General features: G+C 54.4%; 52 protein-coding genes (2 of these 52 only partly in view). 36 read left to right on the top strand and 16 right to left on the bottom strand.

Translation table 11 applies throughout. From position 1 onward, the window contains the following. Positions 1-962 carry the 3' portion of a tripartite tricarboxylate transporter substrate binding protein gene (locus B9Z46_RS11800; protein WP_158268434.1) on the top strand. It extends 46 nt beyond the left edge of the window, so only the last 962 of its 1,008 coding nucleotides appear in the window; its start codon lies beyond the left edge, outside the window; it ends in the stop codon at positions 960-962. A 97-nt stretch (positions 963-1,059) separates the two neighbouring features. On the opposite strand, the gene B9Z46_RS11805 is transcribed toward B9Z46_RS11800, so the two are convergent. Beyond that, positions 1,060-1,377, bottom strand: coding sequence for a non-heme iron oxygenase ferredoxin subunit (locus tag B9Z46_RS11805; RefSeq protein ID WP_108256701.1), 318 nt, complete (start codon positions 1,375-1,377; stop codon positions 1,060-1,062). 160 nt (positions 1,378-1,537) lie between these two features. On the opposite strand from B9Z46_RS11805, the gene B9Z46_RS11810 reads away from it, so the two are divergent. After that, entirely contained in the window at positions 1,538-2,821 is a 1,284-nt protein-coding gene (locus tag B9Z46_RS11810) for an aromatic ring-hydroxylating dioxygenase subunit alpha (RefSeq protein WP_108256703.1), read from the top strand. Positions 2,822-2,833: 12 nt separating this feature from the next. Further along, the gene (locus B9Z46_RS11815) at positions 2,834-3,943 is read left to right on the top strand and encodes a zinc-binding dehydrogenase (RefSeq protein ID WP_108256705.1); all 1,110 of its coding nucleotides are present in this window, start codon (positions 2,834-2,836) and stop codon (positions 3,941-3,943) included. Positions 3,944-3,956: 13 nt separating this feature from the next. Here B9Z46_RS11815 and B9Z46_RS11820 read toward each other — a convergent pair whose 3' ends face one another. Continuing rightward, positions 3,957-5,072: a GTP-binding protein gene (locus B9Z46_RS11820; RefSeq protein ID WP_158268435.1), complete on the bottom strand. Its 1,116-nt coding sequence runs from the start codon at positions 5,070-5,072 to the stop codon at positions 3,957-3,959. A gap of 65 nt (positions 5,073-5,137) precedes the next feature. Between B9Z46_RS11820 and nikR the strand changes: the two genes are divergently transcribed. Further along, on the top strand, positions 5,138-5,608 hold the full coding sequence (gene nikR / locus B9Z46_RS11825; RefSeq protein ID WP_108256709.1) for a nickel-responsive transcriptional regulator NikR: 471 nt from the start codon (positions 5,138-5,140) through the stop codon (positions 5,606-5,608). Here nikR and B9Z46_RS11830 read toward each other — a convergent pair. The 4 genes from B9Z46_RS11830 to B9Z46_RS11845 form a co-directional block, all read right to left on the bottom strand. Then, the gene (locus B9Z46_RS11830) at positions 5,532-6,398 is read right to left on the bottom strand and encodes a hypothetical protein (RefSeq protein ID WP_108256711.1); all 867 of its coding nucleotides are present in this window, start codon (positions 6,396-6,398) and stop codon (positions 5,532-5,534) included. The genes nikR and B9Z46_RS11830 overlap by 77 nt on opposite strands. Before the next feature lie 80 nt (positions 6,399-6,478). Next, positions 6,479-8,326, bottom strand: coding sequence for an ethanolamine ammonia-lyase reactivating factor EutA (locus B9Z46_RS11835; RefSeq protein ID WP_108256713.1), 1,848 nt, complete (start codon positions 8,324-8,326; stop codon positions 6,479-6,481). Positions 8,327-8,335: 9 nt separating this feature from the next. Then, positions 8,336-9,379: a 2Fe-2S iron-sulfur cluster-binding protein gene (locus B9Z46_RS11840; RefSeq protein ID WP_108256715.1), complete on the bottom strand. Its 1,044-nt coding sequence runs from the start codon at positions 9,377-9,379 to the stop codon at positions 8,336-8,338. Positions 9,380-9,383: 4 nt separating this feature from the next. After that, entirely contained in the window at positions 9,384-10,172 is a 789-nt protein-coding gene (locus B9Z46_RS11845; RefSeq protein ID WP_233245997.1) for an IclR family transcriptional regulator, read from the bottom strand. Positions 10,173-10,560: 388 nt separating this feature from the next. On the opposite strand from B9Z46_RS11845, the gene B9Z46_RS11850 reads away from it, so the two are divergent. From B9Z46_RS11850 to B9Z46_RS11890, 9 genes are all read left to right on the top strand, one after another. Further along, entirely contained in the window at positions 10,561-12,294 is a 1,734-nt protein-coding gene (locus tag B9Z46_RS11850) for an iron ABC transporter permease (protein WP_233245998.1), read from the top strand. A 97-nt stretch (positions 12,295-12,391) separates the two neighbouring features. After that, positions 12,392-13,468: an ABC transporter ATP-binding protein gene (locus tag B9Z46_RS11855; protein WP_233245999.1), complete on the top strand. Its 1,077-nt coding sequence runs from the start codon at positions 12,392-12,394 to the stop codon at positions 13,466-13,468. Between the two features lie 23 nt (positions 13,469-13,491). Then, entirely contained in the window at positions 13,492-14,094 is a 603-nt protein-coding gene (locus tag B9Z46_RS11860; protein ID WP_108256719.1) for a cupin domain-containing protein, read from the top strand. A gap of 1 nt (position 14,095) precedes the next feature. After that, positions 14,096-14,692, top strand: coding sequence for a cupin domain-containing protein (locus tag B9Z46_RS11865; RefSeq protein ID WP_108256721.1), 597 nt, complete (start codon positions 14,096-14,098; stop codon positions 14,690-14,692). Between the two features lie 59 nt (positions 14,693-14,751). After that, on the top strand, positions 14,752-15,867 hold the full coding sequence (locus B9Z46_RS11870; protein WP_108256723.1) for a cupin domain-containing protein: 1,116 nt from the start codon (positions 14,752-14,754) through the stop codon (positions 15,865-15,867). Between the two features lie 13 nt (positions 15,868-15,880). Further along, positions 15,881-16,948, top strand: a complete 1,068-nt coding sequence (locus B9Z46_RS11875; RefSeq protein WP_108256725.1) for an ABC transporter substrate-binding protein — start codon at positions 15,881-15,883, stop codon at positions 16,946-16,948. 50 nt (positions 16,949-16,998) lie between these two features. After that, positions 16,999-18,084, top strand: coding sequence for an ABC transporter substrate-binding protein (locus B9Z46_RS11880; protein WP_108256727.1), 1,086 nt, complete (start codon positions 16,999-17,001; stop codon positions 18,082-18,084). Further along, positions 18,081-19,373: an MFS transporter gene (locus B9Z46_RS11885; protein ID WP_108256729.1), complete on the top strand. Its 1,293-nt coding sequence runs from the start codon at positions 18,081-18,083 to the stop codon at positions 19,371-19,373. Before B9Z46_RS11880 ends, B9Z46_RS11885 begins: the two co-directional genes overlap by 4 nt. Beyond that, positions 19,366-21,309 (top strand): thiamine pyrophosphate-binding protein, encoded by a 1,944-nt coding sequence (locus B9Z46_RS11890; protein WP_108256731.1) that lies wholly within the window; start codon positions 19,366-19,368, stop codon positions 21,307-21,309. Before B9Z46_RS11885 ends, B9Z46_RS11890 begins: the two co-directional genes overlap by 8 nt. Before the next feature lie 40 nt (positions 21,310-21,349). On the opposite strand, the gene B9Z46_RS11895 is transcribed toward B9Z46_RS11890, so the two are convergent. Further along, complete coding sequence (locus B9Z46_RS11895) at positions 21,350-21,700, bottom strand: cytochrome c (protein WP_108256733.1); 351 nt, start codon at positions 21,698-21,700, stop codon at positions 21,350-21,352. Between the two features lie 80 nt (positions 21,701-21,780). Continuing rightward, positions 21,781-23,031 (bottom strand): porin, encoded by a 1,251-nt coding sequence (locus B9Z46_RS11900; protein WP_055359330.1) that lies wholly within the window; start codon positions 23,029-23,031, stop codon positions 21,781-21,783. Between the two features lie 351 nt (positions 23,032-23,382). On the opposite strand from B9Z46_RS11900, the gene B9Z46_RS11905 reads away from it, so the two are divergent. The 9 genes from B9Z46_RS11905 to pyk all read left to right on the top strand — a co-directional run bounded on the left by B9Z46_RS11905 (position 23,383) and on the right by pyk (position 34,444). After that, the gene (locus B9Z46_RS11905) at positions 23,383-24,609 is read left to right on the top strand and encodes a cupin domain-containing protein (protein ID WP_055359328.1); all 1,227 of its coding nucleotides are present in this window, start codon (positions 23,383-23,385) and stop codon (positions 24,607-24,609) included. After that, positions 24,609-26,150, top strand: a complete 1,542-nt coding sequence (locus tag B9Z46_RS11910; RefSeq protein ID WP_108256735.1) for an ethanolamine ammonia-lyase reactivating factor EutA — start codon at positions 24,609-24,611, stop codon at positions 26,148-26,150. The genes B9Z46_RS11905 and B9Z46_RS11910 overlap by 1 nt, the downstream gene beginning before the upstream one ends. Then, positions 26,147-27,154: a prolyl aminopeptidase gene (gene pip, locus B9Z46_RS11915; protein WP_108256737.1), complete on the top strand. Its 1,008-nt coding sequence runs from the start codon at positions 26,147-26,149 to the stop codon at positions 27,152-27,154. The genes B9Z46_RS11910 and pip overlap by 4 nt, the downstream gene beginning before the upstream one ends. A 19-nt stretch (positions 27,155-27,173) precedes the next feature. After that, positions 27,174-27,638: a (2Fe-2S)-binding protein gene (locus tag B9Z46_RS11920; protein WP_055359325.1), complete on the top strand. Its 465-nt coding sequence runs from the start codon at positions 27,174-27,176 to the stop codon at positions 27,636-27,638. Positions 27,639-27,648: 10 nt separating this feature from the next. Then, positions 27,649-30,039, top strand: coding sequence for a molybdopterin cofactor-binding domain-containing protein (locus B9Z46_RS11925; RefSeq protein ID WP_108256739.1), 2,391 nt, complete (start codon positions 27,649-27,651; stop codon positions 30,037-30,039). An 11-nt stretch (positions 30,040-30,050) separates the two neighbouring features. Then, complete coding sequence (locus B9Z46_RS11930) at positions 30,051-31,145, top strand: ABC transporter substrate-binding protein (protein ID WP_199220599.1); 1,095 nt, start codon at positions 30,051-30,053, stop codon at positions 31,143-31,145. A gap of 25 nt (positions 31,146-31,170) precedes the next feature. After that, on the top strand, positions 31,171-31,905 hold the full coding sequence (locus B9Z46_RS11935; RefSeq protein WP_108256741.1) for a class II aldolase/adducin family protein: 735 nt from the start codon (positions 31,171-31,173) through the stop codon (positions 31,903-31,905). Positions 31,906-31,917: 12 nt separating this feature from the next. Then, positions 31,918-32,937 (top strand): tripartite tricarboxylate transporter substrate binding protein, encoded by a 1,020-nt coding sequence (locus B9Z46_RS11940; RefSeq protein WP_108256743.1) that lies wholly within the window; start codon positions 31,918-31,920, stop codon positions 32,935-32,937. 70 nt (positions 32,938-33,007) lie between these two features. Next, positions 33,008-34,444: a pyruvate kinase gene (pyk, locus tag B9Z46_RS11945; RefSeq protein WP_108256745.1), complete on the top strand. Its 1,437-nt coding sequence runs from the start codon at positions 33,008-33,010 to the stop codon at positions 34,442-34,444. On the opposite strand, the gene B9Z46_RS11950 is transcribed toward pyk, so the two are convergent. Beyond that, the gene (locus B9Z46_RS11950; protein WP_158268436.1) at positions 34,419-35,123 is read right to left on the bottom strand and encodes a phosphatase PAP2 family protein; all 705 of its coding nucleotides are present in this window, start codon (positions 35,121-35,123) and stop codon (positions 34,419-34,421) included. The two genes, pyk and B9Z46_RS11950, sit on opposite strands and share 26 nt — an antisense overlap. A 167-nt stretch (positions 35,124-35,290) precedes the next feature. Here B9Z46_RS11950 and fba point away from each other — a divergent pair, with 167 nt between their 5' ends. Genes fba through B9Z46_RS11965 form a run of 3 tightly spaced genes read left to right on the top strand, consistent with a single transcriptional unit; the run spans position 35,291 to position 37,876 of the window. Next, on the top strand, positions 35,291-36,355 hold the full coding sequence (fba, locus tag B9Z46_RS11955) for a class II fructose-bisphosphate aldolase (RefSeq protein WP_055359319.1): 1,065 nt from the start codon (positions 35,291-35,293) through the stop codon (positions 36,353-36,355). A 24-nt stretch (positions 36,356-36,379) separates the two neighbouring features. Then, complete coding sequence (locus B9Z46_RS11960; protein WP_108256749.1) at positions 36,380-37,306, top strand: phosphoribosylaminoimidazolesuccinocarboxamide synthase; 927 nt, start codon at positions 36,380-36,382, stop codon at positions 37,304-37,306. Between the two features lie 33 nt (positions 37,307-37,339). After that, positions 37,340-37,876, top strand: a complete 537-nt coding sequence (locus B9Z46_RS11965) for a DUF962 domain-containing protein (RefSeq protein ID WP_108256751.1) — start codon at positions 37,340-37,342, stop codon at positions 37,874-37,876. 12 nt (positions 37,877-37,888) lie between these two features. On the opposite strand, the gene trxA is transcribed toward B9Z46_RS11965, so the two are convergent. Further along, complete coding sequence (gene trxA / locus B9Z46_RS11970) at positions 37,889-38,845, bottom strand: thioredoxin (RefSeq protein WP_108256753.1); 957 nt, start codon at positions 38,843-38,845, stop codon at positions 37,889-37,891. A gap of 119 nt (positions 38,846-38,964) precedes the next feature. On the opposite strand from trxA, the gene purE reads away from it, so the two are divergent. From purE to B9Z46_RS11985, 3 genes are read left to right on the top strand one after another with little or no spacing between them, the layout of a single operon-like run. Beyond that, on the top strand, positions 38,965-39,483 hold the full coding sequence (gene purE / locus B9Z46_RS11975; RefSeq protein WP_108256755.1) for a 5-(carboxyamino)imidazole ribonucleotide mutase: 519 nt from the start codon (positions 38,965-38,967) through the stop codon (positions 39,481-39,483). Positions 39,484-39,488: 5 nt separating this feature from the next. Next, positions 39,489-40,697, top strand: a complete 1,209-nt coding sequence (locus tag B9Z46_RS11980; protein ID WP_108256896.1) for a 5-(carboxyamino)imidazole ribonucleotide synthase — start codon at positions 39,489-39,491, stop codon at positions 40,695-40,697. A gap of 32 nt (positions 40,698-40,729) precedes the next feature. Continuing rightward, complete coding sequence (locus B9Z46_RS11985; RefSeq protein ID WP_108256757.1) at positions 40,730-41,722, top strand: L-threonylcarbamoyladenylate synthase; 993 nt, start codon at positions 40,730-40,732, stop codon at positions 41,720-41,722. 57 nt (positions 41,723-41,779) lie between these two features. On the opposite strand, the gene B9Z46_RS11990 is transcribed toward B9Z46_RS11985, so the two are convergent. The 3 genes from B9Z46_RS11990 to dacB form a co-directional block, all read right to left on the bottom strand. After that, positions 41,780-42,463 carry an OmpW family protein gene (locus tag B9Z46_RS11990; RefSeq protein WP_055359314.1) on the bottom strand — a complete coding sequence of 228 codons (684 nt, stop codon included), beginning with the start codon at positions 42,461-42,463 and terminating at the stop codon, positions 41,780-41,782. A 22-nt stretch (positions 42,464-42,485) separates the two neighbouring features. Continuing rightward, positions 42,486-43,685: an SGNH/GDSL hydrolase family protein gene (locus B9Z46_RS11995; protein ID WP_055359313.1), complete on the bottom strand. Its 1,200-nt coding sequence runs from the start codon at positions 43,683-43,685 to the stop codon at positions 42,486-42,488. Positions 43,686-43,796: 111 nt separating this feature from the next. Continuing rightward, positions 43,797-45,299 carry a D-alanyl-D-alanine carboxypeptidase/D-alanyl-D-alanine-endopeptidase gene (dacB, locus tag B9Z46_RS12000; protein ID WP_233246000.1) on the bottom strand — a complete coding sequence of 501 codons (1,503 nt, stop codon included), beginning with the start codon at positions 45,297-45,299 and terminating at the stop codon, positions 43,797-43,799. A 78-nt stretch (positions 45,300-45,377) separates the two neighbouring features. Between dacB and B9Z46_RS12005 the strand changes: the two genes are divergently transcribed. Genes B9Z46_RS12005 through B9Z46_RS12020 form a run of 4 tightly spaced genes read left to right on the top strand, consistent with a single transcriptional unit; the run spans position 45,378 to position 48,456 of the window. Then, positions 45,378-46,331 (top strand): DMT family transporter, encoded by a 954-nt coding sequence (locus B9Z46_RS12005; protein ID WP_108256761.1) that lies wholly within the window; start codon positions 45,378-45,380, stop codon positions 46,329-46,331. A 6-nt stretch (positions 46,332-46,337) separates the two neighbouring features. Continuing rightward, positions 46,338-47,114, top strand: coding sequence for a tRNA (adenosine(37)-N6)-threonylcarbamoyltransferase complex dimerization subunit type 1 TsaB (gene tsaB, locus B9Z46_RS12010; RefSeq protein ID WP_199220600.1), 777 nt, complete (start codon positions 46,338-46,340; stop codon positions 47,112-47,114). Next, positions 47,111-47,611, top strand: coding sequence for a ribosomal protein S18-alanine N-acetyltransferase (gene rimI / locus B9Z46_RS12015; RefSeq protein WP_108256763.1), 501 nt, complete (start codon positions 47,111-47,113; stop codon positions 47,609-47,611). Before tsaB ends, rimI begins: the two co-directional genes overlap by 4 nt. Continuing rightward, complete coding sequence (locus B9Z46_RS12020; protein WP_108256765.1) at positions 47,608-48,456, top strand: uracil-DNA glycosylase; 849 nt, start codon at positions 47,608-47,610, stop codon at positions 48,454-48,456. The genes rimI and B9Z46_RS12020 overlap by 4 nt, the downstream gene beginning before the upstream one ends. Here B9Z46_RS12020 and B9Z46_RS12025 read toward each other — a convergent pair whose 3' ends face one another. Next, a complete protein-coding gene (locus B9Z46_RS12025) occupies positions 48,457-49,350 on the bottom strand; it encodes a DMT family transporter (protein WP_055359309.1) in 894 nt (297 codons plus the stop codon). Between the two features lie 88 nt (positions 49,351-49,438). Here B9Z46_RS12025 and pyrF point away from each other — a divergent pair, with 88 nt between their 5' ends. Further along, complete coding sequence (gene pyrF, locus B9Z46_RS12030; RefSeq protein WP_055359308.1) at positions 49,439-50,281, top strand: orotidine-5'-phosphate decarboxylase; 843 nt, start codon at positions 49,439-49,441, stop codon at positions 50,279-50,281. A gap of 60 nt (positions 50,282-50,341) precedes the next feature. On the opposite strand, the gene uvrA is transcribed toward pyrF, so the two are convergent. Both uvrA and B9Z46_RS12040 read right to left on the bottom strand, forming a co-directional pair. After that, positions 50,342-53,326 (bottom strand): excinuclease ABC subunit UvrA, encoded by a 2,985-nt coding sequence (gene uvrA, locus B9Z46_RS12035; RefSeq protein ID WP_108256767.1) that lies wholly within the window; start codon positions 53,324-53,326, stop codon positions 50,342-50,344. Positions 53,327-53,552: 226 nt separating this feature from the next. Next, positions 53,553-53,852, bottom strand: coding sequence for a high-potential iron-sulfur protein (locus B9Z46_RS12040; RefSeq protein WP_369907447.1), 300 nt, complete (start codon positions 53,850-53,852; stop codon positions 53,553-53,555). Between the two features lie 235 nt (positions 53,853-54,087). On the opposite strand from B9Z46_RS12040, the gene B9Z46_RS12045 reads away from it, so the two are divergent. The 3 genes from B9Z46_RS12045 to B9Z46_RS12055 all read left to right on the top strand — a co-directional run. Next, positions 54,088-55,263, top strand: a complete 1,176-nt coding sequence (locus B9Z46_RS12045; protein ID WP_108256902.1) for an MFS transporter — start codon at positions 54,088-54,090, stop codon at positions 55,261-55,263. A 48-nt stretch (positions 55,264-55,311) separates the two neighbouring features. Then, positions 55,312-55,803, top strand: a complete 492-nt coding sequence (gene ssb / locus B9Z46_RS12050; RefSeq protein WP_055359306.1) for a single-stranded DNA-binding protein — start codon at positions 55,312-55,314, stop codon at positions 55,801-55,803. Between the two features lie 114 nt (positions 55,804-55,917). Further along, a protein-coding gene (locus B9Z46_RS12055; RefSeq protein WP_108256769.1) for an efflux RND transporter periplasmic adaptor subunit crosses the window boundary here: on the top strand, positions 55,918-56,871 show its 5' portion. Its footprint extends 117 nt past the window's final position; only the first 954 of its 1,071 coding nucleotides appear in the window; the start codon lies at positions 55,918-55,920; its stop codon lies off the right edge, out of view.

Raw genomic sequence — 56,871 nt, forward strand, 5'->3', positions numbered from 1 at the left:
GTGTTGCGGCCGTGGGGGCCAGTCTCTTGTGCATATGTTCTTTTGCTGCGGGCAACGCCGCTGCGCAAGATACCGCTTGGCCACAAAGGGCCGTCAAAATTGTGGTGCCCTACGCGGCAGGTGGCAGCTCTGACAGTTTGGGGCGTCTTATTTCTGTGGGCCTGACCGAGACTTTCAAGCAACCCTTTGTGATTGAAAACAAGGGGGGTGCGGGCGGCATGATTGGGTCCCAGCAAGTTGCCAAGTCTGCGCCTGATGGCTACAACCTGGTCATTTCCGGTGTTGCGTCGCATGTGATTGCGCCCACAGAAAATCCAAAAACATACGATCCCATCAAAGACTTCACGCACATTGCCATGCTGGGTGGCCCACCCATTGTGTTGGCGGTGAATGCGCAGTTGCCCATCCCAGATCTGAAAAGCTTCATGGCATATGCCAAAGCCAATCAAGTGAGTTGGGGTTCACCTGGCAAGGGAACGCATGGGTACTTGATTGGCGAAGCCTTTGAGGTGATGTCCAAAACGCCCATGCAGCATGTCGCCTACAAGGGTGGTAGCCCTGCTGTGGCCGATACGATTGCGGGGCACATTCCAGCTTTGTTCACTACGCTGTCCACCGCCAGCGCGCAAATTCAAGCCGGTAAACTGCGCGCTTTGGCCATCACGTCATCCAAGCGCATGCCTGAGTTTCCCAATGTGCCGACCTTTGCAGAGTTAGGCTATCCCCAATTGGTGGCGCTCACATGGTTTTCATTGTCTGGCCCCGCAGGCATGCCCAGTGGTGTGGTTGACAAGTTGAACAAGGAAGTACGCAAGATCATGCAAAGCCAGGCCGCCAAGGACATGTTGGCCAAACAATCGATGGAAACCTTTGATTGGGATTCTGCAAAATTCACCCAGTATGTGGGCGAAGAGTTAAAGCAGTGGGCGCCCATGATCAAAACCGTCAAGCCTGACAATTGACTTTTTGAGACAGCTTCAAGCACCCACAAAAAAGGCCCTTTGAAGGGCCTTTTTTGTCACGCTGGTGTGAGAAAAACTATAAAGTCTGCGCACTGTGTCAGGTCTCAATGGCGATCTCATCGCCTTGCAAACGGGCTTTGTAGGTTTTCAAAGGAATCATGCAGGGGGCAGCCACCACCGCGCCTGTTTTGATGTTAAAGGCGCCATTGTGAAAATCACATTCCACCACATCACCCTCGATGGGGCCTTCTGAAAGAGAGCCTGGGCCGTGTGTGCAGGTGTCGTCTGTGACGAAGTATTCACCCTCAATGTTGAACACAGCCAAGGTCAGGCCGTCTTTTTCGACCTTGATGGCTTTACCTTCTGCAACCTCGGCGGCTTTGCACAAAGAGAGAAAACGGCACGCACCCGACATAAAGAATCTCCAGTTGACAATGACAAGTCGCTGATGATAACCTCGTTTCCAATGAAAGAACATTGTTCCTTTATAGGGAACGGTTTCATTAGCGGAAATTTCACACAGAAATATCGATCATTTTAGGACGCCGTGCGAAGGCACTCGAGGAGAAACGTGCATGTTGAAAAAAGAACTCAATGATTTGGTGACGCAAACGGGTCCTGGCACGGCCATGGGCAATTTGTTCCGTCGTTATTGGTTGCCTGCTTTGTTGTCCGAACAATTGCCAGGTCCCGATTGCGATCCCGTGCGCTTAGAACTGTTGTCAGAAAAAATGCTCGCATTCCGCGACACCGACGGCAAGTTGGGCTTGATCGATGAGTTTTGCGCCCACCGCGGCGTGTCTCTGTGGTTTGGTCGCAATGAAGAGAACGGCATTCGTTGCCCTTACCACGGTTGGAAATACGACGTGAACGGCAATTGCACGGAAGTGCCTTCTGAGCCTACATCTGGCTACTGTGAACGCATCAAGTTGAAGTCTTACCCCATGGTAGAGCGCGGTGGCGTGATCTGGGTGTACATGGGCCCTGCAGACAAGCAACCGCCGCTGCCAGAGTGGGAATTTGCCACCTTGCCACGCGAGCACTCTTACATGTCCAAGCGTTTGCAAGCTAGCAACTGGTTGCAAGCCTTGGAAGGCGGCATTGATTCCAGCCACGTGTCTTTCTTGCACAGCGCGTCACTCAGCCGTGACCCCTTGTTCAAAGGCGCCAAAGGCAACCAATACAACTTGAATGACTTGAGCCCTGTCTTTGAAGTGGTTGAGGCCGATGGTGGTTTGTTGGTCGGTGCACGTCGCAATGCTGAAGACGACCAGTACTACTGGCGCATCACACCCTGGATCATGCCTTGCTTCACCATGGTGCCACCCCGCGGTGATCACCCTGTGCACGGTCACTTCTGGGTGCCTATCAATGACCACGCGTGCTGGACATGGAGCTTTGACTACCATCCCACACGCGCATTGACCAAGGAAGAAGTGGACGCCATGAAGGGCGGTGCCAGCATTCACGTGAAGGTCGACAAAGACTATGTGCCTTTGCAGCGCATGGACAACGACTACTTGATGGACCGCAAGGCTCAAAAAGAAGGTTTGTTGTACAGCGGCATTGAAGGCATTGGCATGCAAGACGCGTCATTGCAAGAAAGCATGGGCAGCATTCAAGACCGTACCAAAGAGAACTTGGTGTCCACCGACAACGGCATCATCATGGCGCGTCAGCGTTTGATCAAAGCGGCACGTGCTTTGGCTGAGAACCCAGATTTTGAATTGCCCGGATTGAACCCTGAGCATCAAAAAGTTCGCTCAGTGGCCGTTTTGTTGAAGCGCGATGTGCATTACAAAGAAGGTGCCAAAGAGCACTTCAAGTCTGCACCTGGCAAGCCACACTCTAGCGTCTAAAAAAGGTTACTCATGGGACAAACATTCAAGGCCGCCGTGGCCATGCCCAACGGTACCATCGAGATTCAAAACTTTCAAACACCCGAGCCCAAACCGGATGCGGGATTGTTGAAGGTGGCAGTCACCGGTGTCTGCGGCAGCGATTGGATGTTCTTCCAAGACTTCCCCAAAATTCAAGGCCCTGCCATTTTGGGCCACGAGACAGTGGGCTATGTTCAGGAAGTGGGCGCCATTGCGGGGCCCAAGTGGGGCGTGAAAGAAGGCGACTTGGTGGCCTTGGAAGAGTACCTGCCGTGTGGTCACTGTGACTTTTGCCGCAGCGGTGATTTCCGTTTGTGCAATGCCACCGATTGGCGCTTGGGCGGTCCGCGATATGGCGCGACGGGATTGAACCGTGGCTCGGGTTTGTGGGGCGGTTTTGCCCAGTACCAAGAGCTGCACATGAACACGGTATTTCACAAAGTGCCCGCAGGCCTCGAGCCCAAGTACGCGGCTTTGGCTTTGCCCATGTCCAATGGCATTGAGTGGACTTACCTGCACGGCGGTGCGGGCCCTGGCCAGACGGTGTTGATTCAAGGCCCTGGCCAACAAGGCTTGTCCTGTGTGGTGGCGGCGCGCGAAGCGGGCGTCGACAAAATCATTGTGACGGGTTTGAACACGCCTTCCGACAAAAAACGTTTGGCCATGGCCAAGCACCTGGGTGCCAGCCACACGGTGGCCATTGGCGATGAAGACTTGCTTGAATCTGTGGCCGAAATCACCGGCGGTCAAATGGCCGACTTGGTGATTGACTGTGCCTCGGGTGGTCCAGCCTCAGTGATCAGTGCCATTCAATTGGCGCGCAAAAAAGGCCGTGTGATTTTGGGTGGCATCAAGCGCCAGAAAGTGCCGCAGTTTGACAGCGACATGATCATTGCCAAGTTCCTGACCGTCAAAGGCATGCGTGGCCACAGTTATGAATCTGTCGAGCTCGCACTTCAGTTGATCGCGGGCAATCGCCACAATGTGCGATCAATGAGCACCCACATGTTTGGTTTGGATCAAACCGAATACGCCATTCGCTCATTGGTCGGTGAAGGCGCAGAAGACGCCATTCACATGACCATCGATCCTTGGAAATAAACCTTGAAAATCTTCAAACCTTGGCGTCAATGCCAAGGCTTGAAATACCTTGTTGCACAAGGTATTGCGCTGAAGCCTCAGACAAGGGGCTGCTAACGATCACGGTCAGACCACTGCGCGTGTTGTCTGTACAAGCCAATTCATCTGGACGCACTTCTGCGTGTGTCTCAAAAGGCGCCAGCTGAATCACATACCGACCTTCGGTTGTTTGAACGCGGCCTTTTAAGCGCAGAAGTTCTGCCCCCAAGTTCTGCTGCAATTCACCCACTTGCGCTTGCAGCGCTTCGATCGCAGTGCTGGAAGCAATGGGCCACCACAAAGCCTGTGCAGAATGAACATGTGCATGTGCATGTTCGTGCTCGCAGATTGCACAGTGCTCGGCCGGCGTGTGCAAATGCAAAGCGTGCGAAGGCGTTGTGACAACTTGCAATGCAAGAGCGTGGGCCGATGAAGGGACCACTTCTTTTTCGGAAATGAACCGTCGAGCCAAACTGTTGATTAAATCTTCTGCAGACAAATTGGCCCGCGCAGAAGTCAACAGGGAGGGTGGTTTTTCAAGTTCTAAATGCGCCAACTGATGTAGCACGCGCAAATGCAGTGCTTCCAAACGCGCTGAACTGACCAAATCTGTTTTGGTCATGATCAAGACGTCTGCACCCGCCAATTGCGCCCGTGCTTCGGCGTGTTGTTTGAGAACCGCATCGGCCGTGCTGGCGCTAAGGCATGTGATGACGCCAGCCAATCGATAGCGCTCTTTCAGCAAGTCGCTGCTTCGCAAGGCCTCGGCCACGGGGCCAGGCTCTGCAAGGCCAGTGGTTTCAATGACCAAGTTGGGAAAGCGAGGCATGCGTCTTTCTAGGCGCGCCCAAAACAAGTCTTCAAGCGCTTCGGCCAAGCCCGGTAAACCCGTGCAGCAAACGCAAGCATTGGCCACCAGTGCGCTGCTTTCGGTGGCACCACTCAAGAGTTGGTTGTCCAAGCCCACCTCGCCCAACTCATTGATGACGAGTGCGGCTTCTTTAAATTCATCTTGCGCCAGCCACGATTTGAGTAGACTGGTTTTGCCACTGCCCAAATAGCCTGTGAGCAAATAGACTGGAATGCGTTTGTCGAGGATGGGGGCGTTCATGAGACAGGTGTTTTTGTTCTGCGTATCATCCTGCCATTCGCTGACTATTTCTGCAAGGCACATTCATGGAACGCATCACGATCTCACTGGAAACGGAATTGGCTGCCATTTTGGACCAATTGGCCGATAAAAATGGCTATGCCTCGCGCTCGGAGGCCATTCGTGATTTGATTCGAGGATGGCACTCACAAGAAACTTTGCGTCAAAACGAAAGCGAGCATTGCATTGCGCATTTAGGTTATGTGTACAACCACCACGACCGCACCATGGCAGAGCGCATTGCCAACTTGCAGCATGACCATCATGACCTCACAGTGTCGAGCATGCACTTGCACTTAGACCACGACAACTGTTTGGAAGTGGCATTTTTAAGAGGCAAAACCAAAGAGGTGAGACAGTTTGCGCACCGCATCGTGGCCCAAACAGGCGTGCGACACGGTTCGGTTCAAATTGTGCCGGTCACTTTGGAAAAAGGAGCGAAGGGGCACGACCACGGCGATGGTGTTCACCATGTGCATCTACAACCTGCCAGTTGAGATTCTTTGATTTGTAAATTCGGGCGCTGACCACGTAAACCAACAAGGCAATGCCTGTAACACCCACGCCAATGTAGCCACCCCAGGCATCCCAAATTTCTTCAAGTTGCGTGAAGTGTTGGCTGCTGTGGCCAACGGCCACAACCAAGAGCGACAGTGTGGCTACCACACCACTCATGATGCGACCCGCCTGGTGGGCCAAATGGTGGCTTCGATTGACCAGCCAATGCATGAGCAAGCCATTGCTGGTGTCGGCCAGCATCATGCCGGCACCAAAACTTAAGGCCATGGCCACGATGGCAAAAAACCCACCCAACTCATGACCCTTGGCCGCCATCAAACCAGCTTGCGCCAAAGAGTCAAATGAAATGGCAAATCCGAAACCAACACCCATGGGGTGCGCAAAGGGCCCCATGGCTTGCAGAATTTTGCGCTGAACAGGACTGCCAGCGTGGTGATGTGTTTCGTGGCCAGAAAAGCAAAACTTAAAGTTCCGGTAGGCCAGCCACAACAAGAAAAACGTTGAAATCCAAAGGCCCGTGGCATCTAACCATTCGGGCAGCTGAACGCCGTACAGAAAGAACACAAAGGTGGCCAGCAAAATGGTGAGGCTGTGACCGGCTGCGAATTGAAAACCAGTGAGGCGAGCTTTCCAATAAGCACTGCCGTTGTGGCGCAGACGAGTCATGCCATCGACCACAGCGATGTGGTCTGGGTCAAGGCCATGCCGAAAGCCCAAAGCAAGCAGCAAACCGGACGTTGCGAGCAGTGAAGTGGTGTTCAAATCCATGGTGTGATTTTCTTCTAATTTGTCATACTTGCTTGCGAAAAAAAAGCACAGGGGCTGCGCTTTTTAGTAGCAAAGCCGTTTTATGGTTTGACCTTGTGTGCCAAATTCAGGGCGTGTTTTGTCTCATGGATATGGTCGTGATCGTGCTCATGAGGATGGTCATGTGAATGGCCGTGAGAGTTCTCGTGAGAGTGCCCATGTGAATGATCGTGGGTGTGACCATGACCATGTTCATGCGTGTGTCCATGCCCATGCGAATGCGCCTTGTTGTGATCGTGCCGGTGCATCTTGCCGTCTTCATGGGCATGCCATTCACCAGGATCAGATTTGCCATGGGCGCGCGGGTCTTCGTTGAAGACAAGCGATTTGACGGTGACGGGCACGGTCCACGATGGCATGCGAATGCGGCCAAGATCGACAAAGTCAAAGCCCCAAAGCGTGACGCCATCAATGACCAAGACTTCGCACTTCACGCGCTCGTCTTCTTTGAAAAGATGTCCTAAGTTATGGGCAATGTCGCCATCGGTCACAATGTACAAATGGCGTTGCTGCTTCAAGGTTTCGGGCAAGCCATTCAAGATACCTTGCGACAAAGCGTTCAAGCGAGTAAACGAAGGAGCGCCTAACCAACGCAGCGAAATGGCCACATCTTGTGCGCCTTCTACCAAATCGTGCCTGCGGAAAGATTTGCCAAGTGCTTCTGCAATTTCTGCAGGGTCAATGATGTCTGTGAGCTCAAGATTCAGTGGAATGACTTGAAGGTTTTTTCTGGGCAGCAAGGCCGCTGGCTCAGAAATGAAGGTGGTGTTGCCACTTAACTGGACACTGTACTCGGATGCCCCCAAAACGGTGGCGCGAATGCATTCGCCCGCTGGAAGCAAAGGAACTGGCACGGCATTTTGGTCTAGTCGCTGGCGCACTGCTTCACCAAACAATTTGCCCAGATCGCCAAAGTCGCGCATCTCGCGGCGGTACACATACTCGCCCACACCGCCCGAGAACATGATGCCGTCCAATGGGCCCCAGTCATTCACAGGATCGGTTAAATACAAGTTGGACAAATCTTCGCGTGAAAAAGTTTGGGTTAAAACGCGCACCAACGCATCGGCCATCCACTGTGCCACTTTGGCCAAATCTTGACGCGTCACTTGATCGCCCAATTTCCAATCAAAGCCAGCTTGCTTGGCCAGGTAGGCACCCGCAGGGTCAAGGCGCGTGAGCACGTTCTTTTCGTTGACCACCATGAGTCGGCCACCCAAGTGCACGGCCGCTGTGGCAACCAGTTCACCATTTTGAACAAGTCCGAGTTTGGTGGTGCCCCCTCCAATGTCGATGTTCAAAATGCGATGCTTTTCATCGTACGAGCGTTTGGCTGCACCTGAGCCGTACACCGCCAACATGGCTTCCATGTGGTGGCCTGCAGTGGCACACACAAATTCGCCGCCTTGTTCGGCTAAAACGGCTGCAATCGATTCGCTGTTCTCGCGTCGCAGCGCTTCACCGGTCAAGATGACTGCGCCCGCGTCAATTTCGTCGGGGTGCAAACCTGAGTCTTGGTAGGCTTTGTCAATGATGGCGCCCAGTGCTTGGGCATCCATCAGGCTGTCGTTCAAATAGGGCGTGAGCGAAATAGGAGATTGGTATAGCGCTGTGCGCTCAACCACTGTGTAGCGACTCGACAAGTCTTCTGCAATGCGCCTAAGGTGGATGCGTGAGAAGACCACCTGGGTGCCAGACGAGCCCACATCAATGCCAACGCTGTGCAGAATCACATTGTCTTGGCGCCACAAAGATTCTTGAGAAGGATCATCACCCGCAAAGTCATGATCATGGTCGTGATCGGCTTCGCCATCGTGGGTGTGGTACGTGTCAGCGCCGTACTGGTGGTCTTGCACGCTGTGTTTGTTTTTAATGTCTTCGCTGCTCATGCTTGCCGTTCAATAAAACTGATCAAAGTGCACTTGGTCCATGGGCACTTTCAGATCAATCAAAGTTTTTAAAAGAGATTGGCCCATCAGTGCGGGGCCTGCAAAATAAATTTCCATTTGTTGCAAAGCTTCGCCAAAGTTTTGTGCCACCGCATCGTGAGCAAAGCCACGCAAATAGGGGTTGGGCAAATGGCGGTCTTCTGGCTCACCAGAAATGACAGCTTGATAATGTCCTTTTGAAGACCAATCTGGAAGGGATTGCAGCATGTCCAAGCCGCAAACGTCTTGCAAAGAGCGTGCGCCGTAGTAGAAATGCAATTTTCTTCCCTGCATTTTGGGACTGTTGAATGCGCCACGTGCAATGGAAACCATGGGCGCTAAACCAGAACCACCTGCCACACACAAAATGTCTCGTTCAACATCTTCACGCAGATAGGCCATGCCGTAGGGGCCATCTATTTCAACTTGATCGCCGGGCGCCAATTGGTCGAATAAATGGGCACTGCCTTGACCGCCAGGGACACGTCGAACTTGAAATTCCATCAGTTGGCTGGCTTGTTGGTGGCCATGAATCAAGCCGACATTGCTCATGGAATAGGCGCGTGGGCCCGCAATGCCAGCCATCTGAACCAATGCGTATTGCCCACTTAAAAATGCAACAGGTACAGCGGTTTCAAATTTGAACTCAGACAAATCATGCGTGATAGCGCGCGCAGAAATGAAGGTGGCTGCCGTGCGAACAGGGCGATGCTGAGGGGCATATTTGTCGCTGGTGCGCAGTTTAATTTGCAGAGGCCCTGTGGGCTTGCTTTGGCAGCCAAGGCCTCTGTTTCTAGCGCGATCTTTGTCGGACAGGCCGGGAGCTTCAGGCCAGCAAGAAGTCATGACGCCGTCAAGCAATTCAAATTTGCAATTGCCGCAAGAACCGACATTGCACTCGTAAGGAAATGCAATACCGCTTCGAAGTGCGGCGCGCAACAAGGTGTCGTTTTCTGCGCAAGGAAAGGACTGATCGGATCCAGCCAGTTGAATGAGGTGTACTGCTTGAGACATGACTTTATGCGCGATAGCCCAATTGAGTAGAGATGGCTTCAGCAGTGCTGAGCAAAACAGGCGCTAAGCCGCGCAATTTTTTGAGGGTCAAACGTTGGCTTGGACCGCCAATTCCAATGGCGGCTATGACCTGTCCCGTGATGTCTCGAAGGGGTGCGCTGATGCCGCGCATGCCTTGTTCTGACTCTTCGTCGTCGATGGCGTAACCATGAGCGCGGATTTCAGCAAACATCTTCATCAGTTGCGCGGGATCGGTTTGGGTGCCTGGTGTGCGCGCTAAAAGAGGGGCGTTCAGAACCTTGTTCATCAACTCAGTGCCGCCAAAAGCCACAATGGCTCGACCCTCGCAGGTGCAGAAAGCCGGTTTGATGGTGCCGATGTAGCTTTTCATGCGAATGGCTTGCCGGCTCTCTAAGTTGTAGAGGTACAAAATGTTGGTTTCATTCATCACGGCCAAGTGAATGGTTTCACCCGTGCGTTCGCGCAGCACATTCAGGAAGGGCTGGGCCATGTTGGACACATCCAAACGACGGCGGACCAGAGCGCCCATGACGAACAAATTGATACCCAACCTGTAGCGGCCTGTTTCGGGACTTTGTTCTAAAAGCCCTTCACTGGTCAGTGTGACGGCCAACCGGTGCACTGTGCTTTTGGCCAATGACAAACGTTTGGCCAAACTGCTGATGCCAATTTCGGGCTCAACTTCAGAGAAGCATTTCAGCACGCGAACAGCCGCTGCCACGGAAGACAGTCGTGAGCTTTTGGAAGTGTTGGTGTCAGAAGTCATTTTCATTGAGCAATTTCAAAGGGTAGCTAAAAAGGAAGCCCGCTTTGTGAGCCTAAGGTCAGGATTTATTTCAGCGCTAGCGACTGAAAAGTTCCGTCAGCCTTTGGCAACGACGGCTTTGGGCGCATCATATCTAGTTTCCGCTAAAAAGAACATCGTTCCTTATAAAAGAATGATGTAAGAAATTAAGGAATATGAAAAGTGCAGCCTAAGAGCTGATTTCTCAAAATGCCGGAGGAAAACTCTTGATAGGGAAAACCCACACCCCCTTTGCTTGACACTTTGAATTGAATCTAGCCTAATGCGAATTGTGCCTTTATATGGACTGTAGTTCCACATAAAGGAACGATCAAATGATTCAGTTTTGATCTGAATAATTCTGGAGAACTCATTCGTGCAAAACTCAGTCGCAGAAACTGCAAGTCCCAAATTTGGGTCGGCATTCGATGCCAAGTGGTTGGTCATTGGCGTCAGCCTGGTCATCGTGGCCGTTTTGGCCCTTGTCCCTTTCTGTTTCATGATTTGGCAGAGCTTTCACACCCCTGAAACGGCCTCCTCGCCTTCTACTTTCACGTTGGGCAATTACGTCACTGCCTACACCAACCCCGAAACAGTGGCCATTTTTTGGAACTCCGTCCAATTTGCCTTGGGGACTTCTTTGTTGGCGTTTGTGATTGGCACCGCGTTGGCTTGGATGAACGAGCGAACCAACACGCCATTGCGCCGTTTGTTTTTCGCCTTGTCCATCGTGCCCCTCATCATTCCAGGCATTTTGTTCACCATTTCTTGGATCATGCTGGCCAGCCCCAAAATTGGTTTGTTGAATACATGGGCCATGGCCATCTTTGGCCTTGATTCGCCGCCATTCAACATTTACTCCATGTGGGGCATGATTTGGGTCGATGCATTGCATTGCTCGCCCATGGCTTTCTTGCTCATGTCGTCGGCCTTCAAGGCCATGGACCCATCGCTAGAAGAGTCGGCTGTCATGAGTGGCTCCAGCATTCTGAACACACTGCGCCGCATTACCTTGAAGCTGGCGTATCCGGCCATCATGGCCACTGTTCTCACCTTGTTTGTCAACACCATCGCATCGTTTGAGGTGCCTGCCTTGTTGGGTTTGCCTGCAGGCATTCAGGTGTTCACCTCAGCCATTTACCAAGCCATTCACCAGTATCCCAGTCAAATTGGCTTGGCGGCTAGCTATTCGGTTATTTTGTTGTTGCTCACCACGGGCGGTATTTATGTGCAGTCCCGTATTTCTTCTACAGGCAGCAAATACGCCACCGTAACGGGTAAGGGCTTCCGCCCGCGCACCATTGATTTGGGCATGTGGCGCTACTTCACCATGGCCATTTTCATTCTCTATTTCTTGCTGATTGTGATCCTGCCCTTCTTGGTTCTTTTGTGGTCATCTTTGCAAAAATTCTATGCGCCCCCTTCACTGGAAGCTTTGTCGCGCATCACATTAGATGGCTACCGTTACATTTTGAGTTCCGACCCCATTCGCAATGCAGTGTTAAATAGTTTGTGGATGTCGTTTGCCACTGCAACTGCGGTGATGTTGCTGGCATCTGTGGTGTGCTGGATAGTGGTGAAGACAAAGATACGTGGGCGCTGGTTGCTAGACAACTTGGCTTCATTGCCCATGGTGTTTCCTGGCTTGGTGCTCGGTGTCTCTATCATGATTTTTTATCTCACATTTGACATCGGTATTTATGGCACCTTCTGGATCATTTTGCTGGCCTATGTCACGCGTTTCTTGCCTTATGGTTTGCGCTACAGCACCACGTCCATGTTGCAAATTCACAAAGACTTGGAAGAGTCGGCGGGCATGAGTGGCGCCAGTTGGTTTACCGTTTTCCGCCGCATCATCTTGCCTTTGCTCAAGCCAGGTTTGGTCGCCGGTTGGATCTACGTCATGATCGTTTCGATTCGCGAACTGTCAACTTCTATTCTTTTGTACAGCCCTGGCAATGAGGTGATCTCCATCGTCATTTGGGAGTTGTGGGAGAACGGACAGTATGTCGAGTTGTCTGCTTTGAGCGTGCTCTTCATTTTGCTTTTGCTGGTCTTGGTGGGCATGGCGCAGATGGCTGGTAAACGCTTTGGTGTCAAAGAGAGCTAAGGAAATTGCAGGTGGGCAAGGCCAAAGCGGCTTTGCCTAACTTCATTTAAAACAAGGAATTAATGTGTTAAATGTCAGTGGATTGCATACAGAATATGTGAGCGACAAAGGCGTCGTCGTCAAGGCTGCGCAAGATGTGAGCTTTGAAGTGCCTGAGGGCCAATTGTTTACCTTGCTCGGTCCCAGTGGCTGCGGTAAAACGACCACCTTGCGATCGATTGCTGGTTTGGAAAAGCCAACCGAAGGTGTCATCACTGTCAGCGGCACCACGGTCTACAGCTCCGCGCATAAAGTTTTTGTGCCGCCGAACAAGCGTGGCTTTGGCATGGTGTTTCAGTCCTACGCCATTTGGCCCCACATGACGGTGTTTCAAAATGCCAGCTTCCCTTTGGAAGTGGGTCAGAAAAATTATTCACGCAAAGAGATTGAAACCAAAGTGATGCGGGTTTTGGAGTCGGTCGAATTGGCGCAATATGCGGACCGCGACGCCACCCGACTTTCTGGTGGACAACAGCAGCGTTTGGCTTTGGCGCGCGCCTTGGTCATGGAGCCTAAATTGTTGTTGCTTGACGAGCCGCTGTCCAATTTGGACGCCAAGCTGCGCGAGAAGATGCGCTTTGAGTTGAAGAAAATTCAACGCGAGCTGGGCATTACCACCATTTATGTCACGCACGATCAATCTGAAGCGCTGGCTTTGTCGCATGAAATTGCAGTGATGCGCAATGGGCGAATTATGCAAGTAGGCACGCCTCGCCAAATTTACGAAACGCCTAACAGTGAGTTTGTGGCTGACTTTGTGGGCACCATCAATTTCATCAAGGCCACTGTGAGATCAATTGATTCCGCAGCCAATGCCATGGTGGTCGATTCAGAAATTGGCACCATTCAAGTTCCCATGATCAACGACTTCAAGGTGGGTGAAGAGGTGCAGGTGTGTATCCGCCCCGAAGACGTACACCTGAGCGACTCAACCCCGCCGGTCAACCACACCAACCACTATTTGGGTACTGTATTTGCCAAAATCTTCTTAGGTGATGTGCTTGATTTTCAAGTGCAAGTGAATGAGAAAGTCATGCTGGCCCGCGTTCACCCTAGTCAAAAAACACCCGTCGGTGCACCCATTCACATTGTGTTGGACCCTTCCGACTGCATTGTTCTGAAAAAAGAAAATTAATTTTTAAATCCAAAAGGAAAACCATGAGTGCTGATGACAAAAAAGCGCCCTCTACGGAATTCGTTCCCAATGAGTCGCACTATCACAGTAAAAAAGATCGCACCTTTGTACGCGCCATTGCCGGCCCCTACAACTTGGGTGATGAGCTAAAGCGCCTGCGTGCCATGCCACGCGTTCGCAAAGGCAAGGACATCAAATTCAACGATGGCCCACAAGCGTTCAGCCGTCACTATGTAGAGCCCAAAGATGGCATTACCCAAACCTTCCACATGCACTTGGAAGAATACGGCCCTGGTGGCAATTCACAAAAGCACGGCCATGTGAACGAGGCGGCCTTCTACATTTTGGATGGTACTGGCTACGAAATTCACGATGGCATTCGCTACGACTGGAAAGCTGGCGATATTGCCGTGGTGCACAACAACTGCGTTCACCAACACTTCAACGCCAGCAGCGAACGACCTGCTCGCGCTTTGGTGATCAAGACCAAACCCATGTACATGTTCATGAACATGTTGTTCCAACACCAAGTGGAACCCCGGCCAAGTGAGCCCGCACCTGGCGGTGAAGGCTTTGTGGCCCGCAACGACGAAGAAGACTTCAATCATCCAAAGGGAGGCTACTGAGATGGCTTGGGACGAATCAAAATCATGGTTGCAAGGTAACCAACAAGGCAAGTATTACCAAGGTCTGTTGGACGACGCAGAGCAAATGCCTGTGCGTAATTCCAAGCGTCACAAAGTGGTACGCCCTGAAGACATGCCATGGGAAATGGCGCGTCAAGGTTTGCTGAAGCACTTGCTGAATGAATCGATGAACACGCGCATCGAAACGGTCGATGCTTACATGCAAATCATTCCACCCGGCAGCAAGTCGGGCAAACATCGCCACTTGGCTGAAGAGTGCGTTTATGTACTCGAAGGCCGTGGCTACGATTTGCACCAAGATTGCGACGTGGAAATTACCGACACGTACCACTGGAAGCCCCAAGACGAAATCAAACGTTATGAGTGGGAAGCCGGTGACGTGATCTACATTCCACCAAATACCATTCACCAACACTTCAATGCAGATCCCGATCGCCCAGTGCGCTTGATCTCTTCAATCAACCGCATTTTCAAATATTGCGGTTTGAATGATTTGGAGCAAATTGAGAATGCGCCAGAGTTTGATCCTTCCGTCAAATTGGACGGCGAGTCCATTCTCAAATACCTTCGCAAATAAAAATCTTGCGGGCGCACATGCGCCCGCTTTGACTCATTACAAATAAAACAGAGCAGCACATGGCAAAAGACGCACTCGTATCGGAAGACCTCGCTTCCAAATTCGCAACTGAAAAAGAAACACCCTATACCCGTTGGGTGAAGAACGAAGGTTTGGACATCATCAGTGCCCATTACATTCGCAGCCTGAACACGGTTGATTTGAAACCTTGGGCACGCCGCGGTGGCAAGGGTGTGTACATCAATCACGAGGCATCCCGCACTTCCAACGATTGTTATGTGTGCGAAATTGCGCCAGGCAAACAGTTGGAGCCACAGCGTCAAATTTTCGAAGAGATGATTTATGTGTTGTCAGGCCGTGGTTCCACCACGGTTTGGAACGACGAAGGCCATCGCATCACGTTTGAGTGGCAAGCCGGCGCCTTGTTCGCCATTCCTTTGAACTGCATGCACCAGCACTTCAATGGTTCGGGCAAAGATGCTGCGCGTTTTGTGGCCGTCACCAACGGCCCACCGGTCATCAACTTGTACGAAGACTTGAATTTTGTCTTTAATACAAAACACGACTTTGCCAACCGTTTCAACGGCGAGCCAGATTATTTCAGCGGCAAGGGTGAACAAAAAGGCTTGCTGCTCGAAACCAATTTCGTGGCTGATGCCGTCAACTTGCCCCTGATCAGCGCCAAAGAGCGCGGTGCAGGTGGTGGACACATTCGTTTCAACATGGCACGCGGTTCCATGAACAGCCACATTTCTCAATTCCCGGTGGGTACTTACAAAAAGGCGCATTGCCACGGCCCTGGTGCCCACGTGATTATTTTGAGTGGCGAAGGCTACAGCTTGATGTGGCCAGAAGGCGAAGAGCCCCGTCAGTACGACTGGGAAGTTGGCGCCATGGTTGTGCCGCCCAACATGTGGTTCCATCAGCACTTCAACACGGGCCAAACTCCCGCACGATACCTTGCTTTCAAACATGAAGTGGTGTCTGTTCGAAATGCCCAAGGTGTGCCTAAGGCTTGGATCAGCCGCCGTGTGGGAGGAGATCAAATTGATTATGCTGATGAAAGTCAGGCAATTCGCACGCGCTTTGCGGAGTCCTTGGCCAAGCATGGCATGTCGCCGCGCATGGAAGAGGCTTACGAGGCGGAATTGCCAACACTCCCCCCTAAAACCTAATTGGAGATCTTGAATGAACCATGCTCATTTTTCACGTCGACAACTGATTCAAGCCGGTGCCGCTACTTTAGGTGCTGCCAGTTTGGGTTCGTTGATGGCACAACCTTCAGCCGCCACAACAGCAGCTCTTGCTGCCTTGACGGGTGCTGAGCGCCAAAAGCGCTTGGCAGAAGGTGCCAAAAAAGAAGGCGTTGTGAGCATCTACACATCCATGCCGCAAGACGACATGGCCGCCCTCACAACAGCTTTCGAAGCGAAGTACGGCGTGAAGGCCAAAGTATGGCGAAGTGGTTCAGAAAAAATCTTGCAACGCGGCCTGTTAGAAGCCAAAGCCAGTCGCTTTGAGGTCGATGTCTTTGAAACCAACAGCCCTGAAATGGAAGTGTTGTCGCGTGAGAAAGTTTTGATTGCGGGCAATTCCCCCTTTTTGAGCGAGCTCATTCCACAGGCCATTCCCGCACACAAAGAGTGGATTGCCACGCGTTTGAATATTTTCACTTGCGCCTACAACACCAAGCTGGTTAAAAAAGAGGAATTGCCTAAAACGTATCAAGACCTGCTTGACCCTAAATGGAAAGGCAAGTTGTCAGTTGAGGCAGACGACAGCGACTGGTTGGCCGAAACCGTCATGAAAATGGGCGAAGAAAAAGGCATTGCGTTGTTCAAAGAAATTGCGCGCAAGAACGCAGTGTCGGTTCGCAAAGGACATACCTTGTTGTCTAACTTGGTGGCATCTGGTGAAGTGCCCATGGCGCTGACGGTTTACAACTACAAAATTGAGCAGATGAAAAACTCTGGCGCGCCGGTCGATTGGTTTGCTTTAGACCCTACCATTGCAAGGCCCAACGCCAACGGCGTGGCACGCAATGCGCCGCACCCTCATGCTGCACTGTTGTTCCAAGATTTTGAATTGACAGAAGGCCAAGTCATTTTGGGCAAACGGGATTTCATCCCGACAAGTACCAAAGTGCCCTCTACACTGAACAAGATGCCCCTCACCTTTGCCAACCCCAAAACAACCTTGGACGATGGCCATAAGTGGAACAAACTTTACGACGATATTTTCAACCGCAAAGCTTGACGCGCAACCCATTCCCAGCACCTCGGGTGCCTACAACAAAGGATCACAGCATGCTGAATTCCAAACGTTTGACTGTCACCCCGGTGCGTCGCCTCGTGCAATTGGCGGCATTTTGCGTGTGTTTGAGTGGCGGTTTGGCCGGCTTGGCTCTGGCCCAAAGTGCAACCGATGTGACCTTGCTCAAAAGCACGGCACCCGACCGTGCAGCCAAGTTGGCTGCCGCGGCCAAATTGGAAGGCGGCATCACGCTGTACACCTCCATTGCAGAAAAAGATCTGAAGCCGCTGATCGATCCTTTTGAAAAAAAATATGGCGTGAAAGTCACCACCTGGCGTGCCAGTGGCGACAGCGTCATGAACCGCACCATCAATGAAACGCGGGCTAAACGTTACAACGTCGATTTGGTGCATGCCGGCACAGTTGAGCTTGAAGTGTTGCACCGCGAAAAAATGTTGCAGGCAGTGGCTTCACCGCATTTCACAGAACTGATGCCCGGAAGCGTGCCCGCTCACAAAGAATACGCCACCACCATTTATTCCATGTGGGTTCAGGCTTACAACACTGGGTCGGTCAAAGCCGCTGAATTGCCCAAAACCTACGAAGACCTGCTCGATCCCAAATGGAAAGGTCGTTTGGGCTATGAAGTTGAAAACATCGATTGGTTTGTCACGGTGGTTAAGTCCATGGGTGAAGCCAAAGGCCTTCAGTACTTTCGCGATTTGGCCAGTGGCAATGGCATTTCAGTGCGCAAGGGCCATACCAATTTAACCAACATGGTGGCCGCGGGTGAAGTCCCCGTAGCCCTCACGGTATACAACTACATGCCCGAGCAGCTCAAGAAAAAAGGCGCACCCATTGATTGGTTGGTGCTACAGCCTGCGGTGGTTCGAGGCAATGCGGTGGGCGTCATGAAGAATGCCAAAAACCCCGCTGCTGCTGCATTGTTCATGGATTATTTGTTGGGTGAAGGTCAGCAAGCTTATGCAGACTTGGCTTACTTGCCCGCCAACACCAAAATTAACTCATCGCTGCGCAATTACAAAATGTTGGTGGTCGACCCTCAAGAAAGTTTGGACGGCCGCGACAAGTGGCGCAAGCTGTACGATGAAATTATCATGCGCGGTGCCAAACCATGAGTACTACACAAGTCACGGCTGAGCAAGCCATGCCAATGTCCAAACTGGACATTCGCAACATGGGCCTCATTACCTTGGGTCATTCGCTGACGCATTGGTATCCCGCTACATTTTTCATGTTGTTGCCGCTCATTGGCAACGAAATGGGCCTGACCTACAGTCAAATTGGCTTCATCATGACGTGTCAATATGCTGCAGGCGCCATCTCCAACGTGCCGGGCGGCATGCTGGTAGACGTGTGGGGAAAGAAGGGCCAGTTGATGGCCCTTTCGCTTTTTTGGGTGGGCTTTCCCTACCTCATGATGGGCTTCAGTTCGCAGTATTGGATGTTGCTCATTTGCGTAATGCTGGTGGGCATTGGCAACAATTTGTGGCATCCCACCGCCATTCCTTTGTTGGGCAGCATGTTCCCCAAACGCAAGGGTTTGGCGCTGTCGTTGCATGGCATGGGTGGCAATGTGGGTGATGCTTTGGCGCCCTTGGCGGTTGGTGCACTTTTGACCACTTTGTCTTGGCGCGAAATTGTGGTGCTCAATGTGGTGCCAGGCGCTGCCATGTCGATGCTCATTTTGTTTTTCTTGGGCACCATGACTTTTGCACCCAAGCAAAAAGCAAAAACGCCAGTTGAAGTGAGTGAGGCAAACTCATCAAATGCCGTCAATGTGGCAGATTCAAAAGGTCAAAGTATGCGCAGCTATGTTGCAGGACTGCGCACCTTGATGCAAACGCCAGGTTTGTTCTTGCTCACCCTCAGCTCAGGTTTTAGATCGATGACGCAGGGCACCTTGCTCACCTTCCTGCCTTTGTATTTGGCCAATGAAATGCACTACAACGTGTTTTGGGTCGGCGTTGGCATGGCCTTGTTGCAATTGACAGGCTTCATTGCCGCGCCCATTGCAGGCCATTTGTCTGACACCATGGGCCGCAAGAACATTTTGATGGTGTCGTTTGGCATGAGCGGCGTGGTCTTGTTGCTCATGACCTTTGCAGGCGGCTCGCCTTGGTTTGTGTTCCTCATCGCTGTGTTGGGATTTTTCCTATACGCAGCCCGGCCCATCATGCAGGCTTGGATGCTAGATGCCACACCCAAAAACATGGGCGGCACCGCCATCGGTTTGATGTTTGGCATGCAATCCGGTGCGCAAGCCATCGCGCCCATCTTGGGCGGAATTGTGGCCGACCAGTATGGCCTCCTAGCCGCTTTCTATTTGTTGGCAGCCACCATCATCGTCGCCAACATCCTGGTGGTTTGGATTCCAGCTCAATCAAAGGATGCCTCACATGCATGATCAGAATAAGCCTTCTAGCGCTGACACAACATCTCATCAATCAGCTGCCACTTCTGGCCGTCGTGATTTTCTCAAAGGCGTTGCTACGGCTTCGGCTGCAGGTGTGGCCATGGTTCAGCAAGCCCAAGCGGCTGCCCCCGCTGTCAATGCTGGCGCAGCCAAGCTCAGTGATGTTGATGCCAAAGCCGTAGAAAGTGGACGTCTCATTCCACGGCCTGGCTCCGACTTCATGGTCGATGTGATCAAGAGTTTGAATTTGGAATATGTTGCTGCCAACCCGGGCTCCAGTTTTAGAAGTTTGCATGAGTCTGTCGTGAACTATGGCGGCAACAAAGCGCCAGAATTGATCACCTGTTTGCACGAGGAATCGTCTGTGGCCATCGCACATGGTTATGCCAAAGCTGCTGGCAAACCGATGGCCGTGATGGCGCACGGCAGTGTGGGCTTTCAACATGCAGCTATGGCCGTTTACAACGCCTGGTGCGACCGTGTACCGCTCATCATGTTTGGTGGCAACGGCATTGATGCCGACAAGCGCAGGCCAGGCACAGAGTGGTCCCATTCGGTGCAAGACCCCGCATTGTTGCTTCGTGATTATTTGAAATGGGACGATGCACCAGGTTCGTTGCAGCATTTTGCTGAATCTACTGTGCGCGCTTACCGCGTGGCCACCACCGGCCAAATGGGTCCGGTGGTCATCATGGCCGACATTGATTTGCAAGAAGACGCCATTCATGGCAAAACGCCTACCATTCCCAAACTGCGCCCCACCTTGCCACTGCAAGGCGATACAGGCGCACTTCAAGAAGCTGCCAAACTGTTGCTGAATGCCAAGAACCCCGTCATCTTGGCAGACCGTGCAACGCGCAACCAAGAGGGCGTCAAGGCGCTGGTGAAATTGGCTGAAAGTTTGCAAGCACCCGTGGTTGATTTGGGTGGGCGCATGAATTTTCCCAATACCCATCACTTGTGCCTGAGCGATCAAAAGCGTGCGCTGGTGCGTGATGCCGATGTGATCTTGATGTTGGAGGTGTACGACCCCTGGGGTCAGGTCAATGGCCTCAGCGATCCTTTCAAAACAGTTCGCCCAGAAGCCAAAGCCGATGTGAAGATCATCACCATTGGCATGAACGATGTGTCCATCCGTTCCAACTACCAAGACTTCCAACGCTTCTTGTCAGTAGAGATGGCCATACCCGGTGAAGCACAAGCCTCGATGCCTGTGCTCACCGACTACATCTTGAAAAATACCACGTCTGCACAAAAGACAAGTTTCGAAGCCCGTCGCGAGTTGATGAAGAAGCGCTGGGAAAAGCAACTTCAAGATGCCAAAGAAGGCGCAGCCTTAGGCTGGGACGCCTCGCCAATCAGCACAGCGCGCTTGGCCATGGAAACTTTTGAAGTGATCAAAAACGAACCCTGGTGCTTGGCGGTCAGCGATCGCATTGCGTGGGCGCGCAAACTCTGGCCCACCACGCAATATCACCAAATGTTAGGGGGCTCGGGCGGACAAGGTGTGGGTTATGGCTTGCCTGCATCTGTGGGTGCAGCCTTGGCCAACAAATCATTGGGCCGAATGACGGTGACGTTTCAGCCCGATGGCGATTTGCTTTACGCGCCCGGCGCCTTGTGGACCGCTGCGCACCACAAAATTCCGTTGTTGATGGTGATGCACAACAACGGAGGCTATTACCAAGAGGTAATGCACTTACAGCGCATGGCCTCATTGCACAACAGACGCACCGACCAAGCTTGGATTGGCAACAGTTTGCGCAACCCCGACATTGACTTTGCCAAGATTGCCCAAGGCATGGGCGTGTGGGCAGAAGGCCCCATCAAAGACCCCTCGCAACTCAAAGATGCGTTGCAACGCGCACTGGCCGAGGTGAAACAAGGACGTCCAGCTTTGTTGGACGTGGTTTGCCAAGCGCGTTGAGCCAAGTGGCAGCAGTGCGCTTGAACAGCGCACTGAAGCATCAGCGCATTGCGTTGTTGATCAAGGGAATTTGCGCTACAGCAGGGCTGGAGCGCATGTTCTCTACATACGCATACAAATCTTTCAACTGCACATCGTTGATGCTCTGCACTGCGTAGCGGGGCATGAGGTTGCGTGGTGTTCGCAGTTGCAATTCAAACGCAACGAAGGGCGTTGGGTTGGGGAAAATTTTAGGGCCTGCGTTGCGCTCCCCGCCTTGGCCTTCAGTGCCATGGCAGCTGTAGCATTGGTGCTGCATGAAAAGGCCTTTGCCCCTTTGAATGGCATCTGCATCGGCGGAATGGGCGCACAAGCTGAACAGCGAGAGCACACCTGCAATCATTGACTTCATTTCAGATTCCTCTAGTCCCCAAAAAAAAGCAGGTGCTCTTTTCAGAACACCTGCCTGGTCATTGCACCAAAGTGCTTTGATTAGAAGCGAGCTTGGATACCAACTGCTGCAGCGTTGATGGTGCCACCAACTGCTGTTTTGCCAGCGCCACTGCCCAAAGAAATCACAGCGCCAGAGTTGGCAGAACCTTTAGCAGCCAATGCGAAGATGGCGAAGTTCTTGTCCAAGTTGTACTTGGCGCCGAAACCGACCAAATTGCCACCCAAGCCTGCTGTGGAGCAAGCGATGGTGCCGTTCAATGTGCAATTGCCTGCAGCATTGTTGGCGTATTGTGCGGCCACTGTGATTTGGCTGTTCAAATCGTACTCGCCAGTCACTTGGTAAGTGGTGGTTTTGTAGCTTTGGAAGCCATTAACTTGCGCGGAAGTTTCTGTGTACTTCAAAGTGGAGGTGTCAGCGCCGATGCGCATGCCGGAGACGCGGTATCCAAAAGACAAGCGTGTAGCAGTGTCTTTGGAGCGCAAGCCTGCAGCTGCGTTGTAAATTGAGCCAGCGGTTGCTGTGGAAGCTGTGCCGGAAACTGCAAAGTAATCATTGTGAGTCTCTTGAGCCAAACCAACGTAGTATTTTTTGTCAGTCCAGTTGATACCTACGGACGACAAGCTTGCGTTCTTTGTCGCTGTTTTAGAAGGGTCTTGGCGCAAAGAGTAACCCACTTCGAAGCCATTGATGCGTGGGCTTGCCCACAACAGCTGACCATTGATGCGTGTGTTGAAAGATGTAGAAACACCTTTGTTACCCCATGTTGGATTGGAGGCAACGTTGGCGCTGGACACGAAGTTGCTAGAAGAGACGCCCAACATGCGAACCTTGTCGCCGTTTTGCTTGTAATAAGTGTCTTGTTGACCAGCTGTCAAAGAGCCGAAGGATTTGTGTTCAACAAATACGAAAGCATCGCGTGGCTCGGACAAGAAAGAAGAACCATTGGAGCTGTCAATGTTGACCACGCCTTGCACGTCATAACCCAATGTCAAGTCGCCAACAGTTTTTTGACCTTTGAAGCCAATGTAAGAGTTGACGGGTGTGAACTTGGTGGCGCTAACTGCACCCGCTGTGAATGTGTTGGTTTGTGCGCCAGTCTTGCCTTTTGTCATCGTGCTGACTTCGGCGCCAGTTGCAGATGAGTCACCAAATGTCACAGTTTGGTACTGTGGGTAAAGGTTGCCATAAACCTCGAGCAGGTCGCCAGCCAATTTAACAGCGTGGGCATTGCCCACCAAGCCCATGGCTGCGAAGCAACCCAATGTCAGTGCACGGTATTTGAAAGTCATGTGTATCTCCAAGTGATAAAAAGTGAAATCGTTGAGCCCAGTGGTCTGGGTGGTTCAGCCGCCTGTTCCGGCATGAAGAACACTGTTCTCTTTTGAAAGACAGTGGTGTTATTAAGCGAAAAATCGGTGAAAACCCACATTCGTGAATACCCTAGCCACCTTTTGGATTTGCGTCAGAACAACACTTTTTAGTCGAGCGACTTGTGAGAAAAAGCCACAGCCTTGAGGGGCCTTCACAAGGTGAACCCTGTTGACGCTCCTGAGGGGGTGGTTTAGCATAGTAGAACGCTGTTCATTATAGAAGAACGCACTGAACAGCCCCTCCAATTGCTTTTTAGATGGACCCCTTGAATGCCACACGATAAAGACACCAGCCACTGGCATGAGCCAGCAGGCAACAAAAAGGCCGGTTACGGCGTGTTCAAAAAACAGCCAACGCCTTACGACGCCTACATGGAAGCAGAGGGTCTGCCCGTGTTTCGTGATGTGGGCATCAACAAGGTGCAAAACTTGCCCTTGGTGCCCTGGAAGCGCACTGGCGGCAAAGGTCACTTCATTCAACTCTACGGTACCGAAACCAAGTGGGGTTGTTATGTGGTGGAGGTGCCTGGCGCGGGTGCATTGCACCCCGAAAAGCACATGTACGAAGAAATCTACTTGGTTGTAGAGGGACGCGGCACCACGGAAGTTTGGCAAGAAGGCGACACCAAGAAGCACGTGTTTGAGTGGCAAGCAGGTTCGATGTTCTCGATCCCTATCAATGCTTGGCACCGCATTGTGAATGCCACCTCCAGTGGCGCACTGTTGTTGGCGGGTACCACAGCACCGAATGTGCTGAACATGTTGCAAAGCACAGAGGCGGTGTTCAACAACCCCTTCGTGTTCCGTGACCGCTTCAATGGCGCAGACGATTTTTACCAAGCCCGCGACGAAGTAGAAGCCGATCCCGTGCGCGGCTTGGCCATGCGCAAAACCAACTTCATTCCCGATGTGATGAAGTGCGAATTGCCATTGGACAATCGCCGCTCACCAGGCTATCGCCGCATTGAGCCTTTCATGACCAACAACTGTTTCTACTTTTGGATTGGTCAACACGAAAATGGCCGCTACTCCCGCGCACACGCCCACACATCCGCGGCGGTGCTCATTTGCTTGAACGGCAAAGGCTACACCTACACCTGGCCCGAAGACGAAGGTGAAACGCCTTGGAAAGATGGCAAAGAACATTTGGTGCGACGCATCGATTACGAGCCCGTCGGATTGGTTTCTGCAGCCCCTGGTGGCGCACGCTGGTATCACCAGCACTTCAGTGCCGGTGAAGAAGCCTTGCGATTGACGGCTTGGTTTGGCCCGCACAACCCAGGCCGTGATCCTGGTGCGCCTGGCTCCAAGCACACTGACTACACCGCACAAGATGTCACTGAAGGCGGCACCACCATTCCTTATTGGTTGGAAGATCCGCACATTCGCAAAGAGTATCAAGCCCTCTTGAAGAAAAACAGCGTGCCCGATCGCATGGACCCAGATTGGTACAACATTCCGGCTGAGTTCATGGAGAAGTTTGGACCGAAGAAATAATGAACGAAACCACGACCTCCGCAACGGCGCAAGAAGCGCCCGTAGGGGGCCGCGTTTTTTTCAGCAACGTGCGTCGCAGCCTAGAGGGTGAAGACGAAATCATTTTGGTCAGCGTGGGCGTTGACATTGGTTCGTCCACCTCGCACTTGGTGTTTTCACGCTTGGTGTTGGAGCGCTTGGACAACCGCTACATCGTCAGTGAGCGCACCGTGTTGCACGAGTCGGATGTCTTGCTCACGCCTTATGCAGCCGATCAAAGCATTGATGCGGCGGCATTGGGTGCCTTCATCGAAGCGCAATACGCGCAGGCAGGCATTGCGCCCGACAAAATTGACACCGGTGCTTTGATCCTCACCGGTGTGGCCGTGCGCCGCACCAACTCGCGCGCCATTGCCGATTTGTTTGCTGCCCAAGCGGGTAAGTTTGTGTCGGTGAGTGCGGGCGATGCGCTTGAGACCACCTTGGCCGCATTTGGTTCTGGCGCCGCCGCACGTTCTGTGCGTGAAACGGCGCGCGTCATGAACATCGACATTGGCGGTGGCACCACCAAAATTGCAGTGTGCGAAAACGGCGAGTTGGTCGATTTAACAGCGGTTGACATTGGCGCTCGCATCGTGGCCTTGGACACCGAAGGCCGCTTGGTGCGTTTGGAAGAAGCGGGTCGCAAATTTGCCGAAGAAGTGGGCGTGACACTGACCTTGGGTCAGCCTGTCGCACCCGAAGATTTGGCGCGCATGGTCGATCGCATGGCCGAGCGAATTTTCGATGTGGCAGGCAATGCAGCGCCCGATGCCATCAGCCAATCTTTGCTGCGTTTAGAGCCCTTGCGTGCCAGCCAGTTGCCCGACGTGCTCACCTTTTCGGGCGGTGTGTCGGAGTATGTGTATGGCCGCGAAGCACAGGCCTATGGCGATTTGGGCCCACTGTTGGCCGCAGCTGTCAGGCGCAAAGCGCAAGCTTGGGGGCCTCGTTTAGAAGTGCCCGATCAGGGCATACGTGCCACTGTGATTGGTGCCTCGCAATACACCGTGCAGGTGAGTGGCAGCACTATTTACGTTGAGCCCGTCAATATTTTGCCGGTGCGCAACGTGCCGGTGATTGCACCGCAATTGGATTTGGCCGCAGATGATTTGAACGTTGCTGAAATTGCCGACAACATTCGCCGCGCATTGCGTCGATTGGATTTGCACGAAGGCCATCAAGCTGTGGCGGTGTGCTATCGCTGGCAAGGTTCAGCCACGTTTCACCGCTTGGACGCGTTTTGTCGTGCGGTGGCCGAGGGCATGTCGGCTGTCCTGGCGCAGGGACATCCTTTGCTGTTGGTGGGCGAAGCCGATTGTGGCGGCCTGATTGGGATTCATTGCCATGAAGAATTGCATTTGAAAAGCCCCGTCTTGTCGATCGATGGCATCACACTGAAGGAATTGGATTTCATTGACATTGGCACCATGCTGGAAACCTCAGGCGCCGTGCCGGTGGTGATCAAGAGTTTGGTGTTTCCGGGCTCGGCGGGCCTAGGCCGAACGGCGTTGAAAGCATGAGCCATTTGTATCCGTTTCTCTCACCGCATCGCTCAGGTCATATGGCGGTGGGGCATGGGCATTCGGTTTACTGGGAAGAATGCGGCAATCCAATGGGCCGTCCCGTTGTGTTTTTGCATGGCGGGCCGGGTGGTGCTTGTTCGCCCACGGCCAGGCGATTGTTTGACCCGCATCGCTATCGCATCATTTTGATGGACCAGCGTGGTTGCGGTCGCTCCACCCCGCATGCCGAAACAGCGCATAACTTCTTGGCCAATTTGGTGTCCGACCTTGAGCAATTGCGCCTGCTCATGAACGTGGACAAGTGGCTGTTGTGTGGAGGTTCTTGGGGCTGTACCTTGGCCTTGGCGTATGCCAAGCAATACACACAGCATGTGTCGGGCATGGTGCTGCGCGGCGTGTTTGCGGCGCAAGACCATGAGCTGGACTGGCTTTACAAACCCGGTGGCGCTAGTCGCGTTTTTCGAGCTGAGTGGCAAGACTATGTGTCGGCCATTCAAAATCATGCACACCTCGATGCAGATGATTTGACCGTGCGCAGTGGCCAACACAGCGTGCTTTTGAATGCTTATGACAAGGTCTTGCAAGAGGGGACATCGGCACAAGTTTTGGCCATGGCGCGTGCGTGGTGCACTTGGGAGGATGCGCTCAGCAGCGTGTACCCCAGCGACCCGGTGCATGCTGCGCATGCAGGCCCTGAAGAAGATTTGAAGTGTTTGGCCATGGCCCGAATTTCAGCGCACATGTTTGCACACGATCCCGAGCTGGGCAGTCGGGGCCACATCGTGCCGGCCACGGCCAATGATTTCTTAAAAAACATACCCGGCATCATCGTGCAGGGTCAGTTTGACATGGTCACGCCGGCAGAGACGGCTTGGCAGTTAAAGCAAGTGTGGCCTTTGGCGCAGTTGCGTGTGGTGCATACGGCAGGTCATTCCAGTCAAGATCCAGAATTGCAAAGTGCGCTGGTGACGGCACTGGACGACATGCTGACAGAAGTTTGAACAATCAACAGGAGACAACATGGCTTTGACCCCTTTCATGGTGGACGGCAAGTCCGTCCAAATTGACAGCGATCCACAGATGCCTTTGCTTTATGCATTGCGCGATGATTTGAAATTGAACAATCCGAAATTCGGCTGTGGTTTGGCGCAATGCGGCGCTTGCACCGTGCATCTGGATGGGCAAGCGGTGCGCTCTTGCGTGTTGCCTGTGTCGGCCGTGAAGGGCAAAAAAGTGACCACCTTGGCGGGTTTGGGAACACCCGAAAATCCACACCCCATTCAGGTGGCATTTTTAGAAGAGCAAGTGCCGCAATGTGGTCACTGCATCAATGGCTGGGCCATGACCTCGGCCGCATTTTTAAAACGCAACCCCAAAGCCACCGACGCCGAAATCAAAACGGCCTTGGAAGGTTTGAAGTGCCGTTGCGGTACGCATGTGTCCATTTTGCGCGCCATCAAGCGCGCACAAACTTTGATGGCTTGAGGAGCACACCATGCACAATCCTTCAAATTCAGACGTGAACACCTCCGAGGTGACGACAACAAACCACAGTGACAAGCTCAGCGGCACATCGCGCCGAGATTTTCTCAGTGCTGCGGGCGCCTTGGTGGTGTCAGTGGCCAGTGGCGGTGTGTCAACGCAGGCCTTCGCACAATCCGCAAGTGCAACGATGGCGGGTTCTGCTTCTGCCACTGCGGTGGGCACGACCTTGGCCACCATCAGTGCCATCAAGCCTGCACTCAAAGCCGATGAACTCGATTCATGGGTGGCCATTCAGCCTGATGGCTCGGTGGTCGCTTATTACGGCAAAGTCGACTTGGGCCAAAGCTTGGAAGTGGCCATTGGGCAAATCGTGGCCGAAGAATTGGACGTGTCGTATCGCAAAGTCAAAATTGTGATGGGCAACACCGCCAGTTCTTTGAACCAAGGTGGCGCCTCCAGTGCACTGGGCATCCAAGCCGGCGCCAAACCACTGCGCAATGCGGCCGCAGAAGCGCGTCGCATCTTGCTGAACTTGGCCAGCGAAAAACTAGGTGTGCCAGTCGCCAACTTGGTGGTGGACGATGGTGAAATCTCGGTCAAAGGCAACAGTGCGCAGAAGGTCACGTATGCTGAATTGATCGGCGGCAAATACTTCAATTCCAAAGTGGAATGGAACAAACGGATTGGCAATCCACTGGATGTGAAAGGCCTGGCCAAGCCTAAATCACCTTCAGAGTACAAAGTGGTGGGTTTGTCTATTCCACGCAACGATGTAGCTTGGAAAGTGTTTGGCACCAGCGGCAACATTGCCGACGTCAAAGTACCTGGCATGTTGCATGCGCGTGTCATTCGCACGCCCGTTGCTGGCGGCTTGGCAGAGAAAGTCGACGAAGCATCGATCAAGCACATTGCCGGCGCTCGCGTGGTCCGCGAGAAAAACTTTTTGGCTGTGGTGGCCGAGCGTGAGTGGGATGCTGTGCGCGCAGCCAAAGAACTGAAGGTGACTTGGAGTGCCTCACCCAAACCCTTTCCGGAGTTTGAAAAACTGCACGCACACATTCGTCAGGCACCGACACGCAAGCGCACAGAAGAACAGAAAACAGGCGATGTCACAGCAGCCCTCAAGTCTGGCGTGAAAGTGGTGGAGGCTGAGTACTTGTGGCCTTTCCAATCGCATGCCAGCATGGGTCCTGCCAGTGCTGTGGCCGATGTGAAGGCTGACAAAATCACCATTTGGACAGGTTCACAAAAACCACACTATGCCCGTGACGGCGTTGCCGCTTTGCTCAAAGTGCCGGTCGACAAAGTGGAAGCCATTTGGGTGCAAGGTCCAGGTTCTTACGGGCGCAATGACGCCGGTGATGCCGTCATGGACGCGGCTTTCATTTCCTCCAAAGTGGGTCAGCCTGTGCGTGTGCAAGGCATGCGCCACGACGGTACGGCATGGGATCCCAAAGCGCCTGCATCGGTGCACCGTGCGCGCGCTGCGATCGATGCCGATGGCAAAGTGGTGGCTTATGACTTCACCACGCGCGCATTCTCCAGGGCCACCATTGACAGCAACGAGTCTGATCCCCGCGACAGCTTGGTGGGCATGGAATTGGGTCTGCCGCCCAAGGGCGGTATCACCTTCGGCATCCCCGAAGAAAGTTACGCCTTTGACAACAAGTTGTTGGCCTGGGAAGTCATTCCTGATTTGATCGACAGCGCATCCCCTATGCGCACATCGCACATGCGCGACCCAGTGGGTTTGCAAATTCAATTTGCCAGCGAGCAGTTCATTGACGAATTGGCCTATGCCACGGGCGAAGACCCCATTGCCTTCCGTGTGAAATACGCCAAGGCGCCGCGCGACATTGCCGTCCTCAAAGCCGCAGCCGAAAAAGCGGGCTGGGAGCCACGCGGCAAGGCCAAGCGCGATCGCTCGGGCGCTGTGCTGACAGGCCGTGGCATCGCGTATGCGCAACGCGCGGGCACCATCGTGGCGGTGGTAGCCGAAATTGAAGTGGACCGCAAAACAGGCCGCATTTGGGGCCGCAAATTCACGGTGGCGCACGACTGCGGATTGATCGTCAACCCACAAGGTTTGCGTTACACCATTGAAGGCGGTTTGGTTCAAGCACTGTCGAGAACACTCTATGAAGAGGTTCAGTTCTCTCCCGACAAAGTCAAGAGTGTCGATTGGAACAGCTACCCCATTCTGGAAATCAAAGACACGCCTGAGACCATCGACATTGTGCTGATCAATCGCCCCGAGGCGGCGCCGACAGGGGCTGGCGAAGCCACATGCCGTGTGGTGCCTGCAGCCATTGCCAACGCCTTCTTTGATGCGACAGGCGTTCGCATGCGTGAAGCACCGCTGAACCCAGCGCGCATCAAAAAATTGTTGAGCAAAACCTAAAGGAGCCGCTCATGCAAAAGCTTGTGAAACGCTTTGAAATGTCTTTGAAAACCAAATGGGCGCCTTTGATGGCGGCCGTGGTTTGGGGGCTTTGTGCTGTCACGCCATTGCGTGCACAGCCGGCCGCTGCTGCATTGGCCAATCCCCATGAAGCCATCTACATGTACAAATCAGCCGATCGAGAAGCTTGGCTGTTGGAGCGCGCCAAAAAAGAGGGTGGACTGACGCTTTACACCTCTTTGTCGCCCACAGAGTCAGGCCCGTTGTCGGCGATGTTTGAGAAAAAATACGGCATCAAGTTGACGATTTGGCGCGGACTGAGTGACGGCGTGGTGCAACGCGTGGTGAATGAAAGCCGCGCCAAGCGCCATGTGGTGGATGTGGTGGAAACCAACGGCCCAGAAATGGAAATTTTGGCCCGCGAAAAAATGTTGAGTGAGTTCTACAGCCCGCACATTGCCGACTTGCCGCAGGGCATGATTCCCAAGCACCGACTGTGGATGCCCGACCGTGTGAACTTTTTTGTGGTGGCTTACAACACCCAAAAAGTGAAGCCAGAAGAGTTGCCCAAACACTATGAAGGCTTTACCGAAGCCAAGTGGAAAGGCCGCATCGCCATAGAAGCCACCGATGCCGAGTGGATGGGTGGCTTGGTGAATTCGCTGGGTGAGCAACGCGGCATGGCATTTTTTAAAAAACTGTCTGATCAAAAACCAGATGTGCGCAAGGGTCACATTTTGTTGGCTCAAATGGTGGCAGCAGGCGAAACCGATGTAGGCCTGACCATCTACAACGCCAATGCGCAGTCTTTGAAACAGCGCGGCGCGCCCATCGACTGGGTGCCGATGGAGCCAACTTTGGCAAGACCGCAAGGTGTTGGCGTTGTGCGTCAAGCACCGCATCCCCACGCAGCCGCTTTGTTTGCCGACTTTATTATTTCGCCAGAGGCCCAGGCTTTGCTGAACAGCATGGGCCGCCCGCCTGCCAATCAAAAAGTGAAATCCAATTTGAACAATTTCAATTACGTCCTCACCGATCCTGGCATTGTGGTGGACGAGGCTGAAAAGTGGAACCAACATTGGACACGGCTTTTTTTAACCAAATAAATTCACCTGCCTGAGCAAAATCGACATGAGCACATCTATCTCCCAACTGAAAGAAGACTTGGCCATTGCCAACCAAATATTGGCCAATGAAGGCGTTTTCGATGGCTTTGGTCACATCAGCGTGCGCCATCCTGACAACCCTGAGCGCTTCTTCATTGCCCGAAGCATGGCGCCCGCCTCTGTGACGGTGCAAGACATTGTGGAGTGCGACTTGAACGGCGATGTGCACGATGCACAGGGACGCAAGTCGTATTTGGAGCGCTTCATTCACAGCGCTATTTTCAAAAAGCGTCCGGATGTCAATTCGGTGGTGCACAGCCATTCGCCTGCCATCATTCCCTTTGGCGTCACCGGTGCGCGACTGCGACCCATTTGCCACATGAGTGGCTTCTTGGGCAGCAATGTGCCGACCTTTGAAATTCGCAACACGTTGGGCGAAACATCGGACATGTTGATTCGCAACCAAAGCATTGGTGAGTCCTTGGCCGATACCTTGGGCAACAACACCGTGGCCTTGTTGCGCGGTCATGGCAACGTGGTGGTGGCCAACTCCATTCAACTGGCCGTGTTCCGAGCCTATTACACAGAAGGCAATGCCAAGCTGCAAGCCGATGCCATGCGAATGAGTTTTGGCATGGGATTGGGCGAGCCTGTGTATTTGTCGGAAGAGGAAGCGCGCAACTCTGCAGAGACCAATGCAGGTCAAGTTGAGCGTCCTTGGAATGTTTGGAAAAGCAAACTGCCCAAGCAAACTCATTGAAAGAAATTCAGCATGTCTCACCTCATCGCCCAAGCTTCTGCCTTCACTCGCCGAGGGACTTTGTGTTGCGCGGCCCTGGCTTTGTGCAGCACTTTGTGGAGCACCCAAGTCAGCGCGCAAAACGCAAGCAATGCTTATCCTTCAGGTCCCGTCACCTTGTTGGTGCCCTTCACAACTGGCACAGGTGCCGACCTGTTGGCGCGACTGCTCGGTCCCAAGTTGGCTGACAAGTGGAAAGTATCGGTGGTCACCGACAACAAAGCCGGTGCCAGTGGCTCGATTGGCACAGGTGTGGCCGCCAAGGCTGCGCCCAATGGGTTGACGGTGCTGGTGACGGCCACGGCTCACGGAACCTTCCCAGCCTTGATGCCCAAACTTCCCTTCAATCCACAACAAGCATTCTCACCCGTGATTTTGTTGGGCACCAGTGCGTTGGGTGTGGCAACGTCTGCCAAATCGCCCTTCAAAGATTTCAAAGAATTTCAAGACAGCGCAAAGAAACAACCCGGTGTGTTGAATTACTCATCACCTGGAACAGGTTCGCCGCAACACTTGGCCATGGAGTTGATGGCCCAAGAAACCAACATCAAACTGCTTCACGTGCCCTACAAAGGGACAGCAGGTGCTTTGACCGACTTGATGGGGGGTCACGTAGACGCCAGCATTGTGGCGCTGCAGACCGCAGCCCCGCATTTGCAAAACGGCGCTCTGCGCATGCTGGCTTTGATGAGTGCTGAACGTTCACCCGCATTTCCCAACGTGCCCACCTTGAAAGAATTGGGCGTGGCCAATGGTGTGGTTGAAACTTGGTACGGGGTGTTCGTCCCCGCGGCCACACCCGCGGACGTGGTGGCCAAACTCAATGCCGATTTCAACAGCTTGTTGCAATTGCCCGATGTGAAAGAAACCATGAACAAGCAAGGCATGGTCGTTGTGGGCGGCAAGCCCGAGCGCATGGGTGACTTGGCCAAGAACGAACTGAGTCGTTGGGCGCGGGTGGTTGAAAAAGCAGGCATCAAGGCCGAGAACTGATCATTTGTTCTCCGCATGTAACCAATTCCGTGGGAAAATTGAAATTAAATTACACCGGAGACAAGTCCTCATGCCCAGTCGCGCTACCAAAATTGTTGCCACCTTAGGCCCTGCATCCAGCGAACCCGCATTGCTCGAAGCCATGATTCGGGCGGGTGTGAATGTGGTTCGTTTGAACTTCAGCCACGGCAAAGCGCAAGACCACATTGACCGTGCGCGTTTGGTTCGCGAAGCTGCTGCACGCGCAGGTCGCGAAGTGGCCATCATGGCCGATTTGCAAGGCCCCAAAATTCGCGTTGGCAAGTTTGCAGAAGGCAAAGTGATGCTCGAGCCCGGCGCCAAGTTTGTGCTGGACGCATCGCGCACCGAACTCGGTGATTTGTCGGGCGTTGGCTTGGACTACAAAGAATTGCCCCGCGATGTGAAGGCTGGCGATGTGTTATTGCTCAACGATGGCTTGATTGTGCTCACCGTCGATTCGGTGAAGGGCGAGCAAGTGCACACCACCGTCAAGTTGGGCGGTGAGTTGTCCAACAACAAAGGCATCAACAAACAAGGTGGCGGCTTAACGGCGCCTGCCCTCACCGGCAAAGACATGGAAGACATCAAAACAGCGATGAGCTTCCAAGCCGACTACGTGGCGGTGAGTTTCCCCAAAAACGCCACCGACATGGAAATGGCACGTCAGTTGGCCAATGTTGCGGCTGCCCAATACAACCACAAGCCTGGCTTGATTGCCAAGATTGAACGCGCAGAAGCCATCCCCCGTTTGGAAGAAATTTTGCTGGCCAGCGACGGCATCATGGTGGCCCGTGGCGACTTGGCCGTTGAGGTCGGCAACGCAGTGGTGCCGGCTTTGCAAAAACGCATGATCAAGTTGGCGCGTCAGCACGACAAAGTCGTGATCACGGCCACGCAAATGATGGAGAGCATGATCACCAACCCCGTGCCCACACGCGCCGAGGTGAGTGACGTGGCCAATGCGGTGCTGGATGGCACCGATGCCGTCATGCTGAGCGCAGAAACAGCCGCCGGCAAGTACCCGCTCGAAACTGTGGAAGAAATGGCCAAGATCTGTTTGGCGGCAGAAAATGCTGAAGAGTTTGAACTCGATGGTGACTTCAGTGGCCAAACCTTCAGCCGCATTGACCAGTCTATTGCCATGGGCGCTTTGTTCACGGCGCACCACCTCAATGCCAAAGCCATTGTGGCGCTCACCGATTCAGGCTCTACCGCTTTGTGGATGAGCCGTCACCGCGTTAACATTCCCATTTATGCGGTGACCACCAAATTGTCTTCACAGCGCAAAATGGCGCTGTACCGCAATGTGCGCCCCTTGTTGATGGACACCAGTGCCGATCGCGATACCGCCTTGGTTCAGGCTGAAAATCATTTGAAGAGCCGCGGCATTGTGTCGGGCGGTGACATTTATGCCATCACCTGCGGCGAGCCCATGGGCGCGCCAGGCGGCACCAACATGCTCAAGATTTGCCGCGCAAGCGACTGAACAACCCATGGCTCAGCCAGCCCACGGACCAGCTTAGCCAAGCGGTCCAAAGAGTGTGGCTCATGAAGTGGGCGCCGCGCATTTGCTGAGACACGCCCAAGACCAAGCCCGCCAACAAGGCGCAAACCAACCAAATGCGAGCGCTGGGCGCGCCATTTTGACGCAGGCCGAAGTAGGCGGCCATGAAGGCGAATCCGGTGGAGGCATGGCCTGCTGGAAAACAATGCCCGCCGCCGCCATCCATTTCAAACACATTCCAGTGGGAGATGTAACTGGCCGTGCCGCCAAACACTTGCAGGTCCCATGGGCAGCTGGTTTTGCTGATGCCTTTGATCAGCGTCACTGCCAAAAGGGCGCACACCACCGATAAAAACAGGCCAGCTCGATCGCCGGTGGCCAGATGGCGCAAGCTGCCCCAGGGCCGCCAAATGCCAGCAGCCAAGGCCAGCAGCAGCACCCAGCCGGCATTGCGCATGCCTTCGTGCATCACCTTGACCATCCACCAGTTGTCGCGCAGCGCAAAACCGGTCGACTCTCCCCACCACTGCGCCATTTGCATGTCACCGCCTGAGAAGTCCCACGCCAGCAGGATCAACAGGCCGATCAAACTGATCACCGCATCGGGCCGCCAGGACGCTTGCGAGTGAAGGCTTGAAAAAAGGGGGCGGTCTTTGAACATGGCCGAAATCATAGTCTGACTTGCTAAAAAAACGGTCAACAAGGCTTCCAGTTGCTAAAATCCTTGCCAGTTACAAGCCGGTTACATGTCGCCAAATGAAGTTCATCATCTTGGCGGCGTCGCAACCTGGTTGCTTGCAAAAGATTTTTTAACTTTGGGATTTCACCATGGCACTCGTTTCAATGCGCGAGCTGCTGGACCATGCGGCCGCCAACGGCTACGGCATTCCAGCTTTCAACGTCAACAACCTGGAACAAGTTCAGGCCATCATGGAGGCGGCCAAAGAGACTGGCGCCCCCGTCATCATGCAAGCCTCCGCTGGTGCCCGCAAATATGCCGGTGAAGGTTTCTTGAAGTTGTTGATTCAAGCCGCTGTCGAGACTTATCCTGAAATTCCGGTGGTGATGCACCAAGACCACGGTCAAAGCCCCGATGTGTGCCAAGGCGCCATCAATTTGGGTTTCAGCTCCGTCATGATGGATGGCAGCTTGGAAGCTGATGGCAAAACCATTGCCAGTTACGAATACAACCTGGAAGTGACCCAAAAAGTGGTGGCCATGGCCCACAAGCTGGGTATCACCGTGGAGGGTGAATTGGGCTGCTTGGGTTCTTTGGAAACCATGCAAGGTGACAAAGAAGACGGCCACGGTACCGACGCCGTGATGACCCGCGAACAGCTCCTGACCGATCCTGAACAGGCGGCTGACTTTGTGAAGCGCACCCAGCTCGATGCCTTGGCCATTGCCATCGGCACCAGCCACGGCGCCTACAAGTTCACCCGCAAGCCCACGGGCGACATTTTGGCCATTGACCGCATCCAAGCCATTCACAAGCGCATCCCCAACACCCATTTGGTGATGCACGGCTCGTCTAGCGTGCCCCAAGACTTGTTGGCCATCATTCGTGAATTTGGCGGCAACATGAAAGAAACCTACGGCGTGCCCGTGGAAGAAATTCAAAAGGCCATCAAGTTTGGCGTTCGCAAAGTCAACATCGACACCGACATCCGTTTGGCCATGACCGCAGCGGTCCGAAAGTTCATGGTGCAAAACCCAGAGAAGTTTGACCCCCGCGAATGGCTCAAGCCAGCCCGTGAAGCGGCCAAACAAATTTGCAAGCAGCGCTACATCGAGTTTGGCTGTGAAGGCCAAGCGTCCAAAATCAAAGGCCACAGCTTGCAAGTGGTGGCGGCGCAGTACGCAAAAGGTGAGTTGGCGCAAGTCGTTCACTGAAATTGGCGAGATAATCGCAGCAACATGAACACTGCTGCCATCCACAATTCCGCTTTGCACACCTCCGCTTTGACATCCCTCACCTTGCTCGCTCGCGGCAAGGTGCGTGACAACTATGCTGTAGGCACCGACCGCATCCTGATGGTGGCCTCCGACCGCATCAGCGCCTTCGACGTCATCATGGGTGAGCCCATTCCAGGCAAAGGCGTCTTGCTGACGCAAATGGCTTTGTATTGGTTTGACAAGTTGGGCCCCAATGGCTTGAACTTGTGTCCCATTCACCTCACAGGGGATGCCCCCGAAAGCGTGGTCAGTGCAGCTGAAGTGCCTCAAGTCAAAGGCCGCTCCATGCTGGTCAAGCGCCTGAAACCCATTCCGGTTGAAGCCGTGGTGCGCGGTTATTTGGCGGGCAGTGGCTGGAAAGAATACCAAGAGGGCCAGCAAGTTTGCGGCGTGAAGTTGCCTGCTGGTTTGAAAAATGCCAGCAAGTTGCCCGAGCCCATTTACACGCCGGCTGCCAAAGCCGCTGTGGGCGATCACGACGAAAACATCACCTTTGAAAAAACGGTCGAGATGATTGGCCTCGATTTGGCCACACGCATCAAAGACATCAGCATTGCCATCTACAAAGCGGCCAGCGACATTGCGGCCCAAAAGGGCATCATCATTGCCGACACCAAATTTGAATTTGGTTTGGACGCCGATGGCACCTTGGTCTTGATGGACGAGGTGCTCACGCCCGATTCATCTCGCTACTGGCCTGCTGAAAGCTACATGGAGGGTGTGAACCCTCCCAGCTACGACAAACAGTATTTGCGCGACTGGCTCGAGAGCACCTTGGTCAATGGCAAACCCTGGGACAAAACCCCGCCAGCCCCTCGTTTACCCCGTGATGTGATTGAAAAGACCTCGGCAAAATACGAAGAAGCGCTGCAGCGATTGACGCGTTAATTCGCCAGCGCACTCAATGTTGAAGTGTCTTTCATGATCAGTTTGTTTCGCTCGGCCCCCGAACTCATGGTGCAGTACGCGCACTATCACCGTGATCGTCGCAACATCGTCACGCATCTGGTGGGCATTCCTTTGATCGTGTTGTCGATTGGCATGTTGCTGTCACTGGTGTCCTTCGACATTGGCGGCAACATCATCAGCTTGGCGGCGGTGCTGTGGGTGCTTTCAACAGCGTGGTATCTCACCCGCGGCAACTTGTTGTTGGGCTTGGCCACCAGCGCCGTCAACGGTGCTTTGATTGCCTTGGCCCACACCCCAGAGGCCGCCACAGGTTGGGGCCTCGGTGCGCTTTGGGATGCTGCCTGGTTTCCTGGTTTGGCCGTGTTTGTGATCGGTTGGATCATTCAGTTTGTGGGCCACATTTTTGAAGGTCGCAAACCTGCGTTTGTCGACGATGTGGTGGGCCTGTTGGTTGGCCCAATGTTCGTGGTCGGTGAGGTCTTGATGATGGCCGGCATGCTTCGCAGCATGCACGGCTTGATAGAGTCTCAAGCGGGCGCAACCCGCTGAGCTTACACAGAATCAGTTCAGCATCATGCTGAGCTTGCGGCGATAGCTCGACACCATGGCCGCTTGAGGGTCTTCTTGCACCGCACTCTTGCCCATCAGTTCAATGCCGCCAGCCGATTTGCCAGTGTGATCGGCACCGCCTTTGGGGATCACTGGGGTGAGCAACTCCAGCAAGCCCACCATGGTTTTGCGCGGTGCTTCGTCGTTCCATTTTTTGTCGCGCATGATGATCTCTAAGAGCTCGTCCATGGCGCCCGTCCAGTCGTCGCTGGCCAACAGCACGCGGGCTTTGGCAAAGCGTGCGTCGAAGTCGCGCTTGTTGGCGGCGATCAATTCGTCAAACTTTTCCAGGGGCCATTGGCCCATGGGGTCGGTGGTGACGAAGTTCAATGCGTCGAGCCATTGCTTCAATGCTTCAAAGCGCATTTTGAGAGGTATTTGCGACAAGCAGGGTTGGAGCACCGTACCTGCCGTGTCGAGTTGGCCCATGCTGATCAGCAGCTTAACGAGGTCAAATCGGGCGTCGTCGTTTTCGGGGTTGGCTTCCAAGGCTTCGAGCAACTTGCTTTGGGCAGTTTCCAAGTCGCCCGATTCCAACAAGGCTTCCGCTTCTTGCACTTCGGCTTCGGCCAAGACTTCGTTCTCGCCGGGGACGTGCTTGTCGAGGAATTCGCGCAGCTTGCCTTCGGGCACGGCGCCCATAAAGCCGTCGACGGGTTGGCCGTTTTTCAGCATCACGCAGGTGGGGATGCTGCGAATGCCAAAGGCGGCGGCCAGTTGTTGTTCTTGGTCGGAGTCGATTTTGACCAGTTTGAAGCGGCCGCCATAGGCTTCTTCCATTTTTTCAAGAAGTGGGCCCAAGGTTTTGCAAGGACCGCACCAAGGGGCCCAAAAGTCCACCAAAACAGGGGTGGTCATAGAGGCTGCAATGACCTCGGCTTCAAAAGTTTCTACGGTGACATCGATCATATTTACAAGACCTTGGGGCTAAACCTTAAAATTCAAGGATTCAGCTGAAATGGAAGTCTCAGCTGAGACAATTGTTCAATTTTCAACGACTGCGTCTTGACGCTTCAGCAAAGCCAAACATGACATCTACTGCATCCAAAGCCAAAACACGCATCGGCGTGGTCATGGGTTCCAGTTCCGACTGGGACACGATGCAACACGCAGTCCAGATTCTCCAACAGTTTGGCATCGATCACGAAGCCAAAGTGGTCTCGGCGCACAGAATGCCCGATGAAATGTTCACTTATGCCGAAACTGCGCTGGAACGCGGCTTGATGGCCATCATTGCTGGGGCGGGTGGCGCGGCGCACTTGCCAGGCATGTTGGCGGCAAAGACCGTGGTGCCCGTCTTGGGTGTGCCAGTGGCCAGCAAGCATTTGCAGGGCGTTGATTCTTTGCACAGCATTGTGCAAATGCCCAAAGGCATTCCCGTGGCCACCTTTGCCATTGGCGCAGCAGGCGCGGCCAACGCCGCTTTGTTTGCCGTGGCCATGCTGGCGCAACACGACGCCGCCTTGCAAGCCAAGCTGGCGCAATTCAGAAAAGACCAGACCGCCTTGGCGCAAGCGATGACATTGCCGCCAGTGGGCGCTGCGTGAACGGCATGACCAATTCAGTGTCTTTGTTGCCCGGCGGCAGTGCTGCCCAAGGCGCCACGGATGTGGCTGAGCCGCTCACTTTGGGTGTGATGGGCGGCGGTCAATTGGGCCGCATGTTTGTGCATGCCGCTCAAACCATGGGCTATTTCACGGCTGTGCTCGACCCCGATGCCAACAGCCCTGCTGGCCGCGTGAGCCATCGCCACATTCAAACCGACTACTCCGACCCCGCAGGCCTGCAGCAGTTGGCTGCGTGCAGTGCCGCCATCACCACCGAATTTGAAAACGTGCCTGCGCCAGCTTTGCAGGCATTGGCCCAGTTGCGACCCGTGTCACCAGGCGCGGATGCCGTGGCCATTGCGCAAGACCGCGCTGCCGAAAAGGCGCACTTCGATTCATGTGGCGTGCCTTGTGCACCTTATGCCGTGATTGAAACGACCGCCCAGTTGGAAGACGCTGTGCTGCACAACTTGCTGCCGGGTATTTTGAAAACTGCGCGCTTGGGCTACGACGGCAAAGGTCAAGTGCGTGTGAAAGACGCTGAGGCCTTGCGTGCAGCTTGGCAAGACTTGAAGCAAGTGCCCTGCGTGCTTGAAAAAATGTTGCCCTTGCAATTGGAATGCTCGGTCATTGTGGCGCGTGGCCGTGATGGCCAAATGGTGAATTTTCCGGTGCAACGCAATTTACACCGCGAGGGCATCTTGGCCGTCACGGAAGTTTACGAAGGTCATTTGCCCGCAGATTTGCAACAGCAAGCCGTGGCAGCTGCGCGCTCGATTGCTGAAGGCGTGAACTATGTTGGCGTGTTGTGCGTCGAGTTTTTTGTGCTGCAAGATGGCAGCATGGTGGTCAATGAAATGGCGCCCCGTCCCCACAACAGCGGTCACTACACCTTGGACGCTTGCGATCAATCGCAATTTGATTTGCAAGTGCGAACTTTGGCGGGCTTGCCTTTGACACAGCCGCGTCAACACAGCGCCGCCATCATGCTCAACTTGTTGGGGGATGTGTGGTTTGATGCAAACAACACCCTGCGTTTGCCCGATTGGGCTGCCGTGCTGGCCTTGCCTGGCACCCACTTGCATTTGTATGGCAAAACCGAAGCACGCAAAGCACGCAAGATGGGTCACCTCAACGTTACCGGCAATTCGCCTGCGCAAGTTCGCGACGTGGCCTTGAAGGCGGCGGCCATCTTGGGCATCGACGCTTTTTAAGTTGTTCGAACCCTGTTTTTCAACATTTGCACATGATCATCTCTGGCAACAACCCCGCCCATGTGCAACAAGCGGCTGACGCTTTGTGTGCAGGTGAGCTCTTGGGTTTGCCCACCGAAACAGTCTATGGTTTGGCAGCAGACGCCAACAACGAAACGGCTGTCGCCAAAATTTTCAAAGCCAAAGGCCGGCCCGCCAATCACCCCTTAATTGTTCATGTGGCCTCTTCAGCATCTGTCAACAACTTCGTCAGCGAAGTGCCTGCGTTTGCACAAGCACTAATGACGCAATTTTGGCCAGGCCCTCTCACCCTCATCTTGCCCCGGTTGCCAGACACCGCAGCAGCAGCGGCAGGCGGGCAAAACTCGGTGGGCTTGCGTTGCCCCTCCCATCCTTTAGCGCTGGCAGTGCTCAAGGCTTGTGCAGACAAAGGCGTGTGGGGTGTGGCCGCACCCAGTGCCAACATGTTTGGCCGCGTCAGCCCTACTTCGGCGGCGCATGTGCAAGCAGAATTTGGCGATGCACTTTTGATTTTGGATGGCGGTGAATGTGATGTGGGCATTGAGTCCACCATCGTTGACTGCACCCGCGGTGTGCCCGTGTTGTTGCGCCCTGGACAAATCAGCCGCACGCAAATCGAACAAGCTTGCGGTTTGAAATTGCACAACCCAGATGCATTGCCTACTGCGGCACCGCGTGCATCCGGCACATTGGCGTCGCATTACGCGCCATCGGCCAAGGTGCGTTTGATGCAGACAGCCGAGTGGCAAAAAGCATTGGCAGCCTTAGGTCCGCACACTCAAAACCTGGCCTTGTGGTCTGTTGAGAAACCTGCCAATGAACTGATGGGTGCTGGCTTGGTTTGGCGTGCTCTGCCTGCTGATGCAAACCAAGCTGCGCATGATTTGTTCAGTGTGCTCAGAGATTTTGATGCCCGAGGCGTGCGCACCATTTGGATTGAAATGCCGCCAGACACGCCCGAGTGGGAAGGTGTGCGCGACCGGATTCAGCGCGCTGCGGCTTGAGCACCGCCCACAAAAAAACACCCCGAAGGGTGTTTTTTTGTGGCGCATTGAATGCGATTAAAACTTCATGCCGACACCCAAGCTCACACCAATGGGGTTGAGTGTGATGTCCAAGGTTTGGCCTGTTGACAAGGTGTTGCGTGTCTTGAGGGGTGTCTTGGTGATGGACCCATCCACAAACCAACGCTCGTCAATTTTGTATGACGCACCCACTTGCATGGTGGCGGCCAACTTCGATTGAATCGACAAGGTGGTGGGCGTTAAGGGCGTGCCGCCCGTCAGGCCTGACAAGGCTGCAGTGGTGTGCTCGCCATCAAACTTGGCATAGGTGACGCCTAAGCCCAAATAGGGGCGGAACATGCCATTGGCTTCTCCAAAACGGTACTGCACCATGACGGTGGCGGGAATGGCTTTGGTGTCACCAATTTTGCCTACGCCAGCGATGGTGCCAGCGCCATACAAGTTGTGCTTGAAGGGCAATGCCAAAGGCAAGTCAATGGCCACACTGTTGCTGAGCATGTAGGTGATGCCGCCGGCAATTTGTGTGCTGTTGCTCACGCCAGATTGCGCGCCTGGCAAAGAAGGTGCTGACAAGTTGCCGCTGGTGACTTGGGGCGCCAGTTGCATGATGCCACCGCGAACCAACCAGCTGCCCTGCGATTGGGCGAGCGCATTGCTTGACATCGTGAGTGAGGCGACTGCTGCCAAGGCAGACAGAGCAAAGCAGAATTTTGAAGTCATGAGGGTTCTCCTTTGCAACGTGTTACAGCCAACCAGCAGTGGCCAATGATTTGGCAACCAATTGGCTTAGCAACTGATAGCCCAAGGGTGTGGGGTGGAAGCCATCTGAGAAGGCGTAGGTTTGCCACCAGTTGGCGCCGCCTGTGGCGCCTGCAGGCGGTGTCATGGCCGACAAATTCGCCGCTGTACAAGTTTGGAAGTTGTAAGTGGGCAAGCCATCTGCGCCTACACCGGTGATAGGACACGCGGGCGTGGTGACATTGGTCAGACCGTACTGCGCAGGGTTGGCCACTTGGTCATTGAAGGCTGTGTAGAAATCAACCAACACCACGCGTTTGTCGTTGGCCACCAAAGTTGCCAAGCGTGAGTTGAAGGCTTCGATCCAAGACTTGAACAGAGCTTCTGACTGAGCACGTGCACCAGCACCAGTGGCACCACCACCATAGGCGGCAGCAATGCCACTCAGCACCATTTGGAAGCGAGGCGTGTTGGTGATGCCGGGCATGTTAAGCACAGCAACGCGTTGAGCGCCCTTGTCCAATGCGTTGGCTTTGATGCTGTTGTAAAACTTATCGGCCAAGGCCACCATGTAGGTGCCGCCCACTTGGGCCATGCCAGCTTGACCACCAGCCAACATGGGGCCGAGTGTGGTGGCTGGAATGAGCGTGCCGGCCATGGCTGCAAAGCTGGCGCCACCATCTTTGGCGGCACCCAGATAAGCACCCACCAAATCGGCAGCGTCATTGCCGCCGCCATCAATCAGCAACAAATCAGAGCTGCTGTAATTGCCGGCAGAACTGGCCACTTGCAATTGGTAAGTGATGGAGAAAGGTGATGCACCCGCGCCAGTTTGGGGGTTGATGTTGTTGATGCGTCCGCCGCCCACTGCATAGCTGGTGCAACCAGGCACCACAGCAAAAGGTGATGCTGCAGCGCCGGTGTACTTGAAGAAGTTACACAACTGGGGTGTGCCCAAGAGCGCTGCAATGCGCTCGGTCCAGACGGTATTGGGTTCGCTGGGGCTGTCTTGTACCGAGAAAATACGGCCATTGGTGGGAATGCCTTTGAACACTCCACTGTCTGCCAGGCTGTCGCCCATGACTTTGACAGATGAAATGCCCGCCAGCCGGCTGGTTTGGTCACCGCCCCCGCCGCCGCATGCGGCCAGCAAGGCAACCACTGCCGTGCTGAGCAGTGCTATTTTCCATTTCTTGGATGTCATCGTTCACCTCTTTGCTTGTCTCTGAGACGTATTAAAAAAAAGAACGCCCGTTCTTTTCAGATGATCTTAAGCAGAGGTGCAGGAGGAAGTGATGGGGTAAGTACCAGTGGGCTATGACTTTTTGTCATCCTTGACCACCCACTCCAGAAGTTTGTCCAAAGCGGGGCGCGCCGCATTCGCATTGGGGTGGTTCACGATCACCACCAGCACATAGCGTTGGCCGCTGAGACCTTCCACATAGCCTGCCAATGACGCCACATCGCGCAGGCTGCCAGATTTGAGCTGGGCTCTGCCAATCGCAACAGACTGGGGCAAGCGATCTTTCAAGCGCGCCACGGTGCCATCCACACCTGCAATGGCCAATGAGTTTTGCAGCGCACTGGCGTATGAACTGTGCAGACCCGACTGCAGCAAGGCACCGAGCGCTTGTGCGTTGCTGCGTTCCTCGCGAGACAAGCCAGAACCATTTTCCAGCACAGGCAGTGCATGATCTTTCAAGTTCTGTCGCCACCACTGCAAGACCATGGCGCGCGAAGATTCAAATTGACCAGGCCTTTGTTGGCTCGACAAACTTAAGAAAAGCTGCTGCGCCATCACGTTGTTCGAAAACTTGTTGATGTCGGCCACGATGTCGGACAAGGGCAAGGAGGGCGCCTCTAGCCAAAGGCTGGCGCGGGCAGGTGTGATGCCATCGCGCACTTGGCCCACCAGTTTGCCACCTGCTTGTTGCCACAAGGCGTGGACCATGCGCGGCGCAAAACTTTGTGGTTGAACATAAGCCACGGGCCATTTTTGTTCGCCACAAGCGACGGGGTAGGTGCCGTTAAAACGAACGAAGTCGGGGTTGGAGAAGTCAGCCTTGAGTTGCGTGCGCCAATCTTGACAGGGCGCTTGCGACAAGGGCACCGTTGTCGACCATTGCAAGTTGCGCAGGGGTGGCTCGCTGTCGATCTGAACTTCACCGCGCGCAGGGTTCGGTGTGAATTTGAACAGCAACGCATTGAAGTTCAGCAACAAGCCTTGAGGGGCCACGTTGTAAGGCCGCAAAGGTTCGTCATCGAAACTGGCCGGGTTGCGTGCAGGCAAGTCAAACACGCTGCCATCCAAAATGATGTCCCCTCGAATCTCGCGCACCCCTTTTTGTTGGATGGCTTCGATCAAAGCTTGCAAGCGCTCGACCACCAGTTTGGGATCGCCGCTGCCCTTGAGGTAGAGGTTGCCTTGCAGCACACTGTCTTTGACCGGGCCGTCGATGAAGACACGGTTGCGCCAAGTGAAGTCGGGGCCCAGCATCGACAAAGCCGCTGAGGTGGTGATCAACTTCATGACGGACGCGGGGTTCATCTCTGCGCTGGCGCGATGGCTGAGACGGGCCATGGGCAAGGGTGCATCGGGTGTGGCCTGAACGGGTCTGACCAAGATGCTGATGGCTTCGCGGGGAATGTTGGCTTGCTTCAAAGCAACACTCACACTGGGTGGCAAGCTGTCTTTGGCAGCGGGTGGGCTGTTGGGTTTGGCGGCAGCCGTTAGGCACAGGCAGACACAGGCCAAAACACACCCCATGGAGCGGCCACTCGTCGATAGGTCAACCCAGAAAGAAAAGGTCTTGCGCATCCCTGAAGTCTAGCCGGCTCTGTCAAAGCCAGACGTGCATGCAAATTGAAAGGCCCAAGCAGGACGTATCATTGGGACATGGCTTTTTCTTCCCAAACTGTTGGCCGTCTGGCTGCTGTCATCACGGTCCTGATTTGGACGTCTTTCATCATTGTGGCGCGCGCCTCGGCATCGCATGTTTTGTTGCCCCTGGACATTGCCTGTGCGCGCATCATCGGCGCCAGCAGCATCTTGTTGCCTTGGGCTTGGTGGTTGATGCGCGCTGAACGTCAAAGCGGTCAGAAGGTGGGCTCTTTGTTGGGCTTGTCACCTTTGCCCTTGCGCATCACCGTTCAAGCCGGATTTTTTGGCGGATTTTTGTATGCCGTGTTGGCGTACATCGGTTTCTTTTATGCGCCTGCAGGGCACGCCTCGGTGTTGATGCCTGGCAGTTTGCCTCTGTGGACCACGCTGTTGATGTGGCTCTTTTTGCGCGAGCAAATTGGCTTGAACCGCGCCATCGGTTTGCTCATGATTGTGTGCGGTGATGTGTTGGTGGGTGGCATGAGCTTGCTCAAGGCATTTGAGGGTGGCGAAGTGTGGATTGGCGACGTGCTGTTCATGACGGCCGCGTTTTGTTGGTCGGCCTACAGCGTCACGGTGCGCCGCTATGGTTTAGATGCCGTGCGTGCCACCATGGCCATCACGGCGTTTGCCTTGGTCTGCTTTGTGCCAGGCTACGCGGTGTTGGTGAGTTTGGATGTGTTGCCAAGCCACATGGCGCAAGCCTCTTGGTCGGAGATCGTGTTTCAAGCGGTCTTTCAAGGCGTGGGCTCGGTGGTGATTTCGGGCATTACCTTCACACAAATGATTCGCGCTTATGGGCCGGTTAAATCCACCATGATCACAGCCTTGGTCCCGGGTTTGTCGGCTCTGGGCGCCGTGGTGTTTTTGGGTGAGCCCTTGTCTTGGAATTTGTGGGCTGGTTTGGCCCTGGTCACTGGTGGCATTTTGTTTGGTGTACGCCAAGCTTTGGTGAAACAATCGACCTGAACTTTCATGCCGCATCCTTTGAAATTTATAGCGTTTGAAACCAGCACTGACATGATGTCGGTGGCGCTAGGGGTGGGCGATCAAACGTGGCACCTGCACACGCAAGGCGGCGCCAACGCGTCAGCGCAATTGATTCCCAGCATTCACAACTTGCTGGCGCAAGCGCAACTTCGCCTGTCTGACCTCAGTGCGTTGGTCATCGGTCATGGGCCTGGGTCGTTCACAGGCCTTCGAACCGCCTGTTCAGTGGCGCAAGGTTTGGCCATGGGGGCCAAACTGAAAGTGATACCCGTCGACACCTTGATGGCGGTGGCCGAAGATGCCCGCGCCAGTTTGTCAACAGCGCTCACATCGCAAGTCAGTGTGGTGATGGATGCCCGCATGGGCGAGGTCTATGGCGGTGCCTATGCGTGGCACGCCGACAGTGCGCAGTGGCACGCCACAGTGCCTTTGCAAGTAGGACCGCCGGCGCAAGTAGCGCAAGCCCTGATCACCGCGCATGAGGTGTCGGGTGTCTTGGCAGGCAATGGTTTTGAAGTTTACCCAGAAGCTTTTTCTGAAGCCTTGGCAAAGCGCAGCGATACACCTGTGGTGTGCGTGCCCGCCGTGCCCCATGCTTTGGCTTTGCTGCGTTTGGCGCCTGCACTCTGGACTGCAGGCAAAGCGGTTGACCCTGAAGCTGTGCAGCCGCTTTACATCCGTGACAAAGTTGCCCAAACCACCGCCGAGCGTGAAGCCATCAAGGCGGCCAAATTGGCAGGGCTGGCACCGGAGGGGTCATGACGGCGCTGACCCTGGGCCAAACACTTGAAACCGAGCAACTCACGGTGGCGTTGACCACCTTGACAGAGGCCGATGTGGAGGCCTTGGTGGCTGTGGAGAAGTTGGCTTACTCTCATCCTTGGTCATTGGGCAATTTCAGAGACGCATTCAAAGCCGGCAATTTGGCACAAGGCTTGAAGGCCGGCGATCAATGGGTGGGCTACTTCGTGGCCATGCAAGTGCTCGATGAAGTGCACTTGCTGAACATCACCGTGGCGCCCACGTTTCAGCGCCAAGGTTGGGCGCGTTGTTTGCTGCAATCCTTGAGTTTGTGGTCGCAAGTGCATCAGGCCAGCAGTTTGTGGTTGGAGGTTCGCGAAAGCAATGCGCGCGCGCTCAAGCTCTATCAAGCCTTTGGCTTTGAACAAGTGGGATTGCGAAAAGACTACTACCCTGTGGGCAGAAGCAGCCGCGAAGCTGCCGTGGTGATGCGCATGGCACTAAACTCTACCCAATGACCGACCACACTGACATTGACACCCGTTTTGAATTGGACGATCGCCAACGCGCGATGCTGGCCGAGATGGGCGTGCGTGTGTGGATGCCCAAGTCGAAGCCTCAGGCCACACCCCTTGCAGAAGAAGCTGTACAGACACCTGCAAGTGCACCTGTCACTGCACCTGCCTCATCAGCAGTTGCTGCGCCTGTGTCCGCGCCTGCGTCTGCGGCAGAGCCTGTTCGGTCCACAACGCCACCGCCCAAAATGGTCACGGTGCCCGTGGTGGACATTTCGGCATTGCCCGAAGGCATTGCGCAGATGGATTGGGCGGCCCTGCAAACAGCGGTGTCGTCGTGCACGGGGTGCGGCTTAAGCCAAGGCCGTCAACAAGCCATTCCGGGAGAAGGTCCTGCCACCGCTGACTGGATGGTGGTGGGCGATGCGCCTGGCGAGGATGAAGACAAAGCAGGGACCAGCTTTGCCGGTCCCGCAGGTCAACTGCTAGACAACATGTTGAAGGCTTTGAGTCTGACGCGCGCTGACGTTTACATCACGCATGCCCTCAAATGCCGCACGCCTGTGGGCCGCAGCGCCAGCCAAGTTGAGGTGTCGCATTGCGCGTCTTACTTGGCCAGGCAAGTGGCCTTGGTGCAGCCCAAAGTGATTTTGGCAATGGGCCGAACGGCGGCCTTGGCTTTGCTGCAAAGCACCGAGCCCTTGGGCAAGTTGCGCGCAGAAGTGCAAAGTTTCCACGGCGTGCCTGTGGTGGTCACTTATCCGCCAGCTTATTTGCTGCGCAATCAGGCCGACAAGGCCAAGGCTTGGGCCGATTTGTGCCTGGCTGCCAGCCTGGTGCAGTCTTAATCAGTCCTGCGCTGGCGCGGGCTTGGCTGGCCACAGCACGCTGGCAATCGACACCACCATCAAACCCATGGCGGCCCAGTCTTGCCAATGCAGGGTTTCATTCAAAGCCCAAGCGCCACTGAACACGCCCAAGATGGGAATCATCATCACACTCAAGGTGGAGGCCACGGGCGGCAAACTACGGGCCAAGTAAAACCAAGCGGCGTGGGCAAAGCCAAAGACCAACACGGCGTTGTACACAATGGAGGCCCAGTGCGTGGCGCTCGGTTCTTGCCAGCGATCGAACTCAAACGCAAACGACAAGAGGCCCATCACCACGGTGGTCATGGCCGTCATCCAAAAAGACAAAGTGAGTGTGGGCAAGGGGATGCTGGTGCGACGGAGCAATTGCGTGCCCAAGGCCCAAGTACTGGCGGCCACCAGGGCTAACACCACGCCAATGGGCTTGCCTGACAGGTTGGACAACTCGTGCCAAAGCAGCAAGACCACGCCCAATGCCGCAGCTGCAACGCCGCCCCATGCGCGTTGCGCCAATTGATTCTTGAACACCCAAGCGCCAATGAGCGCAGAAAAAATGGGCATGGTGTATCCCAAAATGGCCGAACGGCCGCTGGACAAATACTGCACAGCCAAAATGATCAAGGCATGCCAAATGAACATGTTGAAAATGGCCAGCACCAAGAGTTCACGCCAATAGCGCCTTGGAATTTGGAAAGGCACTTTCATGGCCCACAGGCCCAGGCCCAGCACCGGGGTGCCAATCAGCAAGCAGATGAAACGAAAAGTGAGGGGTGGAAAGCCCGTCACTCCCATTTTCATGATGGGCCAGTTCAGGCCCCAGACAACGGTGAGAAGTGCCAAGACCAGCCATTGGCGCGTGGTGAGTGAGTGCATGGGGCGATCTTAGAGGCAAACGGCTGGCATTGCTTTATCTGGGGCCGTCTGCTTGAGGCTGGTCGTTTGAAGCCTTTAAAATCAGGGCATGACCTTCTTAGAACAACTGCAAGGCGCCGAGCGCCAAAACGGCTCCCTGTTGTGTGTGGGCTTGGACCCCGAACCCAGCAAATTCCCTGCGGGCATGAAGGGCGACGCCAGCAAGATCTTTGATTTTTGCGCGCAGATTGTCGATGCTACGGCCGATTTGGCCATTTCGTTCAAGCCCCAAATTGCGTACTTTGCGGCCTACCGCGCCGAAGACCAATTGGAAAAACTGATGGAACACATGCGCCGCAATGCGCCGCATGTACCTGTCATTTTGGATGCCAAACGCGGCGACATTGGCTCGACTGCCGAGCAATACGCCAAAGAAGCCTTTGAGCGCTATGGTGCCGACGCGGTCACCTTGTCGCCCTTCATGGGCTTTGACTCTGTGCAGCCTTATTTGAAATACCACGGCAAAGGCGCGTTCTTGTTGTGCCGCACGTCCAACCCTGGCGGCGATGATTTGCAGAACCAACGTTTGGCTTCTGTAGAAGGCCAGCCGCTGATGTACGAACACATTGCCAAGCTGGCGCAAGGCCCTTGGAATTTGAACGGTCAATTGGGCTTGGTGGTGGGCGCAACTTACCCTGCAGAAATTGAACGTGTGCGCAGCTTGGCGCCCACCTTGCCTTTGCTCATTCCAGGTGTGGGTGCGCAAGGTGGCGATGCGGTGGCCACCATCAAAGCGGGTTACCGCCAAAGCCATGGCGCCACGACAGGTGCGGTCATTGTGAATTCATCACGCGCTATTTTGTATGCCTCATCAGGTGATGACTTTGCTCAAGCCGCGCGCAAAGAAGCCATGCGGACACGGGATGTCCTAAAAGCCGCAGCGCAAGGCTAAGCGGCTTCGGGTCACACAATGGTGTTCAGCGTCCTCACGCCTAGCCGCGTGCAGGGCGCTTTATTTTTGGAGCAATCGCTTTAAGTAACGACCTGTGAAACTGTCTGGATTCTCTGCCAGAGTTTCGGGCGTGCCAATGCCCACAACCGTACCACCACCGGAGCCGCCTTCAGGGCCCATGTCAATCAACCAATCGGCGGTTTTGATCACATCCAAGTTGTGCTCAATTACCACGATGGTGTTGCCAGCGTCGCGCAGTTGGTGCAACACTTTCAGCAGCAATGCAATGTCGGCAAAGTGCAAACCTGTGGTGGGCTCATCCAAGATGTACAAAGTGCGGCCGGTGTCGCGCTTGGACAATTCGAGTGCCAACTTCACACGCTGCGCTTCACCACCCGACAAGGTGGTAGCCGCTTGCCCTAAGCGGATGTAGCTCAAACCCACATCGAGCAAAGTTTGCAGCTTGCGCGCAATGGCGGGCACGGCGCTGAAGAATTCGTATGCCGCTTCAACCGTCATGTCGAGCACTTGGGCAATGTTCTTGCCTTTGTACAAAATTTCCAAAGTTTCGCGGTTGTAGCGTTGGCCGTGACACACGTCGCAAGGCACATACACGTCGGGCAAGAAATGCATTTCCACCTTGACCATGCCGTCGCCTTGACACGCTTCGCAGCGGCCGCCGCCATTGGAGGCATTGACGTTGAAGCTGAAGCGGCCCGGGCCATAACCGCGTTCGCGTGCAGCAGGCACTTCCGTCATCAAATCGCGAATGTGGGTGAACAAGCCGGTGTAAGTGGCGGGGTTGCTGCGGGGTGTGCGGCCAATCGGCGACTGGTCCACGTTGATCACTTTGTCAAAGTGGTACAGACCCAAAATGTCTTCGTGTGCGGCAGGTTCATCATGCGCACGGTGAATGCTGCGCGCTGCCGCGGTGTACAAAGTTTCGTTGACCAGTGTTGACTTGCCAGAACCCGACACACCTGTAACGCAAGTCAGCAAGCCCACAGGAAATGCAACGCGCACATCTTTCAAGTTGTGGCCTGTGGCGCCAATGATTTCGATGAAGTCTTTGCCGGGCGCGTGACGCTGGGCAGGCACTTCAATGGCTTTGCGGCCAGACAAATATTGCCCTGTCAAAGAATCGGGTGCCAACAAAATGTCTGCGCAAGTGCCTTGCGCCATCACGCGGCCGCCATGCACGCCTGCGCCTGGGCCCATGTCGATCACATGGTCGGCAATGCGGATCATGTCTTCGTCGTGTTCTACCACCAGCACGCTGTTGCCAATGTCACGCAAATGTTGGAGAGTGCCAATGAGGCGGTCGTTGTCGCGCTGGTGCAAACCAATGCTGGGTTCATCGAGCACATACATCACGCCTGTGAGGCCAGAGCCAATTTGGCTTGCCAAGCGAATGCGTTGGGCTTCGCCGCCCGACAGGGTGTCGGCACTGCGGTCGAGGCTCAAATAGTTCAAGCCAACGTCGTTCAAGAACTTTAAGCGCGAGCCAATTTCGCGCACCACTTTGTCGGCAATTTCGGCTTTGGCGCCACGCAGCTTCAAGCTTTGGAAATACGTTTGGGCTTCGCCCAGGGTGACATGGTTCACTTCGTAAATGGCGCGCGCTTGATCGCCCTCGCCTACGCGCACATGACGCGCTTCGCGGCGCAAGCGTGTGCCCTTGCAATCTGAACAAGCATGGTGACTGCGCATGCGCGCCAAGTCTTCGCGCACCACACTTGAATCGGTTTCTTTAAAACGTCGCGTGAGGTTGGGGATGATGCCCTCAAACGGATGCTTCTTGCTGACGCGTTTGCCTTGTGACGCACCCGACTCGACGATGTAACTGAACTTGATGTCTTCTTCACCGGAGCCCCACAAGATCACGTGACGCACGTTGTCGGGCAAAGATTCGAAGGAAGCTTCCACATCAAATGCGTAATGCTTGGCCAAGCTTTCCAGCATGCTGAAATAAAAACCATTGCGACGGTCCCAACCTTTGATCGCGCCACTGGCCAAGCTCAAAGAAGGAAAGGCCACAACACGGTCAATGTCAAACACCTCGGTGGTACCCAAGCCATCACACGTGGTGCAAGCGCCCATGGGTGAGTTGAACGAGAACAAGCGTGGCTCAAGTTCCGCAATGGAATAGTGGCACACAGGACACGCAAACTTGGCGTTGAACAGATGCTCTTTGCCCGTGTCCATTTCAACCGCGACCGCGCGTTGCTCTGCCAAGCGCAAAGCCGCTTCAAAACTTTCGGCAATGCGCTGGCGCAGTGCATCGCGTGCTGGCGCTTCGGCTTCATGGCGAATTTTGAGACGGTCGACCACCACATCGATGTCGTGCTTTTCGGTTTTCTTCAAGGTGGGCAAGTTTTCCACTTCGAAGGTTTCGCCGTTGATGCGAAAGCGCACATATCCGAGGGCTTGCATTTGCTCAAAGACTTTTTCAAACTCACCTTTGCGCTCGCGCGCAATGGGCGCCACGATCATGAGGCGCGTGTCTTCGGGTAATTCCAAAACGGCATCGACCATTTGGCTCACGGTTTGCGCTTGCAGTGCCAAGTTGTGATCGGGGCAATACGGTGTGCCTGCGCGGGCAAACAACAAGCGCAGGTAGTCGTGAATTTCGGTCACGGTGCCCACAGTGGAGCGCGGGTTGTGGCTGGTGGCTTTTTGCTCGATGGAGATGGCGGGCGACAGGCCCTCAATCAAATCCACATCGGGCTTGTCCATCAGTTGCAAAAACTGGCGCGCATAAGCCGACAAACTTTCAACGTATCGGCGCTGGCCTTCTGCATACAAAGTGTCAAAGGCCAAGCTGGATTTGCCAGAACCGCTCAGCCCCGTGATCACCACCAGTTGGTTGCGCGGAATGTCCAGGTCGATGTTTTTGAGGTTGTGGGTACGGGCGCCGCGCACGCTGATGTGCGTTTGGCGCAGGGCGCTGGCGAGGTAGGCACCATCGTCTGAATTGTGGGCAGCCAGGGCGGCCTCTTGCCGCGCAGCCGCCAGCTCAGCTTCCAACTGACGAACTTTGTCCATGGCACTAAGTGGCGTTGCCAAGGTGGTCAAACTAGCGGGGGCGTTGGGAGCGTTCAAAATCGGAGTGCCAAACAAAACCCTCGATTATCGCCAGTTCAGACCGTCCTGTCTTGATCTGCCAGTCAGCACTCGAAAGGCGGTTTCGTTGGGCAACAAAAAAGCCAGCTGACGCTGGCTTTTTGTGAGCCACCCCTCAAGGTGGCTTGGCGGGCTGAAGGCCCTGAGCTTAGGCCTTTTTGGCGTAGGCAGAGCACCAGCCATTGCCGGCCACTTGCTTGCCTGCAAACAGAGGGCAACCACCCGCTGCGTCGGAAGGTTTGCCTGTGTACAGAGCGCAATTGCTGCATTTTTGGCCAGCAGCGTACTTGGGGTTCTTCACTTTGGAGGCGTCAGCGGCGTAAGCCAATGCTGTAGCCTGTGGGTCTTTTTCGTTGACCATGGCTTGAGCCATGGCTTGGGTAGCTGCCAAGGCTGTACCGCCTAAAGCCACTTGCATCATGAAAACGCGACGATTGGTTTGTTTCATAAAATCTCCAGTGAAGTTGCAAAAAATTAATCCGGACGAATATTAACGTCAAAAATGAATTGTCGTCTCTGCCCTCGGCCAACAACTTGATTGATTTAGTCAAGGAATTGCGTCTGACAGGGAATGCTCCCTGAATCAGGGACAATCAGGGCTCAGAATAACCCTTATGCATGTAACCCCTTCCCCAGTTTCCAACCCGACAGTGACGCCTTCTCACGGCGGTGCTGACGCGCTCATGACCGGCCTTGAAAAGCGTTCCAGCTTCTCTTTGGCGTCCATTTACGCCTTGCGGATGTTGGGCTTGTTTGTGGTGCTGCCCGTTTTTGCCATCGAAGCTGCCAAATACCCTGGCGGGACCGATGCGGCCCTGGTGGGTTTGGCCATGGGCATTTATGGACTGACTCAGGGAGCCTTGCAGCTGGTTTTCGGCGCGGCCTCCGATAAATTGGGCCGCAAAAAAGTCATTGTCTTTGGCTTGTTGGTCTATGCCGGCGGCAGTTTTGTTGCCGCCGCCGCCGACTCTTTGTCGGGCCTGATTTTGGGCCGATCCTTGCAGGGTGCAGGGGCTGTCTCTGCGGTGGTCACAGCTTTGTTGGCCGACCAAACACGTGACGTGGTTCGCACCAAGGCCATGGCCTTGATTGGTGCCAGCATTGGTTTGATGTTCGCTTTGTCTCTGATTTTGGCGCCCGCTTTGAACACAGTGGCTGGTTTGCCCGGCTTGTTCACCCTCACAGGCGTGTTGGCCTTGGGCGGGGTGGTGGTGGCCATTTGGTGGGTGCCGCCTGAGCCTCCCCACCAAATTGCAGTACCCAAGGGCAGTTTGAAGGAAGTCCTGACGCATGTGCCCTCCCTTCGCAACAATTTAGGTGTGTTTGTATTGCATGCCGTGATGTTAGCCATGTGGGTGGCTGTGCCGCAAATGTTGGTAGACGCTGGCTTGTCCAAAGAGCACCATTGGTGGGTCTATTTGCCTGCTGTGTCTTTTGGCTTTTTGGTCATGGGCAAAACCCTTTTTCCGCTAGAGCGCAAAGGGTATCTCAGAGCGGTGTTTTTAGCTTCGGCCATGGTCATTGCCTTGGTCATGTTCAGCCTGGCGCTGGTCGCTGGTGGCAAGCCTGATTTAGGGTGCCTTGCCGCTATCTTGTTTGTTTTTTTCTGCGGCTCCAACATTTTGGAGGCCTGCCAGCCCAGCATTGCATCCCGTGCGGCGCCTCCTCATGCCCGAGGTACAGCCATGGGCTTTTACAACACCTTGCAGTCTTTGGGCTTTTTTGCGGGCGGTGCTGCAGGTGGCGCCCTCATGAAAGCAGGCGGCGCGCAGGTTTTATTCGGGGTGTGTGGCCTGGCCACTTTGGTCTGGCTTTTGGTTGCATGGTTCATGGCACCCATTGAGGCACCGGCCCGCTAACAAGCATAATTGCGACTGTTCACTTCAAGAGATTTCAAGGAAATAAACATGGCATCCGTCAACAAAGTCATTCTGATCGGCAACTGTGGCCGTGACCCCGAAATTCGCTACTTGCCTTCTGGCCAGGCCGTGGCCAACATCAGCATTGCCACCACCAGCCGCCGCAAAGACCGCACCTCTGGCGAAACGGTTGAAGACACCCAATGGCACCGCGTCACTTTTTACGACCGCCTGGCCGAGATTGCTGGCGAGTACGTCAAAAAAGGCCGCCCCATTTATGTCGAAGGTCGTCTGAAGTACGGCAAGTACACCGACCAAGCCGGCGTTGAGAAAAACACCGTCGACATCATCGCCACCGAAATGCAATTGCTCGGCGGCCGTGAAGGCATGGGCGGCCCCAGCGGTGGCGACGAAGACGGTGGCGCGCCTGCTCGCCGTCCTTCAGCCGCACCCCGTCCAGCGGCCAGTGCGCCTGCTAGCCGACCCGCCGCCAAGCCTGCCAGTGGTTTTGATGACATGGACGACGACATTCCGTTTTAAGCCGCATTCGCAGCCCTTAAACACCACGAGCCTGTTCTTTGCAACAGGCTTTTTTGTCAGCACTTGTATACCCCATGGGGTATATGATAAGATGACGCTTTCGTTGGAGACGACATGAAAAAGAGCTTTGAAATTTCATCTGGACTCAAAGGCGCCGTGTTGGCTGTTGGCTTGGTATTGGGTTGCAGCCATGCCTATGCACAGGGCGTGCAAACAGGGCCTGCTGTGAAGGTCATCACCGCTGGGAAAAAATCAGTTGCCAACATCAACGACATTGACGGCGTGGTGGAAGCGGTGATGCAAAGCACTTTGTCCTCTCAAATTGCGGGTCGCGTGCTCAGCTTGAATGTCAAAGCCGGTGACCGCGTCAAAGCTGGCCAAGTCTTGGCCACGATTGACGACAGAGAAACCCAAACAGGCGTGTTGAGAAGCCAAGCGCAATTGCAGCAAAGTGATGCCGAACTTCGTCAGTTGCAAATCGCTTTAAAGCGTACCCAAGATTTAAAAACACAAGGCTTTGTCAGTTCTGCGGCACTGGACCTGGCCGAGGCGCAATACAAAGCGGCCAAAGCCGGGCGTGACAGTGCGGGTGCAGCAACTGACCAGGCCAAAGTGACGCAGTCTTTTTCAAAAGTAACGGCTCCGTATGACGCATGGGTGTTGGAAACATCGGCACAAGCAGGCGACTTGGCATTGCCCGGCAAACCATTGATGACGGTGTATGCACCGCAACCCCTGCGGGTGGTGATGCAGTGGCCCGCTTCTGAAAAAAACAACCTGCCCAAATTGCAAGACATTCAAATTCAAATGGGCGCTGAAGCCATCAAGCCCGTGGCCATGCAAGTCATGCCCAATGCAGACGGCGTGAGTCAAACCATTGGCATCAAGTTGGATTTGCCGCGCACCGGTGTGGCCCTTCAAGCAGCGCCTGGCATGCAAGTGCGCGTACGCACAACTGGCACCTCGCAAGCCAAGGGCTTGGTGCCCGCCTCTGCCATCTTGCGACGCGGCGAAATCACGGCCGTGTATGTGGCCCAAGAAAACGGCTTCGCCATGAAACTGGTGCGC

The organism is Limnohabitans sp. Hippo4 (assembly GCF_003063605.1).
Classification (GTDB): Bacteria; Pseudomonadota; Gammaproteobacteria; order Burkholderiales; family Burkholderiaceae_C; genus Limnohabitans_A.

Excerpts from the sequence above, each read along its gene's own strand:
- dacB (WP_233246000.1), bottom strand. The coding sequence starts at position 45,299 with ATGCGCAAGACCTTTTCTTTCTGGGTTGACCTATCGACGAGTGGCCGC.
- B9Z46_RS11950 (WP_158268436.1), bottom strand. The coding sequence starts at position 35,123 with ATGTTCAAAGACCGCCCCCTTTTTTCAAGCCTTCACTCGCAAGCGTCC.
- B9Z46_RS11880 (WP_108256727.1), top strand. The coding sequence starts at position 16,999 with ATGCTGAATTCCAAACGTTTGACTGTCACCCCGGTGCGTCGCCTCGTG.
- B9Z46_RS11810 (WP_108256703.1), top strand. The coding sequence starts at position 1,538 with ATGTTGAAAAAAGAACTCAATGATTTGGTGACGCAAACGGGTCCTGGC.
- purE (WP_108256755.1), top strand. The coding sequence starts at position 38,965 with ATGACATCTACTGCATCCAAAGCCAAAACACGCATCGGCGTGGTCATG.
- uvrA (WP_108256767.1), bottom strand. The coding sequence starts at position 53,326 with ATGGACAAAGTTCGTCAGTTGGAAGCTGAGCTGGCGGCTGCGCGGCAA.
- ssb (WP_055359306.1), top strand. The coding sequence starts at position 55,312 with ATGGCATCCGTCAACAAAGTCATTCTGATCGGCAACTGTGGCCGTGAC.
- B9Z46_RS11835 (WP_108256713.1), bottom strand. The coding sequence starts at position 8,326 with ATGAGCAGCGAAGACATTAAAAACAAACACAGCGTGCAAGACCACCAG.
- B9Z46_RS11815 (WP_108256705.1), top strand. The coding sequence starts at position 2,834 with ATGGGACAAACATTCAAGGCCGCCGTGGCCATGCCCAACGGTACCATC.
- B9Z46_RS11885 (WP_108256729.1), top strand. The coding sequence starts at position 18,081 with ATGAGTACTACACAAGTCACGGCTGAGCAAGCCATGCCAATGTCCAAA.
- fba (WP_055359319.1), top strand. The coding sequence starts at position 35,291 with ATGGCACTCGTTTCAATGCGCGAGCTGCTGGACCATGCGGCCGCCAAC.
- B9Z46_RS11870 (WP_108256723.1), top strand. The coding sequence starts at position 14,752 with ATGGCAAAAGACGCACTCGTATCGGAAGACCTCGCTTCCAAATTCGCA.
- B9Z46_RS12005 (WP_108256761.1), top strand. The coding sequence starts at position 45,378 with ATGGCTTTTTCTTCCCAAACTGTTGGCCGTCTGGCTGCTGTCATCACG.
- B9Z46_RS11875 (WP_108256725.1), top strand. The coding sequence starts at position 15,881 with ATGAACCATGCTCATTTTTCACGTCGACAACTGATTCAAGCCGGTGCC.
- pyrF (WP_055359308.1), top strand. The coding sequence starts at position 49,439 with ATGACCTTCTTAGAACAACTGCAAGGCGCCGAGCGCCAAAACGGCTCC.
- B9Z46_RS11860 (WP_108256719.1), top strand. The coding sequence starts at position 13,492 with ATGAGTGCTGATGACAAAAAAGCGCCCTCTACGGAATTCGTTCCCAAT.
- B9Z46_RS12045 (WP_108256902.1), top strand. The coding sequence starts at position 54,088 with ATGACCGGCCTTGAAAAGCGTTCCAGCTTCTCTTTGGCGTCCATTTAC.
- B9Z46_RS12025 (WP_055359309.1), bottom strand. The coding sequence starts at position 49,350 with ATGCACTCACTCACCACGCGCCAATGGCTGGTCTTGGCACTTCTCACC.
- B9Z46_RS11890 (WP_108256731.1), top strand. The coding sequence starts at position 19,366 with ATGCATGATCAGAATAAGCCTTCTAGCGCTGACACAACATCTCATCAA.
- rimI (WP_108256763.1), top strand. The coding sequence starts at position 47,111 with ATGACGGCGCTGACCCTGGGCCAAACACTTGAAACCGAGCAACTCACG.
- pip (WP_108256737.1), top strand. The coding sequence starts at position 26,147 with ATGAGCCATTTGTATCCGTTTCTCTCACCGCATCGCTCAGGTCATATG.
- B9Z46_RS11935 (WP_108256741.1), top strand. The coding sequence starts at position 31,171 with ATGAGCACATCTATCTCCCAACTGAAAGAAGACTTGGCCATTGCCAAC.
- B9Z46_RS11960 (WP_108256749.1), top strand. The coding sequence starts at position 36,380 with ATGAACACTGCTGCCATCCACAATTCCGCTTTGCACACCTCCGCTTTG.
- B9Z46_RS11905 (WP_055359328.1), top strand. The coding sequence starts at position 23,383 with ATGCCACACGATAAAGACACCAGCCACTGGCATGAGCCAGCAGGCAAC.
- pyk (WP_108256745.1), top strand. The coding sequence starts at position 33,008 with ATGCCCAGTCGCGCTACCAAAATTGTTGCCACCTTAGGCCCTGCATCC.
- B9Z46_RS11840 (WP_108256715.1), bottom strand. The coding sequence starts at position 9,379 with ATGTCTCAAGCAGTACACCTCATTCAACTGGCTGGATCCGATCAGTCC.
- B9Z46_RS12020 (WP_108256765.1), top strand. The coding sequence starts at position 47,608 with ATGACCGACCACACTGACATTGACACCCGTTTTGAATTGGACGATCGC.
- B9Z46_RS11930 (WP_199220599.1), top strand. The coding sequence starts at position 30,051 with ATGCAAAAGCTTGTGAAACGCTTTGAAATGTCTTTGAAAACCAAATGG.
- B9Z46_RS11820 (WP_158268435.1), bottom strand. The coding sequence starts at position 5,072 with ATGAACGCCCCCATCCTCGACAAACGCATTCCAGTCTATTTGCTCACA.
- tsaB (WP_199220600.1), top strand. The coding sequence starts at position 46,338 with ATGCCGCATCCTTTGAAATTTATAGCGTTTGAAACCAGCACTGACATG.
- B9Z46_RS11985 (WP_108256757.1), top strand. The coding sequence starts at position 40,730 with ATGATCATCTCTGGCAACAACCCCGCCCATGTGCAACAAGCGGCTGAC.
- B9Z46_RS11805 (WP_108256701.1), bottom strand. The coding sequence starts at position 1,377 with ATGTCGGGTGCGTGCCGTTTTCTCTCTTTGTGCAAAGCCGCCGAGGTT.
- B9Z46_RS11900 (WP_055359330.1), bottom strand. The coding sequence starts at position 23,031 with ATGACTTTCAAATACCGTGCACTGACATTGGGTTGCTTCGCAGCCATG.
- B9Z46_RS11865 (WP_108256721.1), top strand. The coding sequence starts at position 14,096 with ATGGCTTGGGACGAATCAAAATCATGGTTGCAAGGTAACCAACAAGGC.
- nikR (WP_108256709.1), top strand. The coding sequence starts at position 5,138 with ATGGAACGCATCACGATCTCACTGGAAACGGAATTGGCTGCCATTTTG.
- B9Z46_RS11995 (WP_055359313.1), bottom strand. The coding sequence starts at position 43,685 with ATGACATCCAAGAAATGGAAAATAGCACTGCTCAGCACGGCAGTGGTT.
- B9Z46_RS11965 (WP_108256751.1), top strand. The coding sequence starts at position 37,340 with ATGATCAGTTTGTTTCGCTCGGCCCCCGAACTCATGGTGCAGTACGCG.
- B9Z46_RS11830 (WP_108256711.1), bottom strand. The coding sequence starts at position 6,398 with ATGGATTTGAACACCACTTCACTGCTCGCAACGTCCGGTTTGCTGCTT.
- B9Z46_RS11910 (WP_108256735.1), top strand. The coding sequence starts at position 24,609 with ATGAACGAAACCACGACCTCCGCAACGGCGCAAGAAGCGCCCGTAGGG.
- B9Z46_RS11920 (WP_055359325.1), top strand. The coding sequence starts at position 27,174 with ATGGCTTTGACCCCTTTCATGGTGGACGGCAAGTCCGTCCAAATTGAC.
- B9Z46_RS11895 (WP_108256733.1), bottom strand. The coding sequence starts at position 21,700 with ATGAAGTCAATGATTGCAGGTGTGCTCTCGCTGTTCAGCTTGTGCGCC.
- B9Z46_RS11940 (WP_108256743.1), top strand. The coding sequence starts at position 31,918 with ATGTCTCACCTCATCGCCCAAGCTTCTGCCTTCACTCGCCGAGGGACT.
- trxA (WP_108256753.1), bottom strand. The coding sequence starts at position 38,845 with ATGATCGATGTCACCGTAGAAACTTTTGAAGCCGAGGTCATTGCAGCC.
- B9Z46_RS11990 (WP_055359314.1), bottom strand. The coding sequence starts at position 42,463 with ATGACTTCAAAATTCTGCTTTGCTCTGTCTGCCTTGGCAGCAGTCGCC.
- B9Z46_RS11925 (WP_108256739.1), top strand. The coding sequence starts at position 27,649 with ATGCACAATCCTTCAAATTCAGACGTGAACACCTCCGAGGTGACGACA.
- B9Z46_RS11845 (WP_233245997.1), bottom strand. The coding sequence starts at position 10,172 with ATGAAAATGACTTCTGACACCAACACTTCCAAAAGCTCACGACTGTCT.
- B9Z46_RS11980 (WP_108256896.1), top strand. The coding sequence starts at position 39,489 with ATGACCAATTCAGTGTCTTTGTTGCCCGGCGGCAGTGCTGCCCAAGGC.
- B9Z46_RS12040 (WP_369907447.1), bottom strand. The coding sequence starts at position 53,852 with ATGAAACAAACCAATCGTCGCGTTTTCATGATGCAAGTGGCTTTAGGC.